Genomic DNA, 57671 nt, shown 5'->3' on the forward strand with positions numbered 1-57671 from the left:
GACTGGTACGACGCTTCAGGCTCGACCATGAGCGACGAGGACTGGACGTCGCCCCGCCATCGCACGCTGCAATACGTGGCCGCGTCGACACCCGAAACCGAGGAGTTCAACCGCATCCTGCTCATCGTGCACGGCGTCGAAACCGACGTGAGCGTCACGCTGCCCCAGCACGATGGCGTGGTGCGCTACCGCTCGCTGTGGTCGAGCGCCGAGGACGAGGTTGCGGGTGCCGACGGTGCCGTGTTCGCGCCGGGCGATGTGGTCGACGTATGCGCGACGTCGATGTGGTTGTTCCGGGCCGAGAGCGACTAGGCGCGGCGAGCGCTGACGACCGTGGCGTCGCCCTCAGCCGAGCGGATGGTCTCTGCCGCCAGGCCGGCCGCACGCATGATCTGCGCCGACGGCCCGGCCTGCGCCTCGCTGGTCTCGACGAAGAGCGTTCCTCCCGGCGCGAGCCAGGCGAGGGCGTCGTCCGCGACGCGGCGCTGGATGTCGAGCCCGTCGTCGCCGCCGTCGAGTGTGCCGAGCGGCTCATACAGTCGCGCCTCGGGCGGCAGCAGCGCGATGTCGGCCGTCGGCACATAAGGCGTGTTGCAGACGAGCGTGCGGATGCGACCCCGCAGGTTGTCCGGGAGTGTGGAGTAGAGATCGCCCTCGAAGACGTGGCCGCCCACCGGTTCGAGGTTCACGCGCGCCCAGGAGACGGCGCGGGGGTCGATATCGGCGGCGGTCAGTTCGATGCCGGGCACCCGCCCGGCGAGGGCCAGCCCGATCGCCCCCGATCCGCAGCAGAGGTCCACGACGGTGTCTCCCGCCCGGGTGACCGATGCGGCCGCTTCGACAAGCAACTCGGTGCGGTGGCGCGGCACGAAGACGCCGTCCCCCACACGCACGCGGATGCCGTCGAACAGGGCCCAGCCGAGGACGTACTCGAGCGGCACGCCCGAGACGCGTTGCGCCACCATCCGCTCGAGGGCTAGTCGGTTTGCGAGGGTCTCCGGTGCCTCAGAACCGAGCATTTCTGCCAGGAGCAGGGCGGCCTCCTCCTCGGCGAACACGCATCCGGCCGCACGCAGACGGCGCGCGACATCCGCTTCGATGTCGTGGATGTCTCGGTTGCCGGGCTGGGTCACTGCCACCCGATGCGGTTGCCATACCCGTCGACGAATCTGAGCTGCGGGAACTCGTGCGACAAGCGCACCAGGAATTCTTGCCCCTCGGCCGTAGACACGGGCCACGCCCAGTTCTGCACGCCGCCCGAGCGTTTGAGCGCCTCGACGAACATGTCGCGTTCGGCCCCGGCGCCCTCATGGCGTTTGGGCACCAGGACCCGAGTTATCCGCGCGTAGTCGTGCAGCACGATGAACTGGAAGCTCGACCCCGTCTTGTCGTCGCGCACGATGAATTCACGCGAACCCGGGATGTCGGGCGGAATCTCGACCGTATCGAAACGTCTGTTCGCCCCGGCCGCGGTCGATTGGCGGTATGACCGCGCGAAGAAGAACAGCACGACCGCGATCATCGACATGACGACCAGGCCGCCGACGATGCGGCCGCCCGGGAATGCGTCGAGGTCGAACATCGGGTCAGTCCTCCGCGCGCTCGGTGTCTTCGCCGTCGCTTTGGGCGACGTCGCCGACGGCACGACCGTCCTCGCCGGCGCGGTTCATGTGGGTGTCGTGGTCGTCGTCACCGTGCCCGGGCGCCGTCGGCAGCGACGTCTCGCCGAGCAACGACGGAACGCGCCCGAGCGCCTCGGCCGTCGCGACGCCGTGGCTGTCGTCGGGGTGAGCGATGAGCCCGAGCTCGGCGGGTGCCGCGAGGAGCGGATGCCGGGGCAAGACCCGCACGGTGTAGCCGAACCCGCCCGAGTGCACGAGCCGGACCTCACCCTCGAAGATCGTCTCGTGCGATCCATCCGCCGGCGCGTCCGCGTCGGTGCCCGCGTTCGCGCCGCCGGCGGGTCGCAGCTCGGCGATGCGCGTCGAGGTCAGTTCTCCGTCGAACGAGGCGGCGCCGTAGACGACCTGCACGCTCAGTTCATCCGGCGACAGACCCGCCGTGAGGATGCGGGCGCGCAGGCGCAGGACGTCGTCCACCTGCGGCACGTGCTCGAGTCCCCCCGATTCGACGTGGGCGACCGCGACGCCCGGCCAGGCGCCGCGCACGCGCTGCTTCCAGGCGGCCAACTCGCGGGCCGGGCGGGAGTTCTCGGGCGCGAGGGTAGCTCGCGAACGCGCGGCGGGAACGTAGAGGTTCTCGACGTACTCCCGCACCATGCGCTCGGCGCTGAGCTCGGGCGACAGGTGGGCGAGCGAATGCCGCACGCGCGACATCCAGGCCCTCGGCACACCGTCGTCGCCGCGGTCGTAGAACTCGGGCACCACGCGCGTCTCGAGCAGCTCGTAGAGCGCGTTGGCCTCGAACAGGTCCCGCTCCTCGCTGGCCCCCTCGCCCGGAGCCGTGGGAATCGCCCAGCCGTTGACGCCGTCGAAGTACTCGTTCCACCAGCCGTCGAGGATGGACAGGTTGAGCGAACCATTCATGGCCGCCTTCATGCCCGAGGTGCCGCAGGCCTCGAGCGGGCGGAGCGGGTTGTTCAGCCACACATCCGTGCCCGGGTAGAGCACCTGGGCCATGCGGATGTCGTAGTTGGTGAGGAACACGATGCGTCCGCGCACGGCCGGCTGCTGCGCGAACTCGACGAGCTTCTGAATGAGACGCTTGCCGTCTTCGTCGTGCGGATGCGATTTGCCGGCGACGACGATCTGGACCGGCCGGTCGGGGTCGGTCAGGATGCGCGTCAGGCGCTCCTGATCGTGCAACATGAGCGTCAGTCGCTTGTAGGTGGGCACGCGGCGCGCGAAGCCGATGGTCAAGACGTCGGGGTCGAGCACGCGGTCGATCCAGTCCGGCGTGATGCCGCCGCGATTCTGCTCCAGCCACAGGGCGCGTTCACGCTCGCGGGCATCCGATACGAGCGCCTGTTTCATCTTGCGGCGCACGCGCCACAGGTCCTCGTCGGAGAGGGCCTCGGACTGCCAGTCGACGCTCGTCGTGTCGGTCGTGCCGAAACGCTCCTCGGCGAGCCGCACGAGCCGCGAATCCGTCCAGGTCGCGGCGTGCACGCCGTTCGTGATCGACCCGATGGGCACGTCGGCCTGCTCGAAACCGGGCCACAGCTTTTGGAACATGCCGCGCGACACATCGCCGTGCAGCTCGGACACGCCGTTGGCGCGCTGGGCCAGCCGCAAACCCATGAACGCCATGTTGAACGCGGATGCGTCGCCTCCCGCACCGGCGTCACCCCCGTCTGTCGGCTCGGCCCCTAGCGTGAGCGCATCGCCCGGGTCGACGCCCGGAAGCAGGTCGCCGCCGTCGAGATAGCGCGCGACGAGCCCGCGGTCGAAGCGGTCGATGCCCGCGGGAACCGGGGTGTGCGTCGTGAAGACCGTGCCGGCCCGCACGACCTCGAGCGCCTCGGCGAAAGAGAGGCCCTGGCCGATGAGCGACGAGATGCGTTCGAGGCCGAGGAACCCCGCGTGACCCTCGTTGGTGTGGAAGACCGTCGGGAACGCGACATCCGACAGATCGCACCAGTATTCGACCGCTCGAACTCCCCCGATGCCGAGAAGAAGTTCCTGGCGCAGCCGGTGCTCGGTGTCGCCGCCATACAGGCGATCGGTGACGGCACGGTATTCGACCGTGTTCTCAGGGATATCGGTGTCGAGCAAGAGGAGCGGCACGCGCCCCACCTCGGCGCGCCACACGCGGGCCGACAAAGCCCCGCCGTCGGGCATCGCCAGGGTGACGACCACCGGGGTGGCATCGGCGTTTCGCAGCAACTGGATGGGCAGGCCATCCGCATCGAGAACCGGGTAGCTCTCCTTCTGCCAGCCGTCGGCCGACAGCGACTGCGCGAAATAACCGGCCCGATAGAACAGGCCGACGGCTACGAGGGGCACGCCGAGGTCTGAGGCAGCCTTCAGGTGGTCACCCGCCAGAATGCCGAGGCCACCCGAATACTGTGGCAACGACGCCGCGATGCCGAATTCCGGTGAAAAATATGCGATGGATGTCGGCGCGTCGTCACCGAGCGACTGATACCAGCGCGGCTCCCGCAGGTAGACCTCGAGGTCGGAGCGCAGCCCGTTAGCCCACTCGACGAAGCCGCGATCATCGGCCAATTGGCGCAAACGGTCGGCCCCGATGGCGCCCAGCAGTGCCACCGGATCGTGCCCCGTGGACTCCCACAACTCGGCGCTCATCTCGCGGAACAGGCGCTTCGTCGGCTCGTGCCAACTCCACCGCAGGTTCGAGGCGAGCACGCCGAGCGCGTCGAGAGCGGGAGGGAGCACGGGCCGCACGGTAAATCGTCTGATCGCCTTCACCCGCTCAGCATAAACCGGTGGTGTGAACTCCCTCTTAGATGCTGTGCCCGGACGATACAACCCCTCACAGAGCCAGCCCGACTCCGGTACGGTCGGACAAGGACCAACGGTAAGGGGAGCGGCTCTCGTGGCAGCAGAAAAAGGCAACCGACGTCGGACACCGGCGAAGACCACCAAGAAGGCTTCGTCGCCCCAAGCGGCCGCGGCCGACGGGATCGTGACAAACCCGGGGGCAGTGAGCCCCGGCGCAGTGAACGCTGGCGCAGTGAACCCCGGTGCAGTGAACGCTGGCACAGCGAACGCTGGCTCAGTGAAACCGGGCGCGGCGGATGCCGTCGAAACCCCGATCGTGGAGCCGTCGCCGCCGACGCCGCCCGCGACGGCCGCCTCACACACGCCCGACGCGCCGAGCCTCGAGGACACAACGGCTCCCGCCGCCGTCACCGACGCCGGCACCCCGGCCGCAGCCGCAGCGCCGACCCAGCCCGGCACCGACGACGTTCCGGCCGAGGCTTCGGGTGGCGACCTGCCGACGAGCGGTTCGACCGCCGGCGCCTCGGCGACAGCCGGTGCGGCCGCGCTCGACCTCTCGCTGGGCGCCGACAAGACCGCCGACACCCCGGCGACCGATGCGGCCCGTCAGGCCGGCAGCGACTTCCGCCCCGTCATCGGGCGCATCCCCGTGCTCGACATCACCCCCGCGCTGCCCGACCACCTGTGGCCGGCCAAGGCCGTCGTCGGCGAGGTCGTCGAATTCGGCGCCACCGCCTTCCGCGAGGGCCACGACCTCATCGGCACGCAGCTGCTCCTCACCGATCCGTCGGGCACCACGACGGCTCACCGCCTGTCTCCCGGAGCCCCCGGGCTCGACCGCTGGGAAGGCCTCGTCCGCGTGGATGTCGAGGGCGACTACACCTTCCGCGTGCGCGCCTTCGCCGACGACTGGGCCACGTGGCAGCACGCCGCCGAGATCAAGGTGCCCGCCGGCATCGATGTCGAGCTCATGTTCCAGATCGGCGCCGGACTCGCGGCCCTCGCGGCCGACCAGCCCGAACGCTCAGAGGATGCGCGAGCGCGCCTGTCCGCGGCCGCCCGCACGCTGCTCGACGACGAACGCTCGATCGACGAGCGCGCCGCCGTCATCAGTGACGAGACCGTGTCGGCCCTTCTCGCCGACATCCCGCTCGCCTCGCTCGAAAGCTTCTCCGACGAGCGCACGCTGCGCGTCGAGCGCCGCCGTGCCGGCGTCGGCTCCTGGTACGAGTTCTTCCCGCGCTCCGAGGGCGCCATCAAGAACGCCGACGGCTCCTGGCAGTCCGGCACGTTCCGCACCGCGGCCCGACGCCTCGAAGGTGTGGCGGCCATGGGATTCGACGTGCTCTACCTGCCGCCCATCCATCCCATCGGCCATGCCTTCCGCAAGGGGCCGAACAACACCATGAACCCGGGGCCGCACGACCCCGGATCGCCGTGGGCCATCGGCTCGGCCGAGGGCGGACACGACGCCATCCACCCCGACCTCGGCACCGTCGAAGACTTCCAGTTCTTCGTCGCCGAGGCGCAGAAGCACGGCATCGAGGTCGCCCTCGACTTCGCGCTGCAGGCATCGCCCGACCACCCGTGGGTGACCGAGCATCCCGAATGGTTCACCACTCTGCCCGACGGCACCATTGCCTACGCCGAGAACCCGCCGAAGAAGTATCAGGACATCTACCCGATCAACTTCGACAACGACCCCGAGGGCATCCGCCAGGAGGCGCTGCGCGTGCTGCGGCACTGGATCGACCTGGGTGTGCACATCTTCCGCGTCGACAACCCGCACACCAAACCGCTCGACTTCTGGGAGTGGATCATGCACGAGGTGCGCCAGACGCACCCCGACGTCGTGTTCCTCGCCGAGGCGTTCACGCGCCCCGCCATGCTGCAGGGGCTCGCCAAGGTGGGCTTCCAGCAGAGCTACAGCTACTTCACGTGGCGCAACACGAAGGAGGAGCTCGAGGAGTTCTTCCAGAGCATCTCGCACGAGACGAGCGACTTCCTGCGCCCGAACCTCTTCGTCAACACGCCCGATATCCTCACCGAGTACCTGCAATTCGGTGGGCCGAGCGCCTACACGATCCGTGCAGCCCTCGCCGCGACGGCCGCACCCGTCTGGGGCGTCTACTCCGGTTTCGAGCTGTTCGAGAACGTGGCCCGCCCGGGCGCCGAAGAGAACATCGACAACGAGAAGTACGAATACAAGCCGCGCGACTTCGCGGCCGCCGAACAGGCCGGCGCATCGCTCGGGCTCTTCCTCGGGCTGCTCAACAAGATCCGCCGCGAGCACCCCGCCCTGCAGCAGCTGCGCAACCTGACGTTGCACGCGAGCGATGACGACAGCATCCTCGTCTACAGCAAGTTCCTCGACGGCGCTTTCACCGAAAGCGGCACGAGCGACCGCATCCTCGTCGTCGCCAACGTCGACCCGCACTCGGTCCGCGAGACCACGGTGCACCTCGACACGACGGCATTCGGCATTCCGCAGGGCGCGGCCTACGAGGTCACCGATCTGGTGACCGGCGAGACCTACACGTGGGGGGACCACAACTACGTGCGACTGGATGCGTTCTCGCACCCGGTGCACATCTTCGAGGCGAAGGAGATCCGCCCATGACCCCTCCCCGTTTCCCCTGGTCCAAGAAGTCGGCCGACGAGCCCGACGAGACCGCATCGACACCCGCACCGAAGGCTGAGGAACCTGTGACCGAACAGAACGAGAAGCCCGACGCATCCACGCCCGTCTCCGAGGCACCCGGCGTGGAGCACGCGCACCACGCGGAGCCCTTCGGCGAATACGCCGGCCAGGACCGTGACCCCGAGACGATCTCGCCGGAAGCCGAGGCGCACGCCGACGAGGTCGAGGAAGAACTTCCGGCCCAGGTCAGCCAGTTCGACGGCGACACGGCGGATGTCGTGATCGACGTTCCCGGCACCGAGACCGAGGCCGCGACCGGCGACAGCGCCGCCGCCCCCGAGGTCGTCCCGGCGACGGGCACCGCGACCGACACGGAGACCGCCGCGGCCACGGACGCATCGTCTACCGATGGAGACGTATCCGCCGAGGGCGCCTCCTCCCCCGGCTCGCCCGACGACGCAGCGGCGGCATCGGCTCCCGCCCATGACTCTTCCGACGTTCAGCCCGCCGAGGCGACCCCTGCCGACCCGACGGTAGACGAGTGGATCCTCGAAGCCGTCGCCGAGGGCCGCTACTACTCCCCCCACAGCGTTCTCGGCATCCACCCGCTGGGCGGCGGCCGCACGGTCATCCGCGCCCGACGCCCCCTGGCCGAATCGGTCACCGCGCACCTCGCGCCGGGCGGCACCGTCGCGCTCGAGCACGCCCACGCCGGCATCTGGCAGGGCGTCTTCGACGGCGACCCCGTCGACTACACCGTCGAGGCCACCTACGAAGACGGTCCCCCGTGGATCGCCGACGACCCTTACCGTTTCGCCCCGACCATCGGCGAACTCGACCTGCACCTCATCGGTGAGGGCCGCCACGAAGAACTCTGGACCGCCCTCGGCGCCCACGTGCGGACGCACGGCGGCATCTCGGGCGTCAGCTTCTCGGTGTGGGCTCCCCATGCCCAGGCCGCGCGCGTCGTCGGCGACTTCAACGGCTGGGATGGCACGGGCCACGCGCTTCGCAACATGGGTTCGACGGGCGTGTGGGAAATCTTCGTGCCCGGCCTCGAAGCCGACGCGCTCTACAAGTTCGACCTCCTCGGCCAGGACAACGTTTGGCACCGCAAGGCCGACCCTATGGCGCGTTTCTCCGAACAGTCCCCCGGCACCGCCTCCATCGTCGCGCCGCCGTCGACGCACGAATGGCAGGATGCCGCGTGGCTCGAGCAGCGCGCCACCACCGAGGTTCACCGCCGCCCCATGAGCGTCTACGAGATGCACGTGGGTTCGTGGCGTCCGGGTCTCGGCTACCGCGAACTCGCCGAACCGCTCATCGATTACGTGCTCGCCCTCGGCTACACCCACGTCGAATTCATGCCGCTGGCCGAGCATCCGTTCGGCGGCTCATGGGGCTACCAGGTGACGGGTTATTACGCCCCCACCAGCCGTTTCGGCAACGCCGACGACCTGCGCTACCTCATCGACCGACTGCACGGCGCCGGCATCGGCGTGCTGCTCGACTGGGTTCCCGGCCACTTCCCCAAGGATGCCTGGGCGCTGGCGAACTTCGACGGCCAACCACTCTACGAGCACCCGGACCCTCGCCGCGGCGAACAAAAGGACTGGGGCACGCTCGTCTTCGACTTCGGCCAGCGCCAGGTCAAGAACTTCCTCGTCGCCAACGCGCTCTACTGGCTTGAGGAGTTCCACGTCGACGGCCTGCGCGTCGACGCCGTCGCCTCCATGCTCTACCTCGACTATTCGCGCAACGAGGGCGAGTGGCTGCCGAACCAGTACGGCGGCCGCGAACACCTCGAGGCGATCTCGTTCCTCCAGGAGGCGAACGCTACGGCCTACAAGCGCAACCCCGGCGTCGTCGTGATCGCCGAGGAGTCGACCAGCTGGCCCGGCGTCACCAAGGCCACGAGCGAAGGCGGCCTCGGCTTCGGCTACAAGTGGAACATGGGATGGATGCACGACTCGTTGCAGTACGTCCAGGAGGACCCGCTCTACCGCTCCTACCACCACAACGAGCTCACGTTCTCGCTCGTCTACGCGTTCAGTGAGAACTTCCTCCTGCCGATCAGCCACGACGAGGTCGTGCACGGCAAGGGTTCGCTCTTCAGCAAGATGCCCGGTGACCACTGGCAGAAGCTCGCGAACATGCGCGCCTACCTGGCCTTCATGTGGGCACACCCCGGCAAGCAGTTGCTCTTCATGGGCCAGGAGTTCGGGCAGCAGTCCGAATGGTCAGAGGGCCGCGGGCTCGACTGGTGGACCCTCGACCAGCCCAGCCACCAGGGCCTCTTCGACCTCGTGTCACAGCTCAACAAGGCCTACGTCGCCAACCCGGCCCTCTGGGAGCTGGACGCGTCGCACCAGGGCTTCGAGTGGCTCGACGGCGGCGATGCCGAACGCTCGGTGATCTCCTTCATCCGCTGGGCCGAGGATGGCAGCGCCATCGCCGTCTTCGTCAACTTCTCGGGTTCGCCTCACCACGACTACCGCACGGGCCTGCCCTTCGCGGGCGAGTGGGACGAGATCCTCAACACGGATGCCGCGGCGTTCGGCGGCTCGGGCGTTGGCAACATGGGCACCGTGACGGCGACGAACGACCCGTGGGCCGGCCGCAGCGCGTCGGCATCGATGTCTCTGCCGCCCCTTGGCGCGGTCTGGCTCAAGTACCGCGGATAGCGAGACCCATCAGACACGGAAACGGCCGGGAGAGGATGTGAATCCTTCTCCCGGCCGTTTCTCTTGCGTCAGTCCAGACCGTCTCGTCCGCGTTCGTTGCGAGCGTCTCGAACAGCGGAGCGTCTAGAACAGCAGGTTGGTGAGGCGTCCTCGCGCGATGGCGACGCGAGGGTCGTCGAGCCCGACGACCTCGAACAACTGCAGCAAACGCGCCCGCACGGTGTTCTTGCCATCGGCGTCCTGCTCGGGGAAGAGCGTGAGCAGGCGGTCGAAAGCATCCTCGACATGCCCGCCTGAGAGGTCGAGATCGGCGACGTCGAGCTGAGCGCCGAGGTCGTCGGGCTTCTGCGCGGCGGCCGAGCGGATCTCGTCGAGCGTCTTGCCGTTCAGGCGGTGCAGCAGGCTCACCTGCGCGAGCCCGGCGTGCGCCATCTTGTCGGTGGGGTTCTGCGCGATGGCCTTCTCGTAGGCGCGGATGGCGGCCGGGTAGTCGCCCTGATCGATCGCGTCGTACGCCTCCTGGTGCAGCGGCGGCAGCGGCGGTTCCTCGGGGGCGGCGGCTGCGGCATCCGTGTCACCGGCGGCCCCACCCACGACCGTGACCGAACCCGAGACACCGCTCTGCGCGGCGGCCTCGAGAACCTGCTCGAACACCTGGCGAACCTGCGCTTCGGGAATGGCGCCCTGGAACAGCTGCAACGGGCGCCCGCCGATGACGGCCGCGACCGTCGGGATTGACTGCGCCTGGAACGCCTGCGTCAGCTGCGGGTTCTGGTCCACATCGACCTTGACGAGCACGAACCGGCCGCCGAATTCGGCGACGAGCTTGTCGAGAATGGGCGACAGCTGCTTGCACGGCTGGCACCACTCGGCCCACAGGTCGACGATGACGGGCACCTGCGACGAGAGGTCGAGGAACTGGGTGAAGTTCTGATCGGTTCCGTCGAAGACGAGGCCGGGCAGCTCGACAGCTGCGCCGGCAGCGCCCGCGCCTCCGGGCTGGCCGGCTGCTGCCTGCACTGCAGCGCTCGTGGGCGCCCCGGCAGCTGCCCCGGCAGCCCCAGCACCATTCGTCGCGCCCGTGGGCTGTGCGGCCGCCTGAGCGTTGGCCCGGTTGACGAGCCCCGACAGGTCGACGGCTCCGCGCAGCGCGGCGGGGTTCACATCGAGATTGGCCATGTCTTACAGATCCTCCAGTGATGACAAACGGTAAACGGCGGTGAGATGCCTACGGCAGTTCGGTGGCGCTCACGAGCCCCTGGCTGAAGCCGAGCAGACGAATCTTCTCGGTGCTGCCGGTCGGCGGCACGTAGAACAGCAACTGGTCGCCGTAGGTGCTCGTGACACCCTTCTTCGTCTCGGTGAGACCGCTGAGGGCCGCGACGGCTCCGGATGTCTTCACGCTCGCGCCCTCTTCGACCGGCTTCACGGTCTCGGAGTCGGTCACGTTGACCGCGATGATGGCGCCCGAGTCGTTCGTCGCGAGGGCCAGAGCCGGGCCCGAGCCTGCCTTGGTGGCGAATTCGATCGACGCCGTATCGGGCAGGTCGGCCTTCTTCTTCTCGCGGTCTTCGGACACCTGTGTGCGCAGCGTGTCGCCCTCGGCCGCAAACTGGGCGGCGTACTGCGAGCTATCCCCGTTGGCGAGCACGTCGGCGTAGGCTTCGGCGATCTTGTCGGGCGCGATCAGCAGGAAGCTCGAGTCCGGCGGAATCTGCGAGGCGCCGATGGTGGCGGGCGCGACATCCGGAATCTGAGCCTGGGGCTCGAGCCGCACCGAGTAGTCGATGAGGTAGTTGGCGCGCGGCGTCTCCTGCGTCAGGACGAGCAGCGTCGGGGCGACGCTCGTGTCCTCGGCATCCTGAATGACCGTCATCACGGTGCGCGGCCAGGTGTCGGATGCCTGGGGCAGCGTCAGCGTGATGGGCGACGCGGGAATCGCGGGGGTCGCCTGAGCATCGGCATTCTTCGAACGGATCTGGTAGTTCGCCTTGCGCTCGTCGAGCGCGGGGCCCGTCAGGCGCGTCGCTGCAACGTCGGCGCTCTTCTGCTCGTCGGCGTCGGCGACCACGGCCGAGATCTTCGAGACGATGCGCTCGATCTGCGGCACGCTGACGACGGGGGCGGGTTGGCCGTCATCCGTCGCGGCCGCATCGGTCGAGGTGCTGGTCGGCGTGGCGCTCTGGGCCGGCAGCTGCGGCCAGAAGCTCGGACTGCAACCGCTTAGGGCCAGCGACGAGACGAGGGCGACGGGGATGACGGCGATCAGGGCGTTGCGGCGTGCAGCCTTGGGCCGCCGGGCCTTGGGAGCGCGCGGCAGCTTCTTCTGGTCGTCGAGGGGCGGCAGCGACTTGCGGCGGGGACCGCGCGAGCGGCGCATGTGACGCAGGCCGAGCAGGTAGAGCACGAGGCCGACGGCCAGCAGGATGATTCCGCCGACGATCAGCGGGCCGGCCCACGGCGTGGCGTTGTCGAGCGGCCACGACAGTTTGACGGTGGAGGGGGCGGGCTCCGAGCCATCCGAAGCAATCAGCACGCTCACATCGTCGGGCACGCTCATGGGCGCGATCAGCGCGCGGTCTTCGGTGAACTCGCCCAGCCACAGGTCGGAACCCGCAGGGTCGGTGACGTCTGAGGCCGTATCGGCATCGGCGGATGCCTCATCGCCCGAGTTGGACCCGGTCGACGTGTCGGCGGGCTTCGGCGTCACGACGTCGGACACGAGCTTCTTCTCGTCGTCGAGGGTCAGGAGGTTGTACTTCGACTCCCCCAGCCAGGCCTTCACATCGGACGTGCGGCCATAGGCCAGGTAGGCCTTCGACGAGCCGGCCAACGTCACGGTCTGCTGACCGGGGTTGGCGTTCAGCGTTGTGCCGTCGATGACCGTGTAGGGCAGCTCGCCCGACACCTTCACATCGACCGTCTGGGTCGGCGGACCCAGGAACACGGTGCGCTGAGCGATGCCCGTGATGATCATGGCGGCGGCCACGACGAACGCGGCTATAGCGAGTACGAATCGCACGAAATCTCCTCCTGGGTCGCCGTTGCGGGGGTTCTCGCACCCGTCGACAGGGGTTCGTGACGGGCGGACGGCGACGAACACAGACATTCCAGACTAGCGGCACAGTCTGAGAGGCGTCTAGAAAGTGAGCGGAGGCGCAGACGCAACGGGGTCCGTCCTGCGCAAGGTGCTCGCGTGCTGCGCGCTACGATGAAGCGATATTGCGGCCGGGGTCTCTCCGGCCGTTCGCGCCGAAGGGGCACCCATGAAGATTCAGAATCCGTTCCGGTTCGGCCTGGTCGCGACGCTCGGCGTCGGCCTCGGCCTGCTGATCATCACGTCGATCATCTCGCTGCAGACCATCCTGATCTATATCGGCGCTGCCCTCTTCATCGCCCTCGGTCTCGAGCCGATCGTCGGATGGCTCGAGAAGAAGCACTTCCCGCGCTGGTCGGCCGTGCTCATCGTCGTCGTGGGCGTCCTGGCGCTGGTCGCGGGCCTCGTGTGGATGCTCGTGCCCATCATCGCCGAGCAGATCACGAAGCTCGTCAAGCTCATTCCGACCATCCAGCAGCAGATCGGCGACCTGAGTCTTGTCGAATACATCAAGGCGCAGTTCCCCTGGGTGCCCGTCGACAACATCATCGGCGAGGTCGGCAAGTTCTTCAGCGATGTGAACAGCGTTGCCAACCTGACCGGAGGGCTGCTGGCGTTCGTCGTCGGAGTCGGTTCGGCGCTCTTCGGCGTGCTGATCGTCCTCATCCTCACCCTCTACTTCACGGCCTCGTTGCCCTCGATGAAGCGCGGCATGTACCAGTTGGTGCCCGCGTCGAAGCGCGCGAACTTCGCCGACCTGTCCGAGCAGATCACGTCGTCGGTCGGGCGTTACGTCATCGGCCAGGCGTCGACCGCCGCCATCAACGGTGTGCTGTCGTTCATCTTCCTGTCGATCATCCAGGCGCCGTTCCCGGCCGTGCTCGCGGTCGTGGCGTTCTCGTTCTCGCTCATCCCGCTCGTCGGAACGCTGACGGGCTCCATCATCATCACGCTCGTCTGCTTCATCCCGGGCCTCGGCGGCGTGACCACGGCCATCACCGCGGCCATCTACTACCTCGTCTACATGCAGATCGAGGCGTATGTCTTGAGCCCCCGCATCATGAGCCGGGCCGTCGCCGTCCCCGGTGCCGTCGTCGTCATCGCCGCCCTGGCCGGTGGCTCGCTGCTCGGACTGCTCGGAGCGCTCATCGCCATCCCGACCGCCGCGTCGATCCTGCTCATCATCAAGCAGGTCCTCATCCCGCGCCAGAACGAGCTGTAGGAACCCCGCAGCTCACCATCGCCCCCAGGCGTTGAGCGTTAGCCCGGTAGGCGTTAGGTATCAGCCCGCCGGGCGTTAGGCGTCAGCCCGGCGGGCGTTAGGCGTCAGCCCGGCGGGCGTTAGGCGTCAGCCCGGCGGGGGTTAGGCGTCCGCCCGGCGGGCGCTAAGCGTCAGCCCGGCGGGCGTCAGGCGTCAGCCGTTCCAGACGGCCGGCAGCGGCAACGCCTCGGGGTTCACGGCGCGCACGATCTCGGTCAGCACGGTGCGGGTCTGAGACTCGCCGACCCAGAGGTGCTTGCCGCCGGTCACGGGGATGAGAGTCATATCGGGAACGGCCGCAAAACGTTCGGCCGCGGCATCCGGGCGCAGGTATTCGTCGAACTCGGGAATGAGAGCGATGAGCGTGCGCGGGTCGCCGTGCCAGGCCGCGACCTCCTCGGCCGTTGCGCGGTGCAGCGGCGGCGACAACAGGATGGCCCCGTCGATATCGTGCTGTCGGCCGTACTTCAGCGCCAACTCGGTGCCGAACGACCACCCCACGAGCCACGGATGCGGCAGCGAGAACTGCGCGACCAGGTCCATCGCCGCGCGCACATCCGCTTCTTCGCCGATGCCTTCCTCGAATGTGCCATCACTGGTCCCTCGCGGCGAGGTGGTGCCCCGCGTGTTGAACCGCAGCACGGCCAGTTGCGCCAGCGCGGGCAGCCGCGCGGCTGCCTTGCGCAGAATGTGCGAATCCATGAAACCGCCGTGGGTCGGCAGCGGATGCAGCGTCACGAGCGTCGCGACCGGGTCACCGTGTTCGGGAAGCGCCAGCTCGCCGACCAGCGTGAGCCCATCCTCGGTGTGCAGCTCCACGTCTTGCCGCCGTGCGGGAAGCTCGACGCTCCCCCGGATCTCGATCTCGTCGCTCATACTCGTCCTGTCGCTTGTTCTGTCGTTCTCCGTGTTGCACGGCGTCATGCCGCGCATGGTGCCGTCACGCCGAGGGTATCGCCGCCGCGGTCCGGCTCAGGCGATGTTCCAGCAGTGCAGGTGCCAGTGCCGGCGCGCGGCGAGGTCGGCCTCGTCGCCCATGACGCCGTCGGCGCGCCAGGCGACGAGATGTGCCACCCCGATCTGGATGCCGAGCTGACACCCGGGGCAGATGTAGACCTTCGCGGCCTGCGTGGCCGACACCGGCTGCACGTTCCATTCGCGGCCGCGCCGCGTCTCGGTGCGCCGCCATCCCGACATGAGATACGAGAGATCTTCGTCGTTGTTGGAGGGTTTGCGCCCGCGGGGCCGGTTGCTTCTGGGCATGAAACCATCCTAGGGAACAACGAAGGGGCCGCATCCGAAGATGCGACCCCTGCGTGAGTGGTGCAGCGTTGCTGAGGAAGGCTTTAGTACCAGTTCATGGCCTGCGAGTGGGCCCAGGCGCCGCACGGGCTGCCGTAGCGGCCCGTGATGTAGCCGAGACCCCAGGTGATCTGGGTGGCCGGGTTGGTCTGCCAGTCGGCACCGGCCGTCGCCATCTTGCTGCCGGGAAGGGCCTGCGGGATGCCGTAGGCACCGGACGAGCCGTTGTTCGCGTTGACGCGCCAACCTGACTCCTTGTTCCAGAGAGAGACCAGGCACGAGTACTGGTCGTCGCCCATGCCGCGCGCGGCGAGCATGTCACGCGCGATGGCCTTGGCCGAACCCGGGTCGGGAGCCGCAGCCACGGGCGCAACGCCCGAACCTGTTGCGGCTTTCTTGGTGGCCGTGCCGGTGGCGGGAGTCTCGACGACCGGCGTCGGGGTCGGAGTCGGCTTGGGAGCCAGGACGACCTCGTAGCCATCGCGGTCGAACGCCGTCTCGTAGCTACCGGCGACGGCGACCGTCTGAGCGGCCTCTCCGTCGAAGCGGTGACCGGCCGGCTGGTAGTACGGCGAGGCGATAGCGCCTGCCGTCGGGTCTACCACGTTGACCATGACGACCCCGGATGCCGCGGCAAACGCGAATGCGAAGAGCGCAATTCGCGACCGGGATCGAGGTCTGTGGAACGCCGCTCGAGTGCCTCGAGTCGGCTTGGATGCTGGAAGATTCACTACATGCTTACCCACGATCATCCGATTTTAGCCGAGATGTCGTGTATTAGCCACCCGAGGGGGGTCCGCTCAGCGAACCGCCAGCATCACTTCGACCACGCTGTCGAGCAAAAGGTCGACCTGAGACTCGCGATATCCGCCGCGTTGCGCGGAGAACGCGACCGTGCGGACCTGCTCGATGTTGACCGGTTTTCCCTCTTCGAAGTAGGCGATGAGGCGCTCGGCCAGCGCATCGACCTCTGACCGTCGGTAACCCTTCGAGAGGAAGCTCACGCGCGAGAAACGTTCGCCGTCTGGACGGGCGAGCCGGTTCAGGATGACCTGCGCGGTCTCACGAGCCGACGAGAGCCACTCGCGTTTCCCTGCTTCTTCGAACGCCCGCTCGCGTTCGCGCAGGAAGAACGCGTCTTCGAGTCGCTCGAGCGCGGCATCGACATAGGCGGTCGAGTATCCGCCCTTCTTCAGGCCGAACGACACGTGGCGAATCTCATCGGATGTCATGCCACCATCGTCGTCCGCGTCGTAGGCCGCGCGGGCCCGGGCGAGGAAGGCGTCGACCTCGCGCTGGTCGTACCCTTTGCTGCGACGCTTGGCCGTCGGGAATGTCGTTGTCACGCGACTATTCTGCCTTACCGCGGACGGGGGTCGGCGCGGAGCGTGTGGCCCGCGTCATCCGAGCGGCGTCTGCAGGTTGACGATCAGGAACACGGCCAGCGCGATGGGTGCCGACGGCAGCATGGAGTCGAGTCGGTCGAGGATGCCGCCATGCCCAGGCAGCCAGGAGCTCATGTCTTTGACACCCATATCGCGTTTGATCAGCGACTCGGTGAGGTCACCCATGGTGGCAGTGCCCAAGATGAGCAGGCCCAGGATGATTCCGACCCACCACTCGACCTGCAGCATGAAGATCGCCAGCAGTACACCCGCGATAACCGCTGCGATGCCCGCCCCGATGAAGCCTTCCCAGGTCTTCTTGGGGCTGATTCGCGGCGCCATCGGATGCTTGCCGAAGTTCAGCCCGGCCACATAGGCCCCGGTGTCGACCGAGACGACGAGGATGAGGAACGCGAGCACCCACCACTGACCGCCTTCTTGCCGCACAAGGACGACAGCGAAGGATGCCAGGAACGGCACGTAGATCTGCACGAATGCACCGGTCGCGAGGTCGGCGACGGTATCGATCGCGGACCGGCTCGTCTGCGAGGCCATCTGGGCTAGCAGACGCCACACGACGACGACAGCGATCGACCCGAGCAGCGCTGACCACCGCACGGCGCCGTCGCCGAGGTAGCCGGACGCCACGATGCCCACGCCGAAGACGACCTGGGGTATGGCGTCGAGCCGGCGCCCCGACTTGTTGAGCGCCTGCACCAACTCGAAGGTCGTGACCGCGACGATGAGCGCCGCGAAGATGACGAAGACCCATTTGAGGAATATGAGGCTCGAGATCAGCAGCAGCCCGAGAACCAGGCCGATGCCGATGGCAAGCACCAGGTTGCGCCCGGTGCGGGCTTCGATGCGCTCGTTGGCCTGGTCGATCTGCGCGCGCGTCGCCTGCACCTGCCGCTCGATCTCGGCACGCTTCGCCTTCAGCTGTGACTGGAGTTCGTCGCGGCTGAGGCGTTTGCGCGCAGCAACGCGCGGCACCTTCCCCGTGCGGGGTTCGTGTGGATCGGTCATCATATCGCCGCCTGGGGCGGACGCGGGTGTTCCACGAGGCGTCAGACCTCGAGGAGCTCCGCTTCCTTGCGCTTCAGCGCGTCGTCGATCTGGTCGATGTGGGTCTTGGTGAGCGCTTCGAGCTCTTTCTCGGCGCGCGCCACGTCGTCGTCGCCGACCTCGCTCTTCAGCGCCTCGAGGTCGTCCTTGCCCTTGCGACGGATGTTGCGCACGGCCACCTTGGCGTCTTCACCCTTGCCGCGCACGATCTTCACGTATTCGCGGCGACGCTCTTCGGTGAGCTCGGGAAGCGTGACGCGCACGATGGTGCCGTCGTTGGTGGGGTTGGCACCCAGGTTCGGGGTGTCGCGGATGGCCTGCTCGATGTTTTTCAGCGCCGACTTGTCGTAGGGCGTGACAATGAGCGTGCGCGCCTCCTGGTTCTGCAGCGATGCGAGCTGCTCGAGGGGCGTCGGCGTGCCGTAGTAGCTCACCAGGATCTTCTGGAACATCTGCGGGTTGGCACGGCCCGTGCGAACCGAGGCGAAATCGTCTTTAGCGACCTCGACGGCTTTGTTCATTCGGGCGCCGGTGTCTGACAGAACATCCGCGATCACGGGGACTCCTTCTCGTTGCGTGCAGTCGTCACCATTCTATGGTGAACGGATGATGACGACATACGGGTGGCGCCGGGGCGCCCGGGTGGGTGGTGCTAGTTCTGGACCAGGGTGCCGAGGCCGGCTCCGAGGATGGCGGCGGTCACGTTGCCGGCCGGCTGCATGCCGAACACCTGCATGGGCATGTTGTTGTCCATGCACAGGCTGAACGCGGTGGAGTCGACGACCTTGAGACCGCGCTGCAGGGCCTCCTGGTAGGTGATGTGGTCGATTTTGTGCGCGTCGGGGTTCTGACGGGGGTCGTCGGAGTAGACGCCGTCGACACCGTTCTTGGCCACGAGCACGACGTCGGCACCGATCTCGAGCGCGCGCTGGGCGGCGACCGTGTCGGTGGAGAAGTAGGGAAGGCCCGCCCCGGCACCGAAGATGACGACGCGGCCCTTTTCGAGGTGACGTTCGGCGCGGCGCGGGATGTAGGGCTCGGCGACCTGGGTCATCGAGATGGCGGACTGCACGCGCGTGGCGGCGCCGGCCTGCTCGAGGAAGTCCTGCAGGGCGAGGGCGTTCATGACGGTGCCCAGCATGCCCATGTAGTCGGCACGGCCGCGGTCCATGCCGCGCTGCGACAGCTCGGCGCCGCGGAAGAAGTTTCCGCCGCCGACGACGATGGCCACCTCGACCTCTTGGGCCGCCTGGGCGATCTCCTGGGCGATGGATGCGACGACGTCAGGGTTCACTCCGAGTGCGCCTGCACCGAATGACTCGCCCGACAGTTTCAGCAGTACCCGGCGCTTCTTCTTCTGGTCGGACATGTGTGCACCCTTTCATCCTGATTCTCACTAAAGCTACTGTGTGCGCGTGCCGCTCTCGGCGTGTGCGCACAAAAAAGGAGCCCGGATTGCGTGAATGCAATCCGAGCTCCTTCGGGGTATTAGGCCCCGACCTTGAAACGAACGAAGCCGGTGATGGTGAGGCCGGCGTCAGCCACGACCTTCTTCACCTGGACCTTGTTGTCTTTCGCGTAGTCCTGCTCGAGCAGGGCGACCTGCTTGAAGAAGGCGCCGAGGCGGCCTTCGACGATCTTGGGCAGGGCTGCCTCGGGCTTGCCTTCGTTGCGGGAGATCTCGGTGACGATCTCGCGCTCCTTCTCGACGGCGTCGGCCGGAACGTCTTCGCGAGCCAGGTACTGCGGGTCGGCGAAGGCGATGTGCTGGGCGATGCTGCGAGCGGTGTCGGCGTCGGAACCGGTGTACCCGACGACCACGCCGACCTGCGGGGGCAGGTCTTTGGAGGTCTTGTGCAGGTAGACGGCGAAGTCGTCACCCGTCACGACGGCGAGGCGGCGGAGTTCCACCTTTTCGCCGATGATGGCGGACTCTTCGTCGATGGCCTGGGCCACCGTCTTGTCACCGGTCGACGCGGCGAGTGCCTCGTCGACGGTGGTTGCACCGGCGGCGACGGCGGCGTCGAGGACGACCTCGGACAGGTTGATGAACTTGTCACCCTTTGCCACGAAGTCGGTCTCACAGGCCAGCTCGATGAGCGTGGTCGTGTTGCCATTCTGCTTGGCGGCGACGAGGCCCTCGCTCGTGGAGCGGTCGGCGCGCTTGGCGTTCGACTTGGCACCCTTGAGGCGGAGGATCTCGACAGCCTTCTCGAGGTCGCCGTCGGCTTCCACGAGTGCGTTCTTGCTGTCCATCATGCCCGCGCCGAGACGGTCGCGGAGCGCTTTCACATCAGCGGCAGTGAAGTTTGCCATTAATATCTGCTTCCTCGTTCTAGGAACTGGTAGGAGGGAAAATTACTCAGCGTCGGCGACGGGCTGCTTCTCAGCCTCGGTCGCTTCTGCTTCGAGGCGAGCCTCGGTGTCGGCGTCGGCCTCGGGGGTCTTGGGGTCCTCGACCGGGGCGTCTTCCTTTGCCTCGTTCTTGGCCGCAACCTCGGCGTCGGCGTCGTTCTCTTCGGTGGGCAGCGGCGCGGCTTCGCTCTGGGCGAGCAGCTCCTGCTCCCACTCGGCGAGGGGCTCGGTCGGAGCGGAGGACTCGCCGGCTTCGGGCTTCTGGTGACGCTGGATGAGGCCCTCGGCGGCGGCGTCGGCGATGATGCGCGTGAGCAGGCTCACGGAGCGGATCGCGTCGTCGTTACCCGGGATCGGGTAGGTGACCTCGTCGGGGTCGCAGTTGGTGTCGAGGATGCCGATGACGGGGATGCCGAGCTTCTTGGCCTCGTCGATCGCGAGGTGCTCTTTCTTGGTGTCGACAACCCACAGAGCCGAAGGCGTCTTGGTGAGGTTGCGGATTCCGCCGAGCGACTTGTGCAGCTTGTCGAGCTCGCGCTTCTTGATGAGCAGCTCTTTCTTGGTGAAGCCGGACTTCGACGAATCTTCGAAGTCGAGCTCCTCGAGCTCCTTCATGCGAGCGAGGCGCTTCGAGACGGTGCTGAAGTTGGTGAGGAGGCCACCGAGCCAACGCTGGTTGACGTAGGGCTGGCCGACGCGCGTCGCCTGCTCGGCGATGCTCTCCTGAGCCTGCTTCTTGGTGCCGACGAAGAGGACGGTGCCGCCGTGGGCGACGGTCTCCTTGACGAAATCGTAGGCCTTGTCGATGTAGCCGAGCGACTGCTGCAGGTCGATGATGTAGATGCCGGAACGCTCGGTGAAGATGAAACGCTTCATCTTCGGGTTCCAACGGCGGGTCTGGTGCCCGAAGTGCACGCCGCTGTCGAGCAGCTGGCGAATGGTTACGACGGCCATGAGCCGTTCTCCTATTCTGGCGCCCCTGTGGAACGCCACTCGGTTGTTATCCGTGGCCGGACGGCCACTGATCCTGGTGCCCGGCACAGACATCCGCATCGACCCTTCTTCGCCCGAAAGAACAAGCGGGAAGGGGGTGATGACCGATGGATGGTGTGGCCGAATGGGCACGCGTAGTCACCCCGACAAGCGAGGTGCTCGGATCAGCATACCAGTCCGGGGACTAGGAAACGGCTGACTTCTTCTTGTCTTTGCGCACGAAGAGCGTTTCGGCCTGTTCCAGTTCCATGCCGTTCGTTTCGGGGATCTTGAAGAAGACGAAGAAGAAGGACAGGAGGGCGAAGAGGGCGTAGATGCCGTAGGTGAGGGTGAGCGAGACATCCTGAGACAGGGGCAGGAACGTGACCGTGACGAGGAAGTTGGTCAGCCACTGGGCCGCCGCCGCAACACCGAGCGCCTTGGCGCGAATGCGGGTCGGGAAGATCTCGCCGAGCAACACCCAGACGAGCGGGCCCCAGCTCACGCCGAACGAGATGACGAAGACGTTGGCGCCGATGAGTGCGATGGTGCCGAACGGGTCGTCCAGCACAGGCTTGCCGTCGACGATGGATGCCTGACTGAACGCCAAGGTCATGGCGGCGAGCGAGAGCGTCATGCCGACCGAGCCGATGAGGAGCAACGGACGGCGCCCCACTCGGTCGACGAGCAGGATGGCGACGATCGTGACCGCGACGTTGGTGACGCTCGTGATGACCGAGATCGTGAAGGAGTTCGACTCGTCGAAGCCGACCGCCTGCCACAGCGTGGTGGAGTAGTAGAAGATGACGTTGATGCCCACGAGCTGCTGCAGCATCGAGAGGATGATTCCGATCCACACGATCGGGGCCAGGCCGAAGCGGTTGCCCTTCAGGGTTCCGGTCTTCTTGGCAATCTGGTCTTCTTCGATCGACTTCTCGGCCTCACGCATGGCGCGGTCGACCTCGTCGGAGGGCCACACGGTGGCGAAGATCTTCTTGGCTTCGGCTTCTTTGCCGCGGCTCACGAGGTAGCGAGGCGACTCGGGCAGACGCAGGGCGAGGATGCCGTAGATCACGGCCGGGATGGCGCAGGCGAGGAACATCCAGCGCCAGGCCTCGAGCCCGAACCAGAACTCTTTGGCCGCGCCACCCGCGGCGTTGGCGAACAGGGCGTCGCTCAGCAGGGCGGCGAAGATGCCGAGGGTGATGGCGAGCTGCTGCAGGGAGGCGAGGCGGCCGCGAATCTTGCGCGGCGCGATCTCGGCGATGTAGGCGGGCGCGATGACCGATGCGATGCCGATACCGAGGCCACCGACGAGGCGCCAGATGACGAGGTCCCAGGCGGCGAAGGCGAAACCGGCGCCGATCGAGGAGACGAAGAAGAGTCCGGCGCCCAAGAGCATGACCTTGATGCGGCCCCAGCGGTCGGCCAGGCGGCCCGCGCCGTAAGCGCCGGCAGCACAACCGAGCAGGGCGGATGCGACGGCGAAGCTCGTGACGCCGGAGCTCAGGTCGAATTGTCCCTGGATGGCATCGACGGCACCGTTGACGACCGATGAGTCGAAACCGAAGAGGAAGCCTCCGACGGCGGCCGAGATCGCAAGACCGATGACCCTGCGGGTCAGTTGCGCTTGACTGGGAGGCGCCGGATTCGACGCGGTTGAGTTGGACATTTCGTAACCTCCTCAGTCAGAGCTCGCGGCATCCGAGGGTGCCCGGCGAACTGACCTTCATTCTGGTCGTGTCGGTGCTGGCTGACAACCGTTTCTCCCGAAGCGCCGCGACCGGAAGTCATCCACAGATCGCGACGCGGGCAGCCGATCGGTTGCTCGCGCGGCCAGGCTGGTGAGCATGGCCCAGCAAGTATACGCACGCCCCCGCATCCCCTCCGGTCGGAGGTCGACAGGCCTTGCAACCGCGGACGGAGAGGTATACGCGCCCACGAGGCGCGCCACGGGTGGGACGTCGGGCCTGTCCATGTTCATGTTCCTGTTCGTCTTCGTCTTCGTCTTGTCGTTCGGTTTCGAAGAAGCGGCCGCAAAGAAGCCGGCCCACTCCGCCTCGGCAGCATTCGCAGCATCCCTCGCAGCTGCGCCCTCGGCGGAAACCTCGGCAGCTCCCGCGGTACAGCCTTCGGAACCGCCCGCACCAGCACACTCGGCGGCGCACCAGGCAGTGCCCGTAGGAGCGACCCCAACAACGCCCGCAGCTGCGCACGCGGCAGCTCCCGCGGTAGATCCGGCGGCAGCTCCCGTCGCAGCTCGGTGGGTGTGGCCGCTCGGGCGGGCCGAGGTGAGCCGCGCGTTCGAACGCCCGGCCGACGAATACTCGGCGGGGCACCGCGGCATCGACCTGCCGGCATCGGTCGGCGAGGAGGTCGTTGCACCCGCCGCGGGCGTCGTGCTCTTTGCCGGGGTGGTCGTCGACCGAGGAGTTCTGTCCATTCGGCACGTCGATGGAACGGTGTCGAGTATCGAACCCATCTCGGCGTCCGTATCGGCGGGCGACGACGTGACGTCTGGTCAATGGGTGGGTCGGGTTTCTGAGGGCGGGCACTGCGACGCGGCGTGTCTTCACGTCGGGGCGCGCGTGAAGGGCGAATATGTCGACCCCGAGCCCTACTTCCTGTTGAGGCGGCGAGCCGTTCTCGTGCCGCTGGGCGACTTCGCTACAGGATGACGAGGGTCCGACAACGCCCGTGATGCGCGGCGCGTCTAGGCGCGCGGGTGGGCTCCGCGGTAGCTGTCCTTCAACCGCTCGAGCGAGACGTGGGTGTAGATCTGAGTGGTGCCGAGGGACGCGTGCCCGAGCATTTCTTGGACCGATCGGAGGTCGGCTCCGCCATCGAGCAGGTGCGTGGCCGCGGTGTGTCTCAGCGTGTGCGGGCCGCCGGTGTCGAAGCCGGGCAGTGTTTCGAGGAGACGGTTCACGACGTTGTAGACGGCTTTGACACCGATGCGCGATCCGCGGGCACCGAGAAACAGCGCGTGTTGCGAGCGGGCGGCGGGCGCCGTGGCATTCGGGGAATCAAGCGCCCGATCCTGTGATCGGCTCAGCAGCTCGGGCCGCGCCCTCGTCAGGTAGTCGACGAGGGCGTTCTGGGCCGGCACACCGAACGGGACGACGCGCTGCTTCGACCCCTTGCCCGTGACCCGCGCCGTGAGCCGGTCGAGGTCCACGTCGTCGATGTCGAGGCCCACGAGTTCCGAGACGCGTGTCGCCGATGCGTAGAGCAGTTCGACGATCGCTACGTCTCGTATCGCTACCGCATCGCCGTCGTCGGCACGGCCACGAAGAAGGTCGACCAGCTCGGTCATCTGCCCGGCTGCCACGACATGCGGCAGGTGCCGCCCCGTCTTCGGCGAGCGCAGGCGGGCATTCGCATCCGTCGCCTCGGGGATGTGGGCGGCGTTCCATTTCGACCACCCACGGATGGCGGCGGCCCGGCGCGCGAGAGTTGTGGCGCTCAACCCGCGCTGGGATCCGTGCCACAACCAGTCGCGGCCGAGTTCCAAGGTCACGTCGGACGCGTCGGTGGCGTCGTGTTCCTCGCAGTATTCGCACAGCTGTTCGAGATCAGACGCGTAGGCGCGTACCGTGGCTGGCGAAAGGCGCCTCTCGTCGGCCAGGTGCGCCAGGTAACGCTCCATCGATTCGCGAATCTGCATCTTTCTAGGATGCCGCGCCCGGACGCCCAAGGCGCCCGCCACACCGGACGGGTGCCCTCTGAACGCGGATCGATGCAATCCGAACCGGTGGCCCCGCCGTTACCGTAGCGTTCGCGGCACATAGAGCCACCCCGTCTCCGTCGACGTCACGGCCCCTCGCAGCTGAAGCGAACCGAGTTCGGCGACGACGTCCGTCAGGGGAAGGCCGGATAGCCGCGACAGGTCGAGCGGCCGTCGTGGCGTGCGAGCGCTCAAAGCGTCGATCACGCGCCTCGCTCGCGGCTCTTCGTCCTTCGAGTGACAGGGCCTCGGGGCGACGACCGGCGTCGGAGCGGGAACCTGATCTGGAGTCGGAGTCGGAGTCGGAGCGGGAACCCGATCAGGAGCCAGAGCGGGAGTGGGAGCGGGAACCTGATCTGGACTCGCAGTAGGAGCCGGAGCCCGAGTCGGAGCCTGAGTCGTGGTCGACCGTGGCGCAGGTGGGGCGGTCAGGGAGCCGTGAAGCGGCTCGATGAGTTGCATCATCTCGTCGCCCGAGGTGACGCAGGTCGCGCCATATTCGCGCAGAAGCCGGTGGCACCCGATCGAATGTGCCGTCGTCACGGGGCCGGGCACCGCCCCGAGCGGCCGCCCGAGATGCGCCGCGTGCCCGGCCGTGTTCAGTGAGCCCGACCGCGAGCCCGCCTCGACCACGACGGTGGCCTGGCTCGCGGCGGCTATGAGCCGGTTGCGTTGCAGGAACCTCCACTTCGTCGGTGTGGTGCCACACGGCACCTCCGAGACGAGAGCTCCGTTGTCGATGATGGACTCGAGAAGGGCATGGTGTCCCGCCGGGTACAGGCGGTCCACTCCCCCGGCGAGGAATGCGACGGTTCGCCCGCCGGCTCGGATGGCTGCTCGGTGGACCGCTCCGTCGATGCCGTAGGCCCCGCCCGAGAAGAGCGTCGCCCCTCTTCGCGCGAGATGCCAGGCTGCGTCGGTTGCGACCTGCTGTCCGTACGCGGAGCACGCGCGCGCGCCGACCAGGGCCACAGCGGGACGAGCACCCCCGAGGTCGCTCGCTCTCCCACGCACCCACAACACGAGGGGCGCATGTCGGCCCAGGTCGTCGACGCCGAGGGGCCAATCGTCATCCCCCGGGATGAGAAGCTCGGCGCTGACCGAACGGGCGACAGACAGGTTGAGGGACTGCTCGACGCGGTCGAGGCGGAGCATCCAGGTTTCGAGGGATGTCGACACCCCCTTCAGGGCGGAATCGAGGCTTGCGCCGCCAGAACCCCCGTCGCGATTGCCGCTCCGAACTCGTCGGTCTGAGCGCGTCTGACGGACGCTTCCTGCCCACTCATCTGAGCGAAATGGTTCGAGAAGGTCGTCCCTCGGGGAGGCCTCGACAGGGTTCGACTCGGACACGTTGGCCCCCCAGTCTCGTGCTCGTCCCTCCGAGGATGAATCGCAGGAAGTGGCCCGAGTGCGCCCGCGGCGAGCGCTGTGAGCCGGCTCGGTCGCGCTGAGACCGACTGGTCCGAATACCGCGCTGCGGTTGTCGCCGGATCTGTCGTCGCCCGCCCGCGCGAGTGCCCGCCCGAACTCGTGGCGGCCGAGGCCCGCACCGCCGGCTCGAGCCCCCCAGAGGCGATCCAGCACGTCGATCGCCCCGAATTCGACGAGGAGATCGCCGAGCACCCCGTCACCCGGTTCGGCAAGGGAGCTGAGGATGACTCGCGCAGTACGTTCAGCGAACCGCTCATCGCTCTCATGCCGGGCAGACGATGGACGAAGCGTCGCGACTGTGTCGGTGACCTCCTGAACGAGACCCGGCTGGGCCCCTGGCTCACAGTTCATCATGCCCGCGCCCCCTGTCGCATGAACGCGGCGAGCCCCAGATGCTCGACCGTGGGCAACGCCGTGCCGTCGAGGTCGGCCAAGGTCCATGCGATGCGCAGAACCCGGTCGTACCCGCGCATAGAGAGCGACCCTCGCTCGAGCGCATCGTCGAGGTTCGAGCACAAGCGCGCGGGCAGCCGATGGGCGGGGTCTCGGAGCCACTCGCCCGGAACACGCGCGTTGAGCGCCCATGGCGTGCCCGCGAGCCGTTCGGCAGAGCGTTGCCGGGCTGCCGCCACACGCTCTCGCGCCTCGGCCGTCGAGAGGCGATCGCCGCCCGACGCGTGCAGCTCGGAGGCACTCACCCGGTCGACGCGCACCCGCAGGTCGACACGGTCGAGCAGTGGACCCGACAGTCGCCCCTGATATCGCCTCACCGTCGACGGCGGGCACGTGCACGATCCGTCGCGCGAGCCGAACTGACCACACGGGCACGGGTTCGCCGCAAGCACCAGCTGGAACCGCGCGGGGAACTGCGCCATCACCCCCGAACGATGGATGGTGAGCTGCCCCGACTCAAGAGGCTGCCGCAACGCGTCGAGCACGGCAGCCGGGAACTCGAGCGCCTCATCGAGAAACAGCACTCCCCCGGTGGCTCGCGCCGCCAAACCCGGTCGGATCGTGCCGGAGCCACCCCCCAGGATGGCGGCCGAAGACGCTCCATGATGCGGGGCCTCGAACGGAGGGCGCCGAAGCAGCTCGGGCCCGACCGCCTCGCCGCCGAGGGAACGCACCGACATGACATCGAGGGCCTCACTGACGGACAGATCGGGCAGGATGCCCGGCAAGCAGTGCGCCAGCATGGTCTTGCCCGCCCCGGGAGGCCCGAGGAAATAGATGTGATGGCCGCCGGCTGCCGCGACCAGCAGCGACTGCACGGGCACGTCTTGACCGGCTATCCGGCCCAATTCGGGAGCGACAGCCGGTGGGGCGGCGCGCCCCACGAAGGGAATCGCTTCGACAGGCTCGGGGGCGAGCGACGCCCCATGGAAGATGGCGGCATCGCGCAGGCATGTCACCCCCACCGCGCTGATACCCGGCACCAGCTGCGCCTCGGCCAGATTGGCGGCCGGCACCATGACGCGAACGCGACCGGCGCGAGCGGCCGCGAGGACGGCGGGCAGCACCCCGAATATCGGACGAAGTCGGCCGTCGAGACCCAGCTCACCCAGGTGAACGGTGTCGTCGATCGACTCGCGAGACACGACACCGTCGGCGGCGAAACAAGCGAGCGCAATAGCCAAATCGAACGCCGAACCGTGCTTCGGCAGGCTGGCGGGCGACAGATTGACGGTGAGCCGCTGCGACGACAGGCTGCAGCCGGAATTGCGGGCCGCCTGTCGCACACGCCCGCCGGCCTCGCCGAGTGAGCGATCGGCCAAACCGATGATGATCAGCGCCGGGAGCTGCGCCGAGATGTCCGCCTCGACCTCGATGACGGTGCCCTCGGACCCTGATAGGGCCACCGACCAGGTTCGTGCGACCGCCACGTCACACCGCCGGGAGGTGCTCGACACGGGCAGGCCGGCCGCGCTGCAGGACGATGGCTATGGCATCCACCCGCACGCGCGCCTCAGGCCGGTCGCTCGACGCTCGCCACAGCTGCGCCAGGCGATACATGCGCACGCGTTTGGCCGGCGTGATGGCCTCGAACGGATGGCCGAACCGCTCGTTCGACCGAGTTTTCACCTCGACGGCGACGATGTGGTCGCCCCAACCCACGATCAGGTCGATCTCGCCGTGCCGACAGCGCCAATTGCGCGCCAACACCGAATAGCCGATCTTCTCGAAATGCTCGGCGGCGATGCTCTCGCCCAGCCGCCCCAACTCTGCGTTGTGTCCCATGTGAACCTCCACAACGACTGTGGCGGCACAGGACACTCGCGCGGCGGCAGTCACCCCATCTGTGGAGAAATCACGCCTGACGCGGGTTGTGCAGAACTACTCGTCGAGTGCGAGCTCTTTCGGCAACTCGAAGTCGCGCGTGGTCAATTCTTCGATGTTCACGTCTTTGAACGTGAGCACGCGCACCGACTTCACGAAGCGGTCGGAACGGTAGACATCCCACACCCAGACGTCTTTCATGGTGATCTCGAAATAGAAATCATGCTCGGTATCGCGCCGGTTGAGCTCGACCTCGTTGGCGAGATAGAAGCGTCGCTCCGTCTCGATCACATAGGTGAACTGGGAAACAACATCACGGTACTCGCGGTACAGAGCAAGCTCGACCTCGCGGTCGTAGTCCTCGAACTCGTCTTCATCCATCGTCCGTCCATCCTACGCGTAGGAGACCAGCCACGTGCGCCGGTGGAAGTCGCTCGGGCCGAGTGCCCGCACAGCCTCCATATGCTGCGTGCTGCCGTATCCCTTGTTGCCCGCCCAGCCGAAATCAGGCCGAGTCTCGTGCGCGGCGACCATCAGCTCGTCGCGGTGCACCTTGGCGATCACGGATGCCGCAGCCACAGACACGCAGTCGCGGTCGGCCTTCACGCGCGTGCGCACATCGAGCGGGCTCGCCAGGATCGGGTTGAGCCAGTCGCTGTTGCCGTCGAGCAGGATCGTGCTGGCGGCCACCGGAATGCCCGCCACGTGCAACGAGCCGAGAGCACGCTTCGCCGCCAGGCCGAGGCAGTGAACGATGCCCAACTCGTCGATCTCTTGAGGCGACGCCAGGCCGACGGCCGACGCGACCGACCACTCGCGCAGCAGCGGCGCCAGCTCGACGCGCTTCTTCTCGCTGAGCAGCTTGGAGTCTCGAACGCCCGCAGGATGTGCGCCGCACGTTGCCGACATGACCGACATCCCGACCGCAACCGGGCCAGCGATCGCGCCACGCCCGACCTCGTCGACACCGATGACCAGCGTGGAACCCGCCGCAAACAACTCACGTTCGACCAGATCGGTCGGTTCGACCACGGGCATTACTTCGAGGGGCTCTCGGGAACGCCCTGGAACGTCTCGGGGTAGTTGCCGAGCCATCCGAAACGATCGAAGGGCCACGTGATCACGAACGCGCGGCCGACGACATCGTCGATGGGCACGAAACCCTTGCCCGGGTCATCCTGGTTGTAGCGCGAGTCGGCCGAGTCGTAGCGGTTGTCGCCCATGACCCACAACGAGTCTTTCGGCACGGTGACGCTGAACTTGATCTCGGAGACGCTGTCTTTGCCCGGCGGCATGAGCACGTAGGGCTCGTTGAGCGGCACGCCGTTGACCGTCATCTGGCCGAGCGCGTTGCAGCATTCGACGCGGTCGCCGGGCAGGCCGATGACCCGCTTGATGAGGTGGTCGTCGCTATCGGGCGATGCAAGGCCCACGAGCGAGAGAACCCACTCGGCACTGGCGGCGAGGGGGCCGGGATCGGGCTTGGGAGCGGCGGGAGGCAGCCATCCGCCCGGATCGCGGAACACGACGACATCGCCCCGCTCGAGGTTGATGACATTGGGCACGAGCTCGTTCACGAGGATGCGGTCGTCGATCTGCAGCGTGTCCTTCATCGACCCCGAGGGGATGTAGAACGACCGCACCAGGAACGTCTTGATGAGGAACGACACCAGGAGCGCAACCACGAAGATGACGAGGATGTCGCGAACGAAAATCCAGCCGCCGCGCTTCTCGGAACGGTGTGCGCCCCGACGGGTCGTCGGATTCTCGAGGGTGGCCGCAGAATCGTCTGCAGCCGAAATGTTGTCTGTCATTTAACCGCCAAAGCTCCCCACCAGTGTATCGGCGGGGAGCCTGTAAGACGGCTGGAGCAACGCGCTTAGCGGTCGCGCTTTTCCTTGATCTTGGCCTTCTTGCCGCGCAGGTCGCGCAGGTAGTACAGCTTCGCGCGACGGACGTCACCGCGGGTAACGACCTCGATGTGGTCGATCACCGGGGAGTGCACCGGGAAGGTGCGCTCGACGCCGACCTGGAAGCTCACCTTGCGGACGCAGAACGTCTCGCGGATGCCCTCGCCCTGACGGCCGATGACGACGCCCTGGAACACCTGGATACGCGAGCGGCTGCCCTCGACGATGTTGACGTGCACCTTGACGGTGTCGCCGGCGCGGAAATCGGGGATGTCGTTTCGGAGGGATGCTGCATCGACGTGGTCGAGGATGTGCATGTTGCTTCGCTCTCTGTAACCGCCACAGGTCGACTACGAAAATAGGGGTTTGAATGAGATTTATGGTGTCCGACGTTGATGCTGGCTCCCCTGTGGCAGAGCAGGCCGCGGCACAATCGACCATTCTGCCATGCGGGGACCCCTCTTGGCAAAGCTCAGAGGCGTCAGGATGCCTCGCCCGAGCGGCGCTCTTCCTGAATGACGATGAACTCCTCGACCTGGGCCGGTTCTGACGGGCGCGGCATGCGGGGCGACGAGGCGGGCTGACGGCTCATCTGCTCGTATTCGGCCATGGCTGCGCGGGCTCGTTCGGCGGCGCTGCGCAGCAATTGCCAGAGCTCGAACCAGAAGATCGCGATGCCGATGATGATGCCGGCCGTGGCGAGGATGGCGCTGGCCGGCGTGAAGAAGCCGAACGCGATGATCGTCGCGTGCCAGACGGAGAGGACGGCGACATCCGCCCAGGAGACGGCGCGCTGCTGACGCACGTCGAAACGCGCGCGAACCAAGAAGGCGACGACGACGAGGGCGATGAAAAGGATGGGCATCGCGACGATGAGGCCGAGGAACGTCCAACCACTGCCGCTGAAGATGCCGACGCTGATGAGGGGCCAAATGGGCAGCACGGCGGCAGCCAGGAACATCCAGTTGAAGAATGCGCGACGCACGAACATGGGAACAGCCTACGAGGATGCGGCTCGGAAAGCGCCGAAAGCGGCCGGATTCAGCGCGGCGTTCGCTCAGAGCACGCCGCCGCGAGACAGCCGATCCGGTTCGGCGGCGATCGTCTCGAGCGCACGTCGTGACGCGGCAACTACTCCCCGTCGGGCAACAAGTCGGGCCGCACACGCTTGGTGCGCTCCACCTGCTGCTCGTGACGCCACCTATCGATTGCGCCGTGATTGCCGCTCAACAGGATGTCGGGCACGCGATGTCCCCGCCACTCGGCCGGTTTCGTGTAACTCGGGTATTCGAGCAGACCGTCCTCGTGCGACTCCTCGACGAGCGACTGCGGGTTGCCGACGACGCCGGGGATGAGCCGGCCGATCGCCTCGATCATCGCCATGACGGCGACCTCTCCCCCGTTGAGCACGTAGTCGCCGAGGCTCACGAGTTTGACACGAGCGCGCTGGGCGGTGTCGTCGAAGACACGCTGGTCGATGCCCTCGTAGCGGCCGCACCCGAAGACGAGCTGCGGTTCGTTGCTGAGTTCGCGCGCCATAGCCTGCGTGAAGACCTCGCCGGCGGGCGACGGGAAGATGACGACCGGTGCGGAGGCCTCATCCGCGGTGTTTTCACCCAGGATCTGGTCGAATGCCTCACCCCAGGGTTCGGGCTTCATGACCATGCCCGCGCCGCCGCCATACGGCGTGTCGTCGACCGTACGGTGCCGGTCGTGCGCGAAATCGCGCAGATTGTGCACCGAGAGGTCGATTAGGCCGTTGGCGCGTGCTTTGCCGAGCAGCGAGATGTCCAGGACATCGAAGAACTCGGGAAAGATCGTGACGATGTCGAGTCGCATCGATCAGCCGGCGTTCGGAGTGGCCCGACCGCTGTCGGAATCGGCCGGCGGGGTGTCTTCTTCGTCGGCAGGCTCATCCGCAGTCGCGGCGTCGACCTCGGAAGTGGCTACGGGCTCGGCATCGGCCGGGTCGTCGGGAATCTCCTCGAAGAGACCCGTCGGGGGAGTGACCGTGAGCGTGCCCGCCTCGATGTTCACCTCGGGCACGATGGCGCCGACGAAGGGAACCATGACGTCGCCCTTGGGCGTGTCGATGATGAGCAGGTCTTGCGCCGGGAAGTGCTCGACGCGCGACACGGTGCCGACCTCGATGCCGTCGCGCAGCACCTTCAGGCCCATGAGCTGGTGGTCGTACCAGGCATCCGGCTCGGACGATGCGTCATCGTCGTGCTCGACCCAGAGGATGGCTTTGATGAGCGTTTCGGCGGCGTTGCGGTCGTCGACACCGACGAAGAAGCCGACGGGGTTCTGGTTGTACCAGCGCAGCTCTTTCAGTTCGAGCGTCTTGCCGTGCCACGGAGAAGATGTGGGCACCTGCAACGAGAAGACGGCGCCGGGCACGAAGCGCGCGGCGGGGTCGTCGGTGTAAAGCTCGATCTTGAGCGCGCCCTTGAGGCCGTGCGCTTTGACGAGGCGGCCGACCCGGAGTTGGTCGGCCGGCGCCTGCGGGGTTTCCACGATCAGTTGTCGGTGTCGACGACGTCGACACGAACGCGGCGGCCATCGGCCAACGCGGCAACGAGCGTGCGGAGTGCTTTAGCGGTGCGTCCGGAGCGACCGATCACACGACCGAGGTCCTCGGGGTTCACACGAACCTCGAGGACCTCGCCACGTGGTGACGATTTCGCAACGACGCGCACATCGTCGGGATGGTCAACAATCCCTTTGACGAGGTGTTCGAGTGCGGGAGCGAGCAAGACTAGGCCTCGGTCGACTCTTCGGCAGCAGCCTCGGGAGCGGCCTCTTCGGCCGGCTTCTCGGCAGGCTTCTCAGCCTTGGGCTTCAGAACAGGCTTCTTCTTCTCGTCGGCGACGAAAGGAACCTTGGCCTCTTTCACGCGGACGGTGGAGACGGCGTCCTTGTCACCCTTGAACTTGCCCCAGTCGCCAGTGAGCTTGAGCAGAGCGGCAACCTGCTCGGTGGGCTGAGCGCCCACGGAGAGCCAGTACTGCGCACGCTCGGAGTCGACCTCGATGACCGAGGGCTCTTCGGTGGGGTGGTAGATGCCGATTTCTTCGATGACACGACCATCGCGCTTGGTGCGCGAGTCGGCGACGACGATGCGGTAGTAGGGCGCGCGGATCTTACCGAGACGCTTCAGACGGATCTTGACAGACACAATTCTCCTGAAATTTTTGATGACTGATTCGTGCTCGATACCGAAAGGTGGGGGCACGCTCGGTACGAAAACTGTGATGGCGTCTGTACCCGTCTGATTAGAGGGTCGGATGGGTACGGACTCGACTAACCATTCTGTCAGATGCGGGGCGGTTTGTGATAATCCGAGACACGCGGATGTTGGCGCTTCGCACCTCCGTGTGAAAATGGCGGAAGCATCCGAACGGTAATCGGCCGAATGCACGAACAGACGAGGATCCACCATGCGTATCGATTTCGCCTCCTCGGAGCGCTCCACCGTCGGCCTCGAGTGGGAGTTGGCCCTCGTCGATAGGGACACGGGCGACCTCGTTTCGGCGGCCGATCAGGTGCTCGAGCAGCTGAGCACCGATGGCGCGCCGCATCCTCACATCACGGGCGAGCTGCTGCGCAACACGGTCGAACTCGTCTCGGGGGTGCACCACAGCGTCCCGGATGCCATCGCCGACCTCTCCGGCCAGATCGACGAGGTTCGGGCCATCACCGACCCGCTGGGCATCGAGCTCGTGGGCAGCGGTTCGCATCCGTTCGGGCAGTGGTTCGACCAGGAGGTCACGGCCAAGGACCGTTACGCCAAGCTCATCGACCGCACGCAGTGGTGGGGCCGCAACATGATGATCTGGGGCGTGCACGCGCACGTCGGCGTCGAGGACGTGCGCAAGGTGCTGCCGCTCGTGAACGGGCTCTTGACCTATTCGCCCCATCTGCAGGCCCTGTCGGCGTCCAGCCCGTTCTGGGGCGGCGTAGACACGGGTTACGCCTCGAACCGGGCGCTCATGTTCCAGCAGCTTCCGACCGCCGGGCTCCCCTATCAGCTCGAGCACTGGGGCGAATTCGAGTCCTACGTCGAGGACATGATGAAGACGGGCATAATCGAGGACTACACCGAGGTGCGCTGGGACATCCGCCCGTCGCCGCACTGGGGAACGGTCGAAATGCGTTCGTGCGACGGCGCCTCGAGCATCACCGAATTCGGGGCGTTGTCGGCGCTCATCCACTGCCTGGTCGAGCACCTGTCGTCGCGGCTCGACGACGGCGAGGCCCTCACCACGCTGCAGCCGTGGTTCGTGCGCGAGAACAAGTGGCGCGCCGCCCGGTACGGCATGGAGGCCGAGATCATTGTGCGACCCGACGGGCACGAGCGCCTGGTTACGGACGAGATCGCCGAGCTGGTGGATGAGCTGAACCCCATCGCCCGGCGACTCGGGTGCGAGAAGGAATTGAACGATGCGCTCGTGATTCTGCGCGTGGGGGCCAGTTATCAGCGGCAGCTGGCCGTGGCCCAGGCGAACGGCGGGAGCCTGCCGGCGGTCGTGCACATGCTGGCCAAGGAGCTGCGGCACGGGTTGCGCGTCGACGCGTAGGCGCTGCGTTCCGGGGTCAGCGCGAGGCGCAACGCGCCGCCGTCGATTTCGAGGCGCTCGACCCATCGCGCGCAGAAAGCCGGGTCGGACACCTGTGTGTCTGACCCGGCTTTCGTTCTGCGTCTCGCTTAGGAGCGACCGAGGAACTTCTGCAGCGTGGCGAGTTCTTCCGCCGAGGGGCCGGCTGCGGCATCCGCACCCTTGGCGCCCTTGGCGAGGCCGAAGCCCGTGCCGACGGGAGCAGCGGGCTGGGCGGGGCCGGCCGCGAGACCGGCGTTCTCGGCCGCACGTTTGGCCGGGTTGCCCGACTTCGAGCCACCCTTCTTCTTGGCGACGGGCTTCTTGGGCATGCGGCCGGCGCCCGGGATAGGACCCATGCCGGGCATCTGCGGCACGCCGCCCTTGGCCACGGTCTTCATCATCTTGGCCGCCTGCTCGAAGCGGTTGACGAGCGCGTTCACCTCGGTGACGGTGGTGCCCGAACCGCGCGCGATGCGCAGACGACGCGAGCCGTTGAGCAGCTTGGAGTTGCGGCGCTCGGCGGGCGTCATCGACTGGATGATCGCCTCGGTGCGCACCAGCTCGCTCTCGTCGAAGTTCTCGAGCTGCTGCTTCATCTGGCCCATGCCGGGCAGCATGCCCATCATCTTCTTGATGGAGCCCATGTTCTTGAGCTGCTGCATCTGCTTGAGGAAGTCCTCGAGCGTGAACGTGTCGGTGGCAAACTTCTCTGCCATCTCGCGCGCTTCGTCTTCGTCGAACGCCTCTTGCGCCTGCTCGATCAGGGTGAGGATGTCACCGAGGTCGAGGATGCGGCTGGCCATGCGGTCGGGGTAGAACGGCTCGAAGTCGTCGAGGCTCTCACCGGTCGAGGCGAAGATGATGGGACGGCCCGTGACCGAGGCGACCGAGAGGGCCGCACCACCGCGCGCGTCGCCGTCGAGCTTCGACAGCACGACGCCCGTGAAATCGACGCCCTCCTGGAAGGCCTTGGCCGTGGCGACGGCGTCTTGACCGATCATGGCGTCGATGACGAAGAGCACCTCGTCGGGGTCGATGGCTTTGCGGATGTCGGCGGCCTGCTTCATCATGTCGCGGTCGACGCCGAGGCGGCCCGCCGTGTCGACGATGACGACGTCGTGGAGCTTGGTCTCGGCATACTTCACGGCGTCTTTGGCGACCTTGACCGGGTTGCCGACGCCGTTGCCGGGCTCGGGAGCGAAGACGGGCACGCCGGCCTGGCCGCCGACGACCTGCAGCTGGTTGACGGCGTTGGGGCGCTGAAGGTCGGCCGCGACGAGGATGGGCGTGTGGCCGTCTTTGACGAGCCACTTGGCGAGCTTGCCCGCGAGCGTCGTCTTACCGGCACCCTGCAGACCCGCGAGCATGATGATGGTCGGTGGGCGCTTGGCGAACTGCAGGCGGCGCTGCTCGCCACCCAGGATGTTGACGAGCTCTTCGTTCACGATCTGCACGACCTGCTGCGCCGGGTTGAGCGCGCGGTTGACGTCGTCGCCGAGTGCGCGCTCGCGCACCGTGTTGGTGAACTGCTTGACCACATCGAACGCGACGTCGGCGTCGAGCAGTGCGCGCCGGATCTCGCGGACCGTGCCGTCGACATCGGACGCCGAGAGCTTGCCCTTCGTGCGGAGGTTCTTGAGTGTGTCTGTCAGCCGTTCGGACAGTGAGCCAAATGTCGCCATGATCCGACAAGTTTAGTCGATCGGGTGCACGGAGTTCGCTGACACCTCGACACGATTTCTGGATCGAGTACACTAACTCGAAAAGCTTCCGGAAGGAGCCCGGCATGAGCGTCACCGTCAGCAGGACGATCGAGGCCCCGCGTCTCGTGCAACCCGGGTTCTCGCCGCATCCGGTCGGGTATGACGACGGGTCGCAATTGCAGCTCGACATCCACGCGGATGTCGTGGCGGGCCGTTCGCCCAACACGCTCGTGTTGCTCGAACACGAACCGGTGTTCACGGCGGGTCGGCGCACGACCGACGACGAGCGGCCGGTGGACGGCACACCCGTGGTCGACGTGGATCGCGGGGGCAAGATCACGTGGCACGGGCCGGGGCAGCTGGTGGGGTATCCGATCGTGCGTTTGCATGAGCCGATCGATGTGGTGGCCTATGTGCGGGCTCTCGAGGGCATCCTGATCGAGGTGCTGGGCGGTTTCGGCGTCACGGGCGAGCGCATCGAGGGGCGTTCGGGCGTGTGGGTGCAGCGGCCGGGCGTCGCCGCCGCCAAGATCGGGGCGATCGGCATCCGCGTGAACGATGGCGTGACGCGGCACGGGTTCGCCCTCAACTGCACCAACGACCTGGCGCCGTTCTCCGAGATCGTGCCGTGCGGCATTCGGGATGCCGGGGTGACGTCTATCCGCGAGGTGACGGGACAGGATGTCGCGCCCAAGACGGTGGCGGGCGCGGTCGCTCGAGCGTTCGGCGCAACCGAGGAGGTGTCGGCGTGAGCGCGTGCGGGACGAGTAACGGGGCGTCGCACGGTGCGGCGGCGACGGGTTGTGGAACGACGGGCGCTGCGGCACCGAGCGGCGTGGCGACTGCGGGGACGGCGAGTTCGGCAACAGGCGCGAACGGGCGCAAGCTGCTGCGGCTCGAAGTCCGCAACGGCGAGACGCCGATCGAGCGCAAGCCGGCGTGGATCAAGACGAAGGCGCGCATGGGGCCCGAGTACCAGCAGCTGCAGAGCCTCGTGAAGAGCGAGGACCTGCACACGGTGTGCCAAGAAGCCGGATGTCCGAACATCTACGAGTGCTGGGAAGACCGTGAGGCGACGTTCTTGATCGGCGGTTCGCAGTGCACGAGGCGGTGCGACTTCTGTCAGATCGATACGGGTAAGCCGGCCGACTACGACACCGACGAGCCGCGTCGGGTGGCGGCATCCGTGCGGGCGATGCAGTTGCGCTACGCGACCGTGACCGGGGTGGCCCGGGACGACCTGCCCGATGAGGGGGCGTGGTTGCACGCCGAGACCGTGCGGCGCATTCACGCCGAGAACCCGGGCACGGGCGTCGAGATTCTCGCGACCGACTTCTCGGGCAACCCCGATTTGCTGGGCGAGGTGTTCGAGGCGCGTCCGGAGGTGTTCGCGCACAACGTCGAGACGGTGCCGCGCATCTTCAAGCGCATCCGCCCGGCGTTTCGCTATGAACGCTCATTAGATGTCCTCACGCAGGCGCGGGCGGCCGGCCTGATCACCAAGTCGAACCTGATCCTCGGGATGGGCGAGGAGCGGCACGAGATCTCGCAGGCGCTGCGCGATCTGCACGACGCGGGCACCGACATCATCACCATCACGCAATACCTGCGCCCGACGCCGCGGCACCTGCCCGTGGCGCGCTGGCTGCCGCCCGAGGAGTTTCTCGAGATCAAGGGCGAGGCCGACGAGATCGGTTTCTCGGGGGCGCTGGCCGGGCCGCTCGTGCGGTCGAGCTATCGCGCGGGCCGGCTCTGGGCGCAGTCGATGCGGGCCAAGGGCCGCGTCCTGCCCGACGACCTCGCACACCTCGATCGCACCGACGGCGAGCCGGTGTTCCTGCAGGGGGTGTAATTGAGGCGCGCTACTCGACGATCGTGATCGAGACGGGTGTGACCGAGCGGCTGAGCGAGACGAGAAGCGCGAGGTCGGAGCCATCCGGGTCGAGCGCGAACTCGAGGTCGACGAACGCCTCGGTGTCGGAGGACGCCGACGGGTGCACCGCCACGCGCGTGAGCACGAGCGAGCGGATGAGGTCGACGTCGAGGTCACCCGAGTGGTCGACGAACAGATCCTCGATGCCGTCGCCGTATTCCTCGACGGCCTGCACGACGAAGACCGACACGTCGCTTTCGCGGTCGTCGACCGCTGACAGCATGTCCTCGCGGGCCCGCAGGTCGAGGCCCTCGAGGGCCTGCAGCAGCGCGGCCGCGATGTCGAGATCCTTGTCGCTGACACCTTCGCCGCGCGGAACGCTCATGGACAGATCGACGTACTGGTCGCCGACCTCGACCGATTCGGACCAGTAGAGCCCTCCGCCCGGCTGCTCTTCGATCAGGCCGAAGTAGTCGTGCTCGAGCGCCACTAGCCGACCAGTTTCTGCGCGAAGACATGCGGCGTGAAACCGGTGAGGTCGTTGATGCCCTCGCCCTGGCCGACGAGCTTGATGGGGATGCCCGTCTTCTCCTGCACGGCGAGCACGAATCCACCGCGCGCCGAACCGTCGAGCTTCGTCAGCACGAGACCCGTCACGCCGGCGTGTTCTATGAACGCCTCGGCCTGCGACAGCCCGTTCTGGCCCGTCGTGGCGTCGAGCACCAGCAGCACCTCGCTGATCGGGGCCTGCTTCTCGATGACGCGCCGCACCTTGGTGAGCTCGTCCATGAGCCCGCCCTTCGTCTGCAGGCGACCGGCCGTGTCGATGACGACGATCTCGGTGCCCGTGCGCTTGGCGTATTCGATGGTCTGGAAGGCGACGGATGCGGGGTCTTGCCCCTGCTGCTGCGGGCGCACGATCGCGGCGCCGGCTCGCTCCGCCCACGTGGCGAGCTGTTCGACGGCGGCGGCGCGGAACGTGTCGGCGGCCCCGACGACCACCGTGCGGCCGTAGGTGCCGAGGAACTTGGCGAACTTGCCGATGGTGGTGGTCTTGCCGACACCGTTCACACCGACGACCAGCACGACGGCCGGGCGCTCGGTGAGCTTCAGCGTCGTGTCGTACTTCGACAGGCGCTCCTCGATGGACTCGCGCAGCATGCGCTGCAGGTCGCGCGGGTCGGTCGTGCGGTAGCGGGCGACCTTCTGCCGCAGGTCGTCGACGACGAACTCGGTGAGGTCGGGGCCGAAATCGGCCGTGATGAGAGCGTGTTCCAGCTGATCCCAGGTGTCATCGTCGATGGTGGGTTTTTGGAACATGCCGCGCAGGGCGCCGGACAGGGACCAGGGTGTACGTTCTGCCATGCATCCAGCCTACGGCGTCGCCACGCGTTGACCGACGACCGCCGACACGCCGTCTTGCCGCATCGACACGCCGTAGAGGGCATCCGCGATCTCCATGGTGCGCTTCTGGTGCGTGATGACGATCAACTGGCTGGTCGAGCGGAGGTCTTCGAAGATCTCGAGCAGGCGGCCCAGGTTGGCATCGTCGAGCGCCGCCTCGACCTCGTCCATGATGTAGAACGGGCTCGGGCGGGCCTTGAAGATGCTGATGAGCAGGGCCACGGCGGCCAGTGAACGTTCGCCGCCCGAGAGCAGCGACAGGCGCTCGATCTTCTTGCCGGCGGGTTTGACCTGCACCTCGATGCCCGTCGTGAGGAGGTCGTCGGGGTTCGTGAGCGAGATGCTGCCCGTGCCTCCCGGGAAGAGCACCGGGAACACCTCGGTGAAGGCCCGCTGTGTGTCGTCGAAGGCGCTGCGGAAGATGGTCTGCATGCGGTCGTCGAGTTCGTCGATGATCGTGAGCAGGTCCTTGCGCGTCTTGGTGAGATCGGCGAGTTGTTCGGTGAGGAAGGCGTGGCGTTGTTCGAGCGCCGCGAATTCTTCTAGCGCGAGCGGGTTGACGCGGCCGAGTTGCGCGAGTTTGCGTTCGGCGCGCTCGAAACGCTTCTTCTGTGCGGCACGGTCGAAGGGGATGCCGCGGGGCGCGGCGGGCTGGGCTCCAGACGTGTCGTCGTCCCCGTCGGTGTCACCTTGCCCGGAGGCGTCGGCGTTTTCGTCGCCGACCGGTGCGAGCGCCGTCTCACGGGCACCACTCACGACGGCGCCGGCGAACTCGCGGCGTGTGGCGGCAGCTACTCCCCCGCTGCCCGCCTCGATCTCGGCCTCGAGTTCGGCGATGACCGCTGCTGCCGCGGCGGCCTCCTGAGCTTCGAGTTTCTCCGCGATCGTCGCGAGCAGGTCGGCATCATCGGGGACGAGCTGGTCGGGGCCGTATTCGGCCACGAGCACGTCTTCAACGAGCCCGAGCTCCGAACCGGCGCGCTCGAGCAAACCGGACAAGTGAAGCTTCTTCTCGTAAATCTGCAGCTCGAGGCCGTGCACGTTCTCGGTGATGGCCTGCAGGCGCTCGCGGAGACCGGCCTCCTGGCGACGCAGCGCCCCGAGTTCCTCGTTCTGGCTGCGACGCTCCTCCTCCGCGGCGGCGAGACGCAGAGAGCTCTCGGACACCGAACGGTCGACGGAGGCGAGCACGGCGGGAAGCGTTTCGATGACGTGGGTGGCGGCATCCACCTGGCGACGACGGATGACCGCGCGCCGTGCAGCCTCTTCGGCCTGCCGGCGCTCCTGGTCGCGGCGGCGCACGAGCGAACCGATGCGCGCGTCACCCTGGCGCACACGCTCGCGGGCCGTCTCGAGGGAGAGGCGCGCCTGCACCTCGGCTTCGCGGGCCGCGTCGAGTTCGGCCATCACGGCGTCGCGCGCGCTGACGTCGAGGATCGGCCGCGGGCGGGACGAGGCCTGGTCGAGCGCCTGCTTGGCCTGATCGAGGGCGTTCTGCGCGTCGTTCACGGTGTTTTCGGCCAGGGCCAGGGCCGACCGAATGCGCTCGCACTCCGCCGTCGACGACTCGACCTGCACGAGCGCGCGGTTGACCTTCTCACTGTGGGCCGCCAGCTCGGCGTCGTACTGGCGCAGCATCTGCAGCGCGTCGGCGGACTGCTTCTTCGCCACCTGATTCTGCTGTCGCTGCTCGGTGAGTTCGTAGCGCAGGCGCTCGATGGTCGAGGTGAGGCCCTCGAGGGCGTCGGCCGCGGCGTCGCGTTCGGCCAAGAGTTCGATGCGGCTGGGCTGTTCACCCGAGCCGCCCGAGAGCACGTGAGAGGTGAGGACGTCTCCGGCGTCGGTGACGATGGTCGCGCGATCGGGATGCGCGAGCGTGAGGCGTTCGCGGCGGGCGCTGTCGACATCCGGCGCGACGTAGATGGTCGAGAGGAGCGCGAGCACGCCGGCGGGGGCCTGCACGAGCGTGTCGGCACGCACGAGGCTGCCGGCGCGAGGCGGGAGGTCCATCGAACCGGCGCCGTCTTGGCGAGCAGTGGCCTTCGTGCCCGATCCCGCGGCGACCGCGTCTAAGGCGCGGCTCCGGTCTGTGGCGTCGCCGGAATCTGCGCCAGGAGGCGAGGACTGTTGCAGCGACGCGTCGCCGGCGATGACGACGTCGACGCGGCCGAGCTTGTTGTCCCGCGCATAGGCGACGGCACGGGCCGCGTTGTCATCGGTGTCGGCGAGAACGGCCTCGGCGAGCGAGCCGAGGGCTGCGGCGATGGCGGCCTCGGAACCCGGGGTCACCTGCACGTGGTCGGCCACGACACCCAGGATGCCTGCGAGCCCGGCCGCCGTCAGGTCGGCCGAGCCGTTCTTCACGTCGAGGGCGCGCGACAGGGCGCTCTTCTTGGCCTGCAGGGCGTCGCGCTCGCGCTCGGCCCGGTGCAGTTCGTCGCGCAGGCGCTCGATCTCGGCATCCGTGTCGAACACGCGCGCCTGCGCGAGCTCGTACTCCTCGTCGAGGCCCGACTGCCCGTGGTCGGTGGGCGCCTCTTCGCCCTCGAGGTCGGCCAGGCGGGCGGATGCGTCGAGCCGACGTTGCTCGGCCGCCTCCAACGCATTCTGCTGCCGCAGGTGCTCGCCGCGCACGGCCGCCAGGCGGGATGCGGCCGTGTCGGCCTGCCCGCTGAGTTTCGAGATCTCGAGGTCGTGGCGCGAGACGAGCGCGCTCTGCGCCGCGATCTCCTGGTCGATGCCGTCGAGGCTGGCCCGCGCCGTGGCGGTCTGGGCGGCGGCCCGCTTCCAGGCGTCGTCTGCGTCGTCAACGGCGGCGGTCAGGCGCACGAGCTCGGCACGCGCCTCGTCGATGGTCGCGGCGCTCACGGTCGGCTGCGCGTCGGGCGCCTCGGCCTCGCTGCCGAGCAGGGCCAGGCGCTGGTTCGCCAACGTGTAGAGGCTGCGCAGCCGCTCCTGCACCGATTCGAGCGCGAAAGCCGTGCGCCGGGCGGTGTCGACGGCGTCGCCGATCTGCGCCTGTTCGAGGCGCGAGGCGCGCAACTGAGCCTGCTCGAGCTGCTCCTGCACGACGATGCGTTCGCTGTGACGCTCCTGCTCGCCACGAGTGTGGTCGTCGAGGGCGCGTCGCAAGGCCACGACGTCGTCGGCCAAGAGGCGGGCTCGGGCATCCCGAACCACGGCCTGGATGCTCTGGGCCTCGCGCGCGATCTCAGCCTGGTGTCCGAGCGGCTTCAGCTGGCGGCGGATCTCGCCCGCGAGGTCGCTCAGGCGCGTGAGGTTGGCCTGCATGGCGTCGAGCTTGCGCACGGTCTTCTCTTTGCGCCGACGGTGTTTCAGGATGCCCGCGGCCTCTTCGATGAACCCGCGACGCTCTTCGGCGCTGGCGTGCAGCACCTGGTCGAGCTGCCCCTGGCCGACGATGACGTGCATTTCGCGGCCGAGACCCGAGTCGCTCAGCAGTTCTTGCACGTCGAGCAGCCGGCAGCTGTCGCCGTTGATGGCGTATTCGCTGCCGCCGTTGCGGAACAGCGTGCGGCTGATCGTGACCTCGGTGTAGTCGATGGGCAGCGCGCCGTCGGAGTTGTCGATGGTGAGCAGAACCTGGGCCCGGCCGAGGGGCCCGCGCGTCGACGTACCCGCGAAGATGACGTCTTCCATCTTTCCGCCGCGCAGCGTTTTGGCGCCCTGCTCCCCCATCACCCAGGCGAGCGCGTCGACGACATTCGATTTGCCCGAACCGTTGGGCCCGACGACGCACGTGACGCCCTGCTCGAAGGCGAACGTCGTCGATTGCGCGAACGACTTGAACCCCTTCAGCGTGAGGCTCTTCAGGTACACCGGGTTCGCCCTTTCGGTGGCGGGATTCTTATCTTTCTACGCTAGTGGATGCGGTGCCCTGAGCCCCGGACATCCGCGCGTTTCAGGCCCTGTCGGCGGTGGGACCAGCACTCGCGGGCGCTGTCTTCCTCGCCGCACGCGGGCGCTTCTGGCAGAACGGGCAGAAGTGTGAGCCCCGGTTCATGAACGAGACGCGTTCGATGGGGGTGCCGCAGCGGCCGCACGGTTTGCCCGCCTGGCCGTAGGCGTTGAGGCTGTGCGAGAAGTAACCGGATGCCCCGTTGACGTTGACGTATTGCGCGTCGAAGCTCGTGCCGCCCTCGGCCAGAGCCTTCTGCAACACCGTGCGCACCTCGTCGAGCAGCACGGCGGCCTGGCGACGCGTGAGGGCCGCGGCCTGCCGTTCGAAGTGCAGACGTGCCGCCCACAGCGACTCGTCGGCATAGATGTTGCCGATGCCCGACACCACGGTCTGATCAAGCAGCACGCGCTTGATGCCCACCTTCTTGCGCGAGAGCGCTTCGTAGAAGGCGAGCTCGTCGAAGTGCGGGTCGAGCGGGTCGCGCGCGATGTGCGCCACCTGCGACGGGATGAGCGCGGCGGGCGGCACCTCGCCGGCGAAACCCGAGGGGAAACCGTCGCGCGTGGGAACGAGGGTGTCGATGGCGAGCGAGCCGAAGATGCGTTGGTCGACGAAGTTGACGCGCAGATCGCCGTGCTCCGGATGCTCGAGCGACAGCCCGATGCGCGTGCGCTCGTCGAGCGTGCCTGGCTCGCGGAGGAGCATCTGGCCGCTCATGCCGAGGTGGCCGACGAGCGCGCGGGGGCGTTCATCCTCGCCGGTCTCGAGGGGGAACCAGAGGAACTTGCCTCGACGCACGGCGGCAGTGACCCGGCGACCGCGGAGAAGTTCGACGAAGGCTCCAGAGGCGCGGTCGTGGCGGCGCAGGGAGCGTTCGTCGTAGATGTCGATGTCGACGATGCGCGCGCCCACGATGGCGGGTTGCAGCCCGGCGCGAACGACCTCGACCTCGGGGAGCTCAGGCACGGGAAGCGTCTCGTGACACTGCCGACACTCTCGACGCTGAGGTCACCGTCGCTTCCGGAGAAGACACAGACATCGGAAACGGCGTAGACACCGGAAGTACCGAACGCACCGACGTGGACGTCAGCCCGGCCGGGGTGTGCGTCACCGCGTGCGCTCGGGCTTGACGAAGCCCGTGAGCTGCGACCAGGCGTGGAGGGCGGCGGCCATCTCGGCGTGCTTCTTGGACGAGCCCGTTCCCTCGCCGCGCGCGACCCGGCCGACGGTGACGACCGCCGTGAAACGGCGATCGTGGTCGGGGCCCTGGCTCGTGACGTCGTAGTGCGGCGCCGGCTGATTCTGGCGGGCGGCCGCCTCTTGCAGGCTGGTCTTCGGGTCCATCGCGGCGCCGAAGCGCTCGCTGTCGGCGAGGAGCGGCCCGACGAGGCGGAGGACCAGGTCGGTTGCGACATCCGGACCGCAACCCAGGTAGACCGCACCGATGATGGCCTCGACCGTGTCGGCGAGGATCGACGGTTTGCGCGCGCCGCCGGTGAGGATCTCGCCGCGGCCGAGCAGGATGTGCGGACCGAGTTCGATGCGCTCGGCCACCTCGGCGAGGGCGATCGTGGAGACCACGCTGGCGCGGCGCTTGGCGAGCTCACCCTCGGACAACTCGGGGTTGTCGCGGTAGAGCTTGACGGTGACGGCCTGACCGAGGATGGAGTCGCCGAGGAATTCGAGGCGCTCATTGTGAGGCGTGCCGCCGTGCTCGTAGGCGTAGGACCGGTGGGTCAGGGCCAACGACAACAGCTCGGGGTCGAGGTCGACTCCGAGCGTGTCACGAAGAACGGACCGGTCGACCTGCTCTCCCTGTGCGGGGGAAACAGCGTCGACCGATCCGGCAATTCTGCGTTCGGCGTTGTTCAATTCGCGGCGCGGCGTGCTCTCGACAGGGGTGCTCTCGACAGATGCCACGGGTGAACCGATACCGAATAAACCGAGCGTCTGTTTAGACGTCGGCGACCTTGCGGCCCTTGTATTCGAGGAACAGCGCGGTGCCCGCGGAGTCTTCGACAACCTTGGCGCGGTGCGGCAGGCTGTAGGTGACCTTGCCGTTTTCGACCGTCTTCACCAGGGTGGGGACTTCGGCCTTCCACTGCGAACGGCGGGCGTGGGTGTTGGCGCGCGACTTTTTCCGCTTCGGGACAGCCATGGTTATCTCTCTTCTGTATCGGCAGCGTCGACGTCTCTCGAGCTGATGTCTGGGGTGAAACTCGCGAGCGCAGCCCAGCGAGGGTCAACGGGTTCGTGAGAGTCTTCGTCGGGTTGTTCGGCCAGCGGCTCGCCGGTTTCTAAGTCGAGACCGGGGCAGTCAGGCCGGCAAACCGGCTGAAACGGCAGTGACAAAACCACTGCGTCTCTGATGAGAGGTTCAAGATCCACGTGGTCATCGTGAACCTCATACTCAGATGCTTCCTCGTTAGGATACGCGAAAAGCTCCTGGAATTCGACTTCGACAGGCTGAACGATATCTTTCAGGCATCGACCGCATACTCCCGTGGCCCGGGTTTCGAGTTCTCCGGTGACCAGGATGCCCTCGTGCACCGACTCGAAACGGACGCGCTGGTAGAGCGGCTCGCCCTTCGGAACGGACACGAGGCCCTCGCCGAGCTTCTCGGGCGACGGGATCTCGTAATCGTGCTCGCGCATCTCGCCCGGATGCCGGACGATGTCCCGAAGGTTCACCGTAAATGGCGTCTTCTTCACATAACTCACCCCGCGAGTCTACCCGCCGTGTGCTGAGACGATGCGCCGTTTCACCCAGGGCGGACGCGGTGGGGCGCGCGTCAGCGCGCGTCGGCGGGGGTCTGCTCGCGGCGAGCCGATGGGGTGAGCACTGAAGCCGGCAGGGCGGCGGCGAGGATGCGGCGACCGGTCGGGCGAGAGCGTGCGAGGGCATCAAGAACCGTCGTGGTCGCCTGCTCGAGGCTGACACCCTCTGGCGGGCCGGCCGCGCGGTCACCGGCGAAACGGAGCCGCTCGACGGCCTCGAGGAGTTGGGTCAGGCGCGCGGACTCGAGCGGCGCGAACGGCACCTCGGTGGACAAGGACTCGGCGATCTGTCGGGGTGTCGCGGCGTCGGAAACCGAGAGGCCGAGATCGCGGGCGGTTTCGGAGATCTCGAGCCACGCGACATCCGCCGACGCCGCTCCGGAACGCAGACGGCCGAGGCGGCGCCGGCGGCGCAGGGCTCGAACCGTGCCAGGGACGGCGGCGAGGACGAGCAGAAGGAGGGCGAGCAACGGGGCCGTGGCGGGAGGGGTCGTGTCGTCGGCGCTCTCGGCGACGGAAGTGTCGGAGGGGGCTGTGGCCGACGGCGTGGGCGTGGACTGCTGGCCGTTCTGCTGTTGAGGGTCGACGGGAGCCGCCGAAGACGTTGACGACGTCGACTCGGGAATGGCGTAGTCGGGCACCTCGCCGCGGCTCGGCGTGGGCTCGAAGGGAACCCAGCCGACACCCTCGAAGTAGAGTTCGGGCCACGAGTGCAGATCGTCTGACGAGACCGAATACGAGATCTCGTCGCCCGACGCTCCCGAGCGCGTTCCCGGAAGGTAACCGAGCGAGACGCGCGCCGGGATGCCCTCGAGGCGCGCCATGATGGCCATGGCCGACGCGTAGTGCACGCAATAACCCGACTTCTTCTCGAGGAACTGCGCGATGACGTCGAACCCGTCGCCGTCGTAGCCCTCGTCGACGGGTGCCGATTCGGAGTAGAGGAAGTCGCCAGAGCGGAAGAACTGCTGCAGGTCGACGGCGCGCTCATAGGCCGTGGTGTCGCCCTCGGTGGCCTGGTTTGCGGCATCCTGGATCGTTCCCGGCACATCGTCGGGCAGGTCGAGGAAGCGTGAGACATCCTCAGGAAAGCCCGCGGATGCCTCGGCCAACTGCTCGGGCGTCGGCTCGATGTTCTGGCTGGTCGCCGTGTAGGTCTGGTCGCGCGTGCTCGAGATGCGGCTCGAGAGCGTGAGGCCCTCGACATCCCACATCCAGGTGCCGCGCAGATCGGAGACCTCGGTGCTCGGGAACGGCACGGGAAGCCACGGGCTCTCCATGGTCTCGATCTCGACGCGCGTCGTGGCCTCTGTGGTGGCGATATCGGGGCCGAGACCCGGGATGTCGATCGTCGTGTCGTCGTCGTTCCGCTCGGTGCGGTCGGAGTTCGACGACGACCACGTCGTGCCATCGAACTGGTCGAGCGTGAGGAGGCGGAAGTACTGGCGGTCCTGGCTCGTGGTGCTGTAGCGGAAGGCCTCGCTCGTGCCGGGCTGCCGCAGGTCCTTACCGAGGTCGATGAGCGGGCTCACTCCCCCGCCGATGCGCACACCACCCGACGACGGCACGAGCGAGGCGCCGTTGAAACCGGGCACGTTGAGGGTGGCGATCAGCGCGACGACGATAGCCGCGGCTCCCACGGCCGCCACACTGCCGAAACTGCGGCGGGCCAGGCGGCGCGCACCCGCATCGGCCCACAGCACGAGCACATAGAACACGGCGCACAGGGAGAACGACCACAGGTCGACGTCACCCGTGAAGATGCCGGGCACGATGGCGAGACCGACGACCGGCACGCCCACGACCGCCGGCATGCGGCCCGTGAAGGCGACGACGTCGAAGAGTACGGCGAAGAGCCCGGCGCCCACGACGAGGAGGAACTGGATGCCGATGTCGAGCGTCGCGGGCGTCGCCTGCGAATTGATGGATGCCGCGCCCGCGTTCGCGAGCGACGAGATCGTATCGATGCTGGCGGGTGTGGGGATGACGAACAGGATCGAGTCGCCGGCCGCGAAGAGCACGACGATGCTCGCCAGCCAGATCAGTGCGGCGCCGACCGAGGCCACCCAGCGCGGGGCGCCGAGCAGGCGGATGATCTGGGCGCCCACGAGCACGACGATGCCGACGAGGGCGGGCTCGAACCACCAGTCGATGCCCTCGATGACGGGAGCGAGGCCGCTGATGGCGACCAGGAAGAGCGCCACGAGCGCGAGCGTGAGGGGCCAGAGCGTCGTTGCGCGGACGCGACGGACGAAGCGGGAGTGATCGGACACGGAGCGGTTGGCCGGGCGGGTCGGCGACGAGCCGCGACCGCCACCGCCACCGTTGCCATTGCTGTTGCCGGAGGGCCGTGGCGCCGAAGGGCGCGGCGGTGCCTGCGTACTCATCGCAGAGCCCCCTCACGGTCGGTACCGCCCGCGGCGATCTGACGCCAGGCATCATCGAGCGGGCGCCCGGCGGGCAGGTGGGCGGCGCGCCATCCATTCGTCAGAAGAGAGTCGCGTAGCTCGGTTGCCGAGCGGAATGCTTCTGCGGCGACGATCGCGACGGCGGGATCGGCCGCGCCCTTTACGGCGGCCAGGCGTGTCGAGCTGGCCGTCCCGGTGCCCGTGAGCACGCAGAACACCGGGAGCATGCCGCCGAGGGAACGCAGGTGGCCGTCCACGCCCGACCACACGTCGTCGTCGGACGTCGTGACGACGCGGCGTACATCGGCAAGGTCCATGAGCAAAGTGGGTGCCGCACCGGGGCTGTAGTGGCGCACGCGCGGGGCCAGGCGGTCGCCCTGGCGTTCGAGCGGGGTCGCCGTCTCGATGACCGTCACGGCGAAACCGTCGGCCAAGAGCCGCAACGCGATGGATGCCGCAGCCTCGACCGCGCGCTCGAACTCCGCTTCGGCGGCCGGGCTCGCCGCGCCCGCGCCCATGCCAGACGACGCCGCGCGCGGAGCTACGGTGGTGTCGAGCACCACACACGCCTCGGGGTCACCCTGCTGCTCTTCCTGCCGCACCATCAACTCGCCGCGGCGCGCCGTCTGCCGCCAGTGCACGCGGCGCAGCGGATCGCCCGCACGGTATTCACGCGCGATCAATTCGTCGGCGCGCGGGTTCGAGGGAACGTAGAGCTGGTGTCGTCCGCCCTCGCCCGAAGCTGTCAGCACGCCCGGCTGGTCGAGCACGGTCACGCGCGGCGTCACCGTCAGCGTCGAGACCTCGCCCGCGGGCCGGAGCGCTACAGCCAGGCCCAGTGGATCGCCGTAGCCGAGCCAGAGGGGCCCGATGGGATAGCGCCCGCGTTTCGGGGCCCGCACGCGGTATTCGACCATGCCGCCGAAGCGTCGCGCGTCGGCACCGGCCGACCAGAGGTCGCCGCCCTGCTCGCCGAAGCCCGCGGGAAGTTGCTCGGCCCAGCGGTTGAGTCCGCGCGCCGAGCCCGTGGCCTCGATGACCACGCGAACGGTCGCGAGTTCGCCGACGGCGACGGCCGGCTCGGCGAAACGTCGGCGCACCTGCACACGGGGCCGCACCATCCAGACCAGCACGGCCGAGACGAGCACGAGCGTGAGCAGGAAGAAGCCCACGTAGAGACCCTCGCGGCGGTCGATGAGCGTCGACGCCACCACAAAGGCGAGGGCTACTGCAAGGAATCCCCAGCCGCGCACGGTCGGGCGCACGGCGGCGCCGGAGGAACGTGAGCGTCGGGCCATGTGTTCTACCGCCCGGGAACCGGGACCGGCGTGTTCTCGACGATGCCCGCGAGAATGCCGGCGACGAGCTGGTCGGCATACTGGTGCTGGCCGAGGGCACGGCCCGTCGGCACGACGCGGTGGCCCAGCACGGGCAGCACGAGCGCGTCGATGTCGTCGGGCAGAACGAAGTCGCGGCCCGACACGAGCGCGAGGGCCTTGGCCGCACGCACGAGCTGCAGGGTGGAACGCGGGCTGCCGCCCAGGCGGATGTCGGGGTGCTCGCGCGTGGCCCGCACGATGTGCACGGCGTACTGCTTCACGGCCTCGGCGACGTAGACGTGGTGCACGGTCGCGATCACGCGTCGCAGTCCCGCCGTCGAGAGCACGGGTTCGAGCGCCTGCAGCGGGTTGGCCTCGTTGCGCGAGCTCAGCATGCGCAGCTCGGCGGTTTCGTCGGGGTAGCCCATCGAGATGCGCGCCATGAAGCGGTCGCGCTGGGCCTCGGGCAGCGCGTAGGTGCCCTCCATCTCGATCGGGTTCTGCGTGGCCACGACCGTGAACGGGGTGGGCAGCGGGTAGGTCGAGCCGTCGACCGTGACCTGGCGCTCTTCCATGCATTCGAGCAGCGCGGACTGGGTCTTGGGCGAGGCGCGGTTGATCTCGTCGCCGATGACGATGTTCGCGAAGACGGCACCCGGCTTGAACTCGAAACGGCCGTCGACCTGGTTGTACACCGAGATGCCCGTGACATCGGAGGGCAGCAGGTCGGGCGTGAACTGAATGCGGCTCACGGTCGAGTGCACCGACTTGGCCAGGGCCTTGGCGAGCATGGTCTTGCCGACGCCCGGAACGTCTTCGATCAGGAGATGCCCCTCGGCCAGCAACACGACGAGGGCCGTGCGGATCTCGGCCGATTTGCCGTCGATGACGTGCTCGACGTTGGCCTGCACGCGCGCGACGACCTCGGTGGCCTCCTCGATCGTCATGGCGATATCGGATGTCGCGGACGAGGCCTGCCCGTCGGTGGGCGCGCTGGTGGGATAGGTGGTCATGATTCCTGCAAGAAGTCGGCGACGGGCGCGGGAACGTAGGGTCGGATGTCTCCGCCGAGGGAGGCGACCTGTCGCACGAGCGAGCTGGAGACGTGCGCGTGGGCGGGGTCGGGCAGCAGGAAGATCGTCTCGACGCCGGCCAGGTTGCGGTTCACGATGGCCATGGGCGTCTCGTAGGCGACGTCGACCTGCGAGCGGATGCCCTTGACGAGCACGGTGGCTCCGACATCCGTGGCGTAGTCGACGAGGAGGCCGACGCTCCAGGACGCGACGACGACGTTGGTGATGCCGAGGGCCGCGACCGACTTCTCGAGCAGGGCGACGCGCTGCGCGATGGGCAGCAGGGCGGCCTTGTCGGGGTTGTGGACGACGAGCACGTGGAGCTGGTCGAACAGCCCCGCAGCTCTCTCGATGACGTCGAGATGACCCAGGGTGACAGGGTCGAACGAGCCGGGAACAACGGCGATCCTCTGCATCGCTCCAGCTTACCGGCCGGTCGTTACCTTTCCGTGACGATCAGACAATCGTCAGGGAGGGTGAGGAAGCCTCTCAGTTCTTGGAGAGCGCCGCACGCTCGGCGTCGTCGAGGCGGCGCTCGAGGGCCGAACGCAGGGCGGGATGCTGCGCCAGATCGGGATCGCCCGCGAGGAGTTCACCGGCGTGCACACGGGCGCGCATGATGAGGTCGCCGTCGGAGACGACGCGCAGCAGTTTGAGCGAGGACCGCCCGCCGGATTGGCGGTTGCCCAGCACGTCGCCCTCGCGCCGCAGCTCGAGGTCGATGGTGGCCAGCTCGAAACCGTCGATGGTGGATGCCACGGCTTCCACTCGCTCGCGCGCGGTCGTCTCGACGGGGGCACCCGTGACGAGCAGACACAGGCCCGCGTGCTGGCCACGGCCCACGCGGCCGCGCAACTGGTGCAACTGCGACACCCCGAAGCGGTCGGAGTCGAGGACCACCATGGTGGAGGCGTTGGGCACGTCGACGCCGACCTCGATGACGGTCGTCGCGACCAGGATGTCGGTGTCACCGGCCGCGAAGGACTGCATGATGGCGTCCTTCTCCTCAGACGACATGCGGCCGTGGAGCGCCTGGATGCGAAGCCCGGAGAGGGCGTCGAGCCGTTGCAGCTCGGCGAGCGTGTCGACGACGGTGTGCGGAAGCGCGGGCGCGGGCTCGGCCGGGTCGGATTCCGAGGCCGAGGCAGAGGCAGAGGCGTCATCGGCCGTCGCGGGCAGATTCTCTCCCTCTTCGGCGACGGCGCGGTCGATGGCCGAGCACACGACGAAGGCCTGCCGCCCCTTGGCGACCTCTTCGGAGACGCGCTGCCACACCCGCCCCATCCATCCCGGCCGGTCTGCCGTGGGCACGACGAAGGATTCGATGCCCGCGCGGCCCGCCGGCAACTCGTGGATGGTGCTGACGTCGAGGTCGCCGAAAACGGTCATGGCGACGGTGCGCGGGATGGGCGTGGCTGTGAGGACGAGCACATGCGGGGGCACGTGGCCCTTCTGCCGCAGGGTCTCGCGCTGCTCGACGCCGAAACGGTGCTGCTCGTCAACGACGACGAGGCCCAGGTCGTAGAAGCCGACGGTGTCGGACAGCAGCGCGTGCGTGCCCACGACGATCTTGGCTTGGCCGCTGACGACCCGGAGGAGGGCGCGTTTGCGTTCGGCCGTGGAGAGCTGGCCGGTGAGCAGGGTGGGCACGAGCTCGGCGGCGAGATCGGGGCCCAGCGAGCGCACGATCGAGCGCAGGTGTTGCGCCGCCAGCACCTCGGTGGGAGCGAGCAGCGCCGACTGGCCACCCGAGTCGGCCACGGCCAGCATGGCGCGCAGGGCGACGAGCGTCTTGCCCGAGCCCACCTCACCCTGAACGAGCCGGTTCATGGGCGCGGGGCTGCCCAGGTCGAAGAAGATCTCGGAACCGACGGACTGCTGGTCGCCCGTGAGCGAGAAGGGCAGCGCGTCGTCGAAACGGTCGAGCAGCCCGCCGTCCTTCGGCACGCGGACGGTGGCGATGCGCGCGCGATCGCTCTGGCGCTGCTGCAGCAGCGCCGCCTGCAGAATGAACGCCTCGTGATAGCGCAGCGTGTCGCGCGCGCGCATGAAGTCGGCGTCTTTCTGCGGGCGGTGGATGAGTTCGTAGGCCTCACCGAGCCCGAGGATTTGCTCCTCGGACCGCACCTCGGCGGGCACCGGGTCGTCGAGGGCGGGCAGCTGATCGAGCACCAGCTCGACGGACTTCTGCACCTGCCAGCTCGCGATCGTCGACGTGGCCGGATAGATGGGAATGGGCATCTGCGCCCACTTCTTGGCCGCCTGCGAGTCGGCCGGGCGCGACGCCTCGTCGAACAGCTCGTAATCGGGATGCGCGAGCTGCAGCGCCCCGCGATAGGCCCCGACCTTGCCCGCGAAGATGCCGCGCACACCGGGCGACAGGTCCTTGGCCCGCCACGCCTGATTGAAAAACGTGAGGGTGAGGATGCCTTCGCCGTCGGTGATCTTGACCTCGAGGATGGAGCCACGGCGGGCCCGCATGGGACGCTCGCGCACCTCGATCACCTCGGCCACGATCGTGACCGCATCGCCGATGGGCAGCTGATCGAGCGCCGTCAACTCACCACGGCGGGCATAACGCCTCGGGTAGTGCGCCAGGAGGTCGCCGACCGTGCGCAGGCCGAAGGCCTTCTCGAAAGCCGTGGCCGTGCGCCCACCGAGAATGCCCGACAGCGCGGCATCAAGCGGGGACTCGGTCATGCGTCGAGTCTATTCGGGGCCACCGACATCGGCCGGTCGTCCCGCTATCGTGGAGCGGTGACCCGAATCGTCGCCGGCGCGGCCGGATCCCTCACCCTGCAGGTGCCGAAGCGCGGCACGCGGCCCACGAGCGACCGCGTGCGCGAGGCCATCTTCTCGGCCCTCGACGCGCGCGACCTCGTGCGCGAGGCGCGCGTTCTCGACCTGTACGCCGGGTCCGGGGCACTGGGGCTCGAGGCCGCGAGCCGCGGGGCCGTCCACATCGATCTGGTCGAGCGCGGGGCCGAGGCGGCACAGGTGTGCCGCCGCAACGCGACGGTCGTGCGCAAGGCGCTGGCTGGCGACATCCCGATCGATGTACATGCCAAGTCGGTGCAGGGGTTCTTGGATGGAGCACCGGCGGGAAACTGGGACATCGTGTTCATCGACCCGCCCTATGACGTGGGCGAAGACGAGTTGGCGGCGGTTCTCGCGTCGTTGGCACCGCTCCTGGCGCCGGGGGCGAGTGTCGTGGTCGAGCGCTCCGCTCGGACGCCGCAACCCACGCTGCCCGCGGCCCTCGAAGTCGAGCGCCGCAAAGATTACGGCGAGACCACTCTGTGGTGGGTCGGGCCCGTCGAAGAATAGGTCATTCTGGGCGACTTGCGCTCCGAAGACTGCCTGAGTTGCCTCACCGCGGAACGACTGGCTCGGGCCCCGCGGCGCGACGAAGCTGGCACCTGAGCAACATCGCACCGATATCCAGAGTCAGCCCTGCGCGCCACTCCACGAGCTGTAGGGGTCCCAACCATGCGGGTCGAGGTCGGTGCCGTCGAGGCTCACGCCGTGGCCCGGCACGACGCGGCCGATGACCGTGAAGCCCTCTGGGACGGCATCCTCGGTCGGGAACGCCGCGAGGAGTGAGTGGTCCTCTCCCCCACGCAGCGCGAACCGGCCGTGCGGTTCGAGCGCAGCACCCGAGATGTCGAGCCGCACCCCGGATGCCGCGGCCAGGCGGGATGCGTCGAGGAGCAGGCCGTCCGAAACATCCATCATTGCCGTGGCGCCGGCCTTCGAGGCGATGACGCCGTGGCCGATGGGCGGGTGAGGCGCGGTCTGGGCGCGGATGAGATCGGGGTATTCGGCGCGCAAGCGGGCCGTTGCCTCGACATCAGGATGCCCGTCGGCGTCGACGCCGTGCCGGAACAACAGGTCGAGGCCCTCGGCGGCGCGGCCCATCGAGCCCGCGATCGCGAACACGTCGCCGGCCCGAGCACCCGAGCGCAGGACGGGTTCGCGGCCCTCCAGATCGCCGAAAGCCGTCACCGCGATGGTCAGAGTGGCCGACACGGAGAGGTCTCCGCCGACGACGCCACACCCCGGCGCCATGGCCGCACACCCCTCGCGGATGCCGTCGGCCAGCTGCTCGAGAAATTCGACGGGCAGGTCGGCCGTCGCCGCCAGTGCCACGACCAGGGCCGTCGGACGGGCTCCCATCGCCGCGACATCGGAGAGATTGGATGCCGCAGCCTTCCAGCCGAGCTCGAACGGCGTCGACCAGGCCATCCGAAAATCGGGACCGTGCACCATGAGGTCGGTCGTGACGACGAAGCATCCATCGGGTGCGCGCACCACTGCTGCATCGTCGCCCGGGCCCACGAGCGCGGCGTCGGCCGCGCGAAAACGGGGCAGGATGCGGGCGAGTAGCTCCGACTCTGCTGTGTGTCCGACGAGCTGGGGGTCGGAGCCTGAGGACGACATATCGACAACGGTAGCCTGGAAGCGATGTCTTCCCGAAAACGCCTCCTCCCCCTCGTCAGTGCCCTCGGAGCCGTCGCGCTCGCCCTGGTCGTCACCGGCTGCGCGCCCACCGTGACCGCCACCTCGGCGCCCGACGCCAACAACCCGGCATGCGCCGACGTGACCGTGCGGCTGCCCGACACCGTGGCCGGCAAACCGCAGCGCGACACCGACGCGCAGGCCACAGGCGCATGGGGAACACCGGCGGCCGTCCTGCTGCACTGCGGCGTCGCGGTTCCCGGGCCGACCACCGACACGTGCGTGTCGCTCAACGGCATCGACTGGATCGCCGACGACAGCGACAAGCCCAACTACCGCTACACCACCTACGGCCGCACGCCCGCCATCGAGGTCTTCGTGAACTCGGATGCCGACACGGGCGGCGTCAGCGGCACGACGGCCCTCATCGACCTGGGGCCGGCCGTGTCGACCATCCCCGCGACGAAGGCATGCACGGGCCCCGAAGACGTTCTCGGCGGTGTCGGCTCGGACAACGGCGACCCGACGGCGACGCCGGTCAACCCGGCCGAGCCGTTGACCGAACCTTCGACCCAGCCGTCGACGGACCCCACGACGGAGCCGTCAAACCCGACGCCCGCTCCGTAAAGCCCGGCCGTAACGCCCGATACTGTGCCGCCTCCCGTGCCGCTGGCGCGCGCTGCGACCGCACGCGGCGCGATCAGCCGCGTCGGGCGACCGCGACCTCGATGAGCTCGGTGATGAGCTCGGGGTAGCTGAGCCCCGAGGCCATCCAGCACGTGGGGAACATCGAGATGGGCGTGAACCCGGGCATGGTGTTGATCTCGTTGACCACGAGGTCGTCGCCCGAGAGGAAGAAGTCGACACGCGCCAGGCCCTCGGCGCCGATGGCGTCGAAAGCGCGCACAGCAACGTCCTGCAGGCCCGCGAGCTCGGCGTCGGTCAGCGCGGCCGGGCACACCAACTCGATGCCGGGGGCGTCGAGGTATTTGGCGTCGAAGTCGTAGAAGTCGCGACCCGTGATGATGACCTCGCCGGCCACCGAGGCTCGCGCGTGTTCGCCGGGGCGGCCACCGAGCACGGCGATCTCGACCTCGCGGCCCGGCATACCTGATTCGATGAGCACCTTGTCGTCCTCGTCGAACGCGATACCCATGGCGCGGTGCAGTTCGGCGGCATCACTCACTTTGCTCACGCCGACGCTCGACCCGGCCCGGGCCGGCTTGACGAACACGGGAGCGCCGAGCTCTTCGAGCGCCTGCTCGGCCACCGACGGTTCTGTCGCATAGTCGAGGGCCGTGATGGTGCGCCACGGGGCCACCTGGATGCCGGCCTGCTGCAGAACCGTCTTGGTGAAATGCTTATCCATCCCGAGGCTCGACGCGAGCACACCCGACCCGACATACGGGATATCGGTGAGCTCGAGCATGCCCTGGATGGTGCCGTCCTCGCCGTAGGGACCGTGCAGGATCGGGAACACCAGGTCGATATCGCCCAGCACGTCGACGGTGCCGTCTTCGCGCACGACGCGCAGTGTGCGCGAGCGCGTGCTGTCGGGCCACTGCACGCGCGTGCCGTTGTCGAGCACCTCGGGCAGCTTC

At 67.8% G+C, this 57671-nt stretch carries 53 protein-coding genes (2 of these 53 running past the window's edge); 10 read left to right on the plus strand and 43 right to left on the minus strand.

Going from position 1 to position 57671, the window contains the following annotated elements:
* Positions 1 to 312: the 3' portion of a glycogen debranching protein GlgX gene (gene glgX, locus ALI44B_RS03955; RefSeq protein ID WP_077053399.1), read on the plus strand. The gene continues 1743 nt to the left of window position 1, outside the view; the window shows 312 of its 2055 coding nt (coding positions 1744–2055); its start codon lies beyond the left edge, outside the window; its stop codon occupies positions 310 to 312.
* Here the strand turns inward: glgX and ALI44B_RS03960 are convergent.
* From ALI44B_RS03960 to glgP, 3 genes are read right to left on the minus strand one after another with little or no spacing between them, the layout of a single operon-like run.
* Positions 309 to 1139: a putative protein N(5)-glutamine methyltransferase gene (locus tag ALI44B_RS03960; RefSeq protein ID WP_238592044.1), complete on the minus strand. Its 831-nt coding sequence runs from the start codon at positions 1137 to 1139 to the stop codon at positions 309 to 311. The genes glgX and ALI44B_RS03960 overlap by 4 nt on opposite strands.
* Positions 1130 to 1582, minus strand: coding sequence for a hypothetical protein (locus ALI44B_RS03965; RefSeq protein ID WP_077053401.1), 453 nt, complete (start codon positions 1580 to 1582; stop codon positions 1130 to 1132). The genes ALI44B_RS03960 and ALI44B_RS03965 overlap by 10 nt, the downstream gene beginning before the upstream one ends.
* A 4-nt stretch (positions 1583 to 1586) precedes the next feature.
* Positions 1587 to 4391 carry an alpha-glucan family phosphorylase gene (gene glgP / locus ALI44B_RS03970; RefSeq protein WP_083709506.1) on the minus strand — a complete coding sequence of 935 codons (2805 nt, stop codon included), beginning with the start codon at positions 4389 to 4391 and terminating at the stop codon, positions 1587 to 1589.
* A 703-nt stretch (positions 4392 to 5094) separates the two neighbouring features.
* Here glgP and ALI44B_RS03975 point away from each other — a divergent pair.
* Both ALI44B_RS03975 and glgB read left to right on the plus strand, forming a co-directional pair.
* The gene (locus tag ALI44B_RS03975) at positions 5095 to 7044 is read left to right on the plus strand and encodes a maltotransferase domain-containing protein (protein ID WP_238592139.1); all 1950 of its coding nucleotides are present in this window, start codon (positions 5095 to 5097) and stop codon (positions 7042 to 7044) included.
* A complete protein-coding gene (gene glgB, locus ALI44B_RS03980) occupies positions 7041 to 9749 on the plus strand; it encodes a 1,4-alpha-glucan branching protein GlgB (RefSeq protein WP_083709508.1) in 2709 nt (902 codons plus the stop codon). The genes ALI44B_RS03975 and glgB overlap by 4 nt, the downstream gene beginning before the upstream one ends.
* A 123-nt stretch (positions 9750 to 9872) precedes the next feature.
* Here the strand turns inward: glgB and ALI44B_RS03985 are convergent, their stop codons facing one another.
* Together ALI44B_RS03985 and ALI44B_RS03990 are read right to left on the minus strand one after the other, a co-directional pair.
* Entirely contained in the window at positions 9873 to 10928 is a 1056-nt protein-coding gene (locus ALI44B_RS03985; protein WP_077053403.1) for a tetratricopeptide repeat protein, read from the minus strand.
* Between the two features lie 49 nt (positions 10929 to 10977).
* Entirely contained in the window at positions 10978 to 12771 is a 1794-nt protein-coding gene (locus tag ALI44B_RS03990; RefSeq protein ID WP_077053404.1) for a DUF8094 domain-containing protein, read from the minus strand.
* 244 nt (positions 12772 to 13015) lie between these two features.
* On the opposite strand from ALI44B_RS03990, the gene ALI44B_RS03995 reads away from it, so the two are divergent.
* Positions 13016 to 14068: an AI-2E family transporter gene (locus tag ALI44B_RS03995; protein WP_077053405.1), complete on the plus strand. Its 1053-nt coding sequence runs from the start codon at positions 13016 to 13018 to the stop codon at positions 14066 to 14068.
* 192 nt (positions 14069 to 14260) lie between these two features.
* Here the strand turns inward: ALI44B_RS03995 and ALI44B_RS04000 are convergent, their stop codons facing one another.
* From ALI44B_RS04000 to ALI44B_RS04045, 10 genes are all read right to left on the minus strand, one after another.
* Positions 14261 to 14983, minus strand: coding sequence for an alpha/beta hydrolase (locus tag ALI44B_RS04000; RefSeq protein WP_143458965.1), 723 nt, complete (start codon positions 14981 to 14983; stop codon positions 14261 to 14263).
* A gap of 96 nt (positions 14984 to 15079) precedes the next feature.
* Entirely contained in the window at positions 15080 to 15370 is a 291-nt protein-coding gene (locus tag ALI44B_RS04005; RefSeq protein ID WP_077053406.1) for an Rv1322 family protein, read from the minus strand.
* An 83-nt stretch (positions 15371 to 15453) separates the two neighbouring features.
* On the minus strand, positions 15454 to 16023 hold the full coding sequence (locus ALI44B_RS04010; protein WP_238592045.1) for an aggregation-promoting factor C-terminal-like domain-containing protein: 570 nt from the start codon (positions 16021 to 16023) through the stop codon (positions 15454 to 15456).
* Positions 16024 to 16209: 186 nt separating this feature from the next.
* Complete coding sequence (locus ALI44B_RS04015) at positions 16210 to 16755, minus strand: DivIVA domain-containing protein (RefSeq protein WP_077053407.1); 546 nt, start codon at positions 16753 to 16755, stop codon at positions 16210 to 16212.
* A 54-nt stretch (positions 16756 to 16809) separates the two neighbouring features.
* Positions 16810 to 17823 (minus strand): phosphatidate cytidylyltransferase, encoded by a 1014-nt coding sequence (locus ALI44B_RS04020; RefSeq protein ID WP_143458967.1) that lies wholly within the window; start codon positions 17821 to 17823, stop codon positions 16810 to 16812.
* A 38-nt stretch (positions 17824 to 17861) separates the two neighbouring features.
* Positions 17862 to 18416 carry a ribosome recycling factor gene (gene frr, locus ALI44B_RS04025; RefSeq protein WP_077053408.1) on the minus strand — a complete coding sequence of 185 codons (555 nt, stop codon included), beginning with the start codon at positions 18414 to 18416 and terminating at the stop codon, positions 17862 to 17864.
* Positions 18417 to 18511: 95 nt separating this feature from the next.
* On the minus strand, positions 18512 to 19228 hold the full coding sequence (gene pyrH / locus ALI44B_RS04030; protein WP_077053409.1) for a UMP kinase: 717 nt from the start codon (positions 19226 to 19228) through the stop codon (positions 18512 to 18514).
* A gap of 119 nt (positions 19229 to 19347) precedes the next feature.
* Positions 19348 to 20175 carry a translation elongation factor Ts gene (gene tsf, locus ALI44B_RS04035; protein ID WP_077053410.1) on the minus strand — a complete coding sequence of 276 codons (828 nt, stop codon included), beginning with the start codon at positions 20173 to 20175 and terminating at the stop codon, positions 19348 to 19350.
* A 42-nt stretch (positions 20176 to 20217) separates the two neighbouring features.
* The gene (gene rpsB, locus ALI44B_RS04040) at positions 20218 to 21168 is read right to left on the minus strand and encodes a 30S ribosomal protein S2 (protein ID WP_077053411.1); all 951 of its coding nucleotides are present in this window, start codon (positions 21166 to 21168) and stop codon (positions 20218 to 20220) included.
* Positions 21169 to 21391: 223 nt separating this feature from the next.
* Complete coding sequence (locus ALI44B_RS04045; protein ID WP_179100200.1) at positions 21392 to 22858, minus strand: sugar porter family MFS transporter; 1467 nt, start codon at positions 22856 to 22858, stop codon at positions 21392 to 21394.
* A 304-nt stretch (positions 22859 to 23162) separates the two neighbouring features.
* Between ALI44B_RS04045 and ALI44B_RS15805 the strand changes: the two genes are divergently transcribed.
* A complete protein-coding gene (locus ALI44B_RS15805) occupies positions 23163 to 23864 on the plus strand; it encodes a murein hydrolase activator EnvC family protein (RefSeq protein WP_179100201.1) in 702 nt (233 codons plus the stop codon).
* Positions 23865 to 23899: 35 nt separating this feature from the next.
* Here ALI44B_RS15805 and ALI44B_RS04055 read toward each other — a convergent pair whose 3' ends face one another.
* The 13 genes from ALI44B_RS04055 to rpsP form a co-directional block, all read right to left on the minus strand.
* Entirely contained in the window at positions 23900 to 24853 is a 954-nt protein-coding gene (locus ALI44B_RS04055; RefSeq protein ID WP_077053412.1) for a tyrosine recombinase XerC, read from the minus strand.
* Positions 24854 to 24952: 99 nt separating this feature from the next.
* A complete protein-coding gene (gene dprA / locus ALI44B_RS16275) occupies positions 24953 to 26092 on the minus strand; it encodes a DNA-processing protein DprA (RefSeq protein ID WP_238592047.1) in 1140 nt (379 codons plus the stop codon).
* A 602-nt stretch (positions 26093 to 26694) separates the two neighbouring features.
* Positions 26695 to 28227: a YifB family Mg chelatase-like AAA ATPase gene (locus ALI44B_RS04065; RefSeq protein ID WP_077053414.1), complete on the minus strand. Its 1533-nt coding sequence runs from the start codon at positions 28225 to 28227 to the stop codon at positions 26695 to 26697.
* Position 28228: 1 nt separating this feature from the next.
* A complete protein-coding gene (locus tag ALI44B_RS04070) occupies positions 28229 to 28582 on the minus strand; it encodes a YraN family protein (protein ID WP_077053415.1) in 354 nt (117 codons plus the stop codon).
* A 96-nt stretch (positions 28583 to 28678) separates the two neighbouring features.
* Positions 28679 to 29002 (minus strand): DUF2469 domain-containing protein, encoded by a 324-nt coding sequence (locus tag ALI44B_RS04075; RefSeq protein WP_077053416.1) that lies wholly within the window; start codon positions 29000 to 29002, stop codon positions 28679 to 28681.
* A gap of 12 nt (positions 29003 to 29014) precedes the next feature.
* Positions 29015 to 29659: a ribonuclease HII gene (gene rnhB / locus ALI44B_RS04080; protein ID WP_077053417.1), complete on the minus strand. Its 645-nt coding sequence runs from the start codon at positions 29657 to 29659 to the stop codon at positions 29015 to 29017.
* Positions 29659 to 30435, minus strand: coding sequence for a signal peptidase I (gene lepB, locus ALI44B_RS04085; RefSeq protein ID WP_077053418.1), 777 nt, complete (start codon positions 30433 to 30435; stop codon positions 29659 to 29661). Before lepB ends, rnhB begins: the two co-directional genes overlap by 1 nt.
* A gap of 65 nt (positions 30436 to 30500) precedes the next feature.
* Positions 30501 to 30848, minus strand: coding sequence for a 50S ribosomal protein L19 (gene rplS, locus ALI44B_RS04090; protein ID WP_077053419.1), 348 nt, complete (start codon positions 30846 to 30848; stop codon positions 30501 to 30503).
* A 164-nt stretch (positions 30849 to 31012) separates the two neighbouring features.
* Complete coding sequence (locus ALI44B_RS04095; protein WP_077053420.1) at positions 31013 to 31522, minus strand: hypothetical protein; 510 nt, start codon at positions 31520 to 31522, stop codon at positions 31013 to 31015.
* A gap of 140 nt (positions 31523 to 31662) precedes the next feature.
* The gene (trmD, locus tag ALI44B_RS04100) at positions 31663 to 32370 is read right to left on the minus strand and encodes a tRNA (guanosine(37)-N1)-methyltransferase TrmD (RefSeq protein WP_077053421.1); all 708 of its coding nucleotides are present in this window, start codon (positions 32368 to 32370) and stop codon (positions 31663 to 31665) included.
* Between the two features lie 3 nt (positions 32371 to 32373).
* On the minus strand, positions 32374 to 33051 hold the full coding sequence (gene rimM / locus ALI44B_RS04105; RefSeq protein WP_496507426.1) for a ribosome maturation factor RimM: 678 nt from the start codon (positions 33049 to 33051) through the stop codon (positions 32374 to 32376).
* Complete coding sequence (locus ALI44B_RS04110) at positions 33051 to 33287, minus strand: RNA-binding protein (RefSeq protein WP_077053423.1); 237 nt, start codon at positions 33285 to 33287, stop codon at positions 33051 to 33053. Before ALI44B_RS04110 ends, rimM begins: the two co-directional genes overlap by 1 nt.
* A 2-nt stretch (positions 33288 to 33289) precedes the next feature.
* The gene (rpsP, locus tag ALI44B_RS04115) at positions 33290 to 33709 is read right to left on the minus strand and encodes a 30S ribosomal protein S16 (protein ID WP_077053424.1); all 420 of its coding nucleotides are present in this window, start codon (positions 33707 to 33709) and stop codon (positions 33290 to 33292) included.
* 262 nt (positions 33710 to 33971) lie between these two features.
* On the opposite strand from rpsP, the gene ALI44B_RS04120 reads away from it, so the two are divergent.
* Entirely contained in the window at positions 33972 to 35111 is a 1140-nt protein-coding gene (locus tag ALI44B_RS04120) for a glutamate--cysteine ligase (RefSeq protein WP_077053425.1), read from the plus strand.
* A gap of 128 nt (positions 35112 to 35239) precedes the next feature.
* On the opposite strand, the gene ffh is transcribed toward ALI44B_RS04120, so the two are convergent.
* Complete coding sequence (gene ffh, locus ALI44B_RS04125) at positions 35240 to 36814, minus strand: signal recognition particle protein (protein ID WP_077053426.1); 1575 nt, start codon at positions 36812 to 36814, stop codon at positions 35240 to 35242.
* A 104-nt stretch (positions 36815 to 36918) separates the two neighbouring features.
* On the opposite strand from ffh, the gene lipB reads away from it, so the two are divergent.
* The gene (gene lipB, locus ALI44B_RS04130) at positions 36919 to 37587 is read left to right on the plus strand and encodes a lipoyl(octanoyl) transferase LipB (protein ID WP_077053427.1); all 669 of its coding nucleotides are present in this window, start codon (positions 36919 to 36921) and stop codon (positions 37585 to 37587) included.
* An 83-nt stretch (positions 37588 to 37670) separates the two neighbouring features.
* Positions 37671 to 38687 carry a lipoyl synthase gene (gene lipA / locus ALI44B_RS04135; RefSeq protein ID WP_238592050.1) on the plus strand — a complete coding sequence of 339 codons (1017 nt, stop codon included), beginning with the start codon at positions 37671 to 37673 and terminating at the stop codon, positions 38685 to 38687.
* 10 nt (positions 38688 to 38697) lie between these two features.
* On the opposite strand, the gene ALI44B_RS04140 is transcribed toward lipA, so the two are convergent.
* The 12 genes from ALI44B_RS04140 to ALI44B_RS04195 all read right to left on the minus strand — a co-directional run bounded on the left by ALI44B_RS04140 (position 38698) and on the right by ALI44B_RS04195 (position 54312).
* A complete protein-coding gene (locus tag ALI44B_RS04140; RefSeq protein ID WP_077053428.1) occupies positions 38698 to 39198 on the minus strand; it encodes a hypothetical protein in 501 nt (166 codons plus the stop codon).
* Positions 39198 to 40073, minus strand: coding sequence for a signal recognition particle-docking protein FtsY (gene ftsY, locus ALI44B_RS04145; protein ID WP_077053429.1), 876 nt, complete (start codon positions 40071 to 40073; stop codon positions 39198 to 39200). Before ftsY ends, ALI44B_RS04140 begins: the two co-directional genes overlap by 1 nt.
* 9 nt (positions 40074 to 40082) lie before the next feature.
* Positions 40083 to 43952 carry an AAA family ATPase gene (locus ALI44B_RS04150; RefSeq protein WP_077053430.1) on the minus strand — a complete coding sequence of 1290 codons (3870 nt, stop codon included), beginning with the start codon at positions 43950 to 43952 and terminating at the stop codon, positions 40083 to 40085.
* 82 nt (positions 43953 to 44034) lie between these two features.
* Positions 44035 to 45000, minus strand: a complete 966-nt coding sequence (gene mutM / locus ALI44B_RS04155; protein ID WP_077053431.1) for a bifunctional DNA-formamidopyrimidine glycosylase/DNA-(apurinic or apyrimidinic site) lyase — start codon at positions 44998 to 45000, stop codon at positions 44035 to 44037.
* Positions 45001 to 45141: 141 nt separating this feature from the next.
* Positions 45142 to 45885 (minus strand): ribonuclease III, encoded by a 744-nt coding sequence (gene rnc, locus ALI44B_RS04160; protein WP_077053970.1) that lies wholly within the window; start codon positions 45883 to 45885, stop codon positions 45142 to 45144.
* 103 nt (positions 45886 to 45988) lie between these two features.
* Positions 45989 to 46192: a 50S ribosomal protein L32 gene (gene rpmF, locus ALI44B_RS04165; RefSeq protein WP_077053432.1), complete on the minus strand. Its 204-nt coding sequence runs from the start codon at positions 46190 to 46192 to the stop codon at positions 45989 to 45991.
* A gap of 2 nt (positions 46193 to 46194) precedes the next feature.
* Positions 46195 to 46689, minus strand: coding sequence for a YceD family protein (locus tag ALI44B_RS04170; protein WP_077053971.1), 495 nt, complete (start codon positions 46687 to 46689; stop codon positions 46195 to 46197).
* 137 nt (positions 46690 to 46826) lie between these two features.
* A complete protein-coding gene (locus tag ALI44B_RS04175) occupies positions 46827 to 49199 on the minus strand; it encodes a transglutaminase TgpA family protein (RefSeq protein WP_083709512.1) in 2373 nt (790 codons plus the stop codon).
* On the minus strand, positions 49196 to 50518 hold the full coding sequence (locus tag ALI44B_RS04180; protein ID WP_083709514.1) for a DUF58 domain-containing protein: 1323 nt from the start codon (positions 50516 to 50518) through the stop codon (positions 49196 to 49198). Before ALI44B_RS04180 ends, ALI44B_RS04175 begins: the two co-directional genes overlap by 4 nt.
* 5 nt (positions 50519 to 50523) lie before the next feature.
* A complete protein-coding gene (locus ALI44B_RS04185) occupies positions 50524 to 51552 on the minus strand; it encodes an AAA family ATPase (RefSeq protein ID WP_077053435.1) in 1029 nt (342 codons plus the stop codon).
* Positions 51549 to 52028 (minus strand): pantetheine-phosphate adenylyltransferase, encoded by a 480-nt coding sequence (gene coaD, locus ALI44B_RS04190; protein ID WP_077053436.1) that lies wholly within the window; start codon positions 52026 to 52028, stop codon positions 51549 to 51551. The genes ALI44B_RS04185 and coaD overlap by 4 nt, the downstream gene beginning before the upstream one ends.
* A 73-nt stretch (positions 52029 to 52101) precedes the next feature.
* Entirely contained in the window at positions 52102 to 54312 is a 2211-nt protein-coding gene (locus tag ALI44B_RS04195; protein WP_077053437.1) for an ATP-dependent DNA helicase RecG, read from the minus strand.
* A gap of 57 nt (positions 54313 to 54369) precedes the next feature.
* On the opposite strand from ALI44B_RS04195, the gene ALI44B_RS04200 reads away from it, so the two are divergent.
* Positions 54370 to 54939: an RsmD family RNA methyltransferase gene (locus ALI44B_RS04200; protein WP_077053438.1), complete on the plus strand. Its 570-nt coding sequence runs from the start codon at positions 54370 to 54372 to the stop codon at positions 54937 to 54939.
* Positions 54940 to 55059: 120 nt separating this feature from the next.
* On the opposite strand, the gene thiL is transcribed toward ALI44B_RS04200, so the two are convergent.
* Complete coding sequence (gene thiL, locus ALI44B_RS04205; RefSeq protein ID WP_077053439.1) at positions 55060 to 56052, minus strand: thiamine-phosphate kinase; 993 nt, start codon at positions 56050 to 56052, stop codon at positions 55060 to 55062.
* 24 nt (positions 56053 to 56076) lie between these two features.
* Between thiL and ALI44B_RS04210 the strand changes: the two genes are divergently transcribed.
* Positions 56077 to 56697: a DUF3515 family protein gene (locus tag ALI44B_RS04210; RefSeq protein ID WP_077053440.1), complete on the plus strand. Its 621-nt coding sequence runs from the start codon at positions 56077 to 56079 to the stop codon at positions 56695 to 56697.
* A gap of 73 nt (positions 56698 to 56770) precedes the next feature.
* Here the strand turns inward: ALI44B_RS04210 and ALI44B_RS04215 are convergent, their stop codons facing one another.
* Positions 56771 to 57671, minus strand: partial view of a D-alanine--D-alanine ligase family protein gene (locus ALI44B_RS04215; RefSeq protein ID WP_077053441.1) — the 3' portion only. The gene runs 194 nt beyond the window's last position; the window shows 901 of its 1095 coding nt (coding positions 195–1095); its start codon lies off the right edge, out of view; its stop codon occupies positions 56771 to 56773.

This window comes from Leifsonia sp. ALI-44-B, assembly GCF_001984125.1.
Taxonomy (GTDB): domain Bacteria; phylum Actinomycetota; class Actinomycetes; order Actinomycetales; family Microbacteriaceae; genus Okibacterium.

Coding starts and splice junctions, on each gene's coding strand:
- ALI44B_RS03965 (WP_077053401.1), bottom strand. CDS start 1,582: ATGTTCGACCTCGACGCATTCCCGGGCGGCCGCATCGTCGGCGGCCTG.
- glgB (WP_083709508.1), top strand. CDS start 7,041: ATGACCCCTCCCCGTTTCCCCTGGTCCAAGAAGTCGGCCGACGAGCCC.
- ALI44B_RS03985 (WP_077053403.1), bottom strand. CDS start 10,928: ATGGCCAATCTCGATGTGAACCCCGCCGCGCTGCGCGGAGCCGTCGAC.
- ALI44B_RS03995 (WP_077053405.1), top strand. CDS start 13,016: ATGAAGATTCAGAATCCGTTCCGGTTCGGCCTGGTCGCGACGCTCGGC.
- ALI44B_RS04000 (WP_143458965.1), bottom strand. CDS start 14,983: ATGAGCGACGAGATCGAGATCCGGGGGAGCGTCGAGCTTCCCGCACGG.
- ALI44B_RS04005 (WP_077053406.1), bottom strand. CDS start 15,370: ATGCCCAGAAGCAACCGGCCCCGCGGGCGCAAACCCTCCAACAACGAC.
- ALI44B_RS04010 (WP_238592045.1), bottom strand. CDS start 16,023: ATGGTCAACGTGGTAGACCCGACGGCAGGCGCTATCGCCTCGCCGTAC.
- ALI44B_RS04020 (WP_143458967.1), bottom strand. CDS start 17,823: ATGATGACCGATCCACACGAACCCCGCACGGGGAAGGTGCCGCGCGTT.
- pyrH (WP_077053409.1), bottom strand. CDS start 19,228: ATGTCCGACCAGAAGAAGAAGCGCCGGGTACTGCTGAAACTGTCGGGC.
- tsf (WP_077053410.1), bottom strand. CDS start 20,175: ATGGCAAACTTCACTGCCGCTGATGTGAAAGCGCTCCGCGACCGTCTC.
- rpsB (WP_077053411.1), bottom strand. CDS start 21,168: ATGGCCGTCGTAACCATTCGCCAGCTGCTCGACAGCGGCGTGCACTTC.
- ALI44B_RS04045 (WP_179100200.1), bottom strand. CDS start 22,858: ATGTCCAACTCAACCGCGTCGAATCCGGCGCCTCCCAGTCAAGCGCAA.
- ALI44B_RS15805 (WP_179100201.1), top strand. CDS start 23,163: ATGTTCATGTTCCTGTTCGTCTTCGTCTTCGTCTTGTCGTTCGGTTTC.
- ALI44B_RS04055 (WP_077053412.1), bottom strand. CDS start 24,853: ATGCAGATTCGCGAATCGATGGAGCGTTACCTGGCGCACCTGGCCGAC.
- ALI44B_RS04070 (WP_077053415.1), bottom strand. CDS start 28,582: ATGGGACACAACGCAGAGTTGGGGCGGCTGGGCGAGAGCATCGCCGCC.
- ALI44B_RS04075 (WP_077053416.1), bottom strand. CDS start 29,002: ATGGATGAAGACGAGTTCGAGGACTACGACCGCGAGGTCGAGCTTGCT.
- rnhB (WP_077053417.1), bottom strand. CDS start 29,659: ATGCCCGTGGTCGAACCGACCGATCTGGTCGAACGTGAGTTGTTTGCG.
- lepB (WP_077053418.1), bottom strand. CDS start 30,435: ATGACAGACAACATTTCGGCTGCAGACGATTCTGCGGCCACCCTCGAG.
- rplS (WP_077053419.1), bottom strand. CDS start 30,848: ATGCACATCCTCGACCACGTCGATGCAGCATCCCTCCGAAACGACATC.
- ALI44B_RS04095 (WP_077053420.1), bottom strand. CDS start 31,522: ATGTTCGTGCGTCGCGCATTCTTCAACTGGATGTTCCTGGCTGCCGCC.
- trmD (WP_077053421.1), bottom strand. CDS start 32,370: ATGCGACTCGACATCGTCACGATCTTTCCCGAGTTCTTCGATGTCCTG.
- ALI44B_RS04120 (WP_077053425.1), top strand. CDS start 33,972: ATGCGTATCGATTTCGCCTCCTCGGAGCGCTCCACCGTCGGCCTCGAG.
- ffh (WP_077053426.1), bottom strand. CDS start 36,814: ATGGCGACATTTGGCTCACTGTCCGAACGGCTGACAGACACACTCAAG.
- lipB (WP_077053427.1), top strand. CDS start 36,919: ATGAGCGTCACCGTCAGCAGGACGATCGAGGCCCCGCGTCTCGTGCAA.
- ftsY (WP_077053429.1), bottom strand. CDS start 40,073: ATGGCAGAACGTACACCCTGGTCCCTGTCCGGCGCCCTGCGCGGCATG.
- rpmF (WP_077053432.1), bottom strand. CDS start 46,192: ATGGCTGTCCCGAAGCGGAAAAAGTCGCGCGCCAACACCCACGCCCGC.
- ALI44B_RS04170 (WP_077053971.1), bottom strand. CDS start 46,689: ATGCGCGAGCACGATTACGAGATCCCGTCGCCCGAGAAGCTCGGCGAG.
- ALI44B_RS04175 (WP_083709512.1), bottom strand. CDS start 49,199: ATGAGTACGCAGGCACCGCCGCGCCCTTCGGCGCCACGGCCCTCCGGC.
- ALI44B_RS04180 (WP_083709514.1), bottom strand. CDS start 50,518: ATGGCCCGACGCTCACGTTCCTCCGGCGCCGCCGTGCGCCCGACCGTG.
- ALI44B_RS04185 (WP_077053435.1), bottom strand. CDS start 51,552: ATGACCACCTATCCCACCAGCGCGCCCACCGACGGGCAGGCCTCGTCC.
- coaD (WP_077053436.1), bottom strand. CDS start 52,028: ATGCAGAGGATCGCCGTTGTTCCCGGCTCGTTCGACCCTGTCACCCTG.
- ALI44B_RS04195 (WP_077053437.1), bottom strand. CDS start 54,312: ATGACCGAGTCCCCGCTTGATGCCGCGCTGTCGGGCATTCTCGGTGGG.
- thiL (WP_077053439.1), bottom strand. CDS start 56,052: ATGTCGTCCTCAGGCTCCGACCCCCAGCTCGTCGGACACACAGCAGAG.
- ALI44B_RS04210 (WP_077053440.1), top strand. CDS start 56,077: ATGTCTTCCCGAAAACGCCTCCTCCCCCTCGTCAGTGCCCTCGGAGCC.